Below are 54,647 nucleotides of genomic sequence, written 5' to 3'. Positions count from 1 at the left end.
GCTTCGTCAAAGTAGTTGCCGATGATCTGCAGGCCCACGGGCATGTTGCCGTCGCCAAAGCCGGCCGGCACGCTCATGCCGGGCAGGCCTGCCAGGCTGGTGGACAGCGTGAAGATATCGGCCAGGTACATCTGCACCGGGTCGGCGGTCTTCTCGCCCAGCTTCCAGGCCACGCTGGGCGCCACCGGGCCCATGATCACGTCGCACTCGGCAAACGCGCGCTGGAAATCGTCGGCGATGATGCGGCGGATCTTCTGCGCCTGCAGGTAGTAAGCATCGTAATAACCGTGCGACAGCACGTACGTGCCCACCATGATGCGGCGCTTCACCTCGGGGCCGAAGCCTTCGGCGCGGCTCTTCTTGTACATGTCGAGCAGGTCGCGGTACTCGGCCGCCCGGTGGCCGTAGCGCACGCCGTCGAAGCGCGACAGGTTTGACGAAGCCTCGGCCGGCGCGATGATGTAGTACACCGGGATCGACAGCTCGGTCTTGGGCAGCGACACGTCCACCAGCGTGGCGCCAAGCTTTTCATACTCGGCCAGCGCGGCGCGCACGGTCTTTTCCACATCGGCGGACAGGCCCTTGCCGAAATACTCGCGCGGCAGGCCGATACGCAGGCCGGCCAGCGGCTTGTCGGCGGTGGCGCCGGCGCGCGGCTGGCCCAGCAGGCGCGTGAAGTCCTCGTCCACGCCGCCCAGTTTCGGGGTCAGGCTGGTGGAATCCTTTGGATCGAAGCCTGCCATGCCGTTGAGCAGCATCGCGCAGTCCTCGGCCGTATGGGCCATCGGGCCGCCCTGGTCCAGCGACGACGCGAACGCGATCATGCCGTAGCGCGACACCCGGCCATACGTCGGCTTGATGCCGGTGATGCCGGAGAACGATGCCGGCTGGCGGATCGACCCGCCGGTGTCGGTGCCGGTGGCGGCCGGCGCCAGGCCCGCGGCCACGGCAGCGGCCGAGCCGCCCGACGAGCCGCCCGGCACGCGGTTGGTGTCCCACGGGTTGCGCACGGCGCCCTGGTACGCGTTCTCGTTGGACGAACCCATCGCGAATTCGTCCATGTTGGTCTTGCCCAGCGTGACCATGCCGGCCGCGCCCAGGCGTTCCACCACGGTGGCGTCGAACGGGCTTTCGTAGTTGGCCAGCATCTTCGAGCCGGCGGTGGACTTCCAGCCGCGCGTCACGAAGACGTCCTTGTGGGCGATGGGCACGCCGGTCAGCGGCGTGGCCTGGCCGTTGGCGCGGCGCTCGTCGGCGGCGCGGGCCTGGGCCAGCGTCAGGTCGGGGTTGACGTCGACAAAGGCATTGAGGTGCCTGGCGGCGTCGATGCGGGCCAGGTAGTCGCGGGCGAGTTCCTCGGCGGACACGGAACGGGCGGCCAGCGCATCGGCAATCTGGCGCAGCGAGGTCTGGTGATCAGCGGAAAAGGTCATATCGGGTCGGATGGCGTCTGGATGGGCGACAAGGCAGGGCAGCGCGCTGCCGTCACTCGATGACCTTGGGCACCAGGTACAGGCCGTTCTCGGTGGCCGGGGCGGGGCGCTGGTAGTCCGCGCGGCGGTCGGACTCGGTCACGGCGTCGTCGCGCAGGCGCTGGGCGATGTCGCGCACGGCCGACAGCGGATGGGCCAGCGGCTCGATGCCGGTGGTGTCCACCGCCTGCATCTGCTCGACCAGGGAGAAAAAGTTGTTCAGCTGCACAAGCGTGTGCTCGGCCTCGGCATCGCTGGTTTCGATGCGGGCCAGGTGCGCGATGCGCTTGACGTCGGAAAGTTCGAGAGCCATGGCGTGGTGCGGCGCTTCTCGCCGGATTCAGTCCTGCGGACTGGAGATGTTGCGGCCGGGCGAGGGAGCGGACGCCGGTTCGGAACCGGCGTCCACCCAACCGTCGTCGGGTGGCCGTCGGGGCGCCTGGAAGGGCGCCATGGGCCCGGCGTCTGGCGGGGTGGCCAAGGCGTGCCGGACTGGTGCGCCCGGGGGGCACCCCAGGATCGTCGAAGTTACAAGTTTTTCAGGGTCCAAACGCCCCGAAACAGCGTGAATTATAAGGTATCATTACGCGCTGCTGTCTTCCCGCAACGCGCGCGCCACTTGGGTTGCGGCAAAGCGGGCGGGTGGTGATGCCGTCGGCACAGTCGCAGCATCCAGAACCGGGTTCCGGGCGCCAATCGCCGGGGTGCCAAGGGGCTGGATCGGGCGGCATACCATGGCCGGCGTCGCAACCATGCAACAGTAATGTGCCAGCATCAGGGCAACGCCGCGGATTAGCGGCCCGTTTTCATCGTATTTTCAGTCGTAGGAAACTGGTTCCTCCGATTAGGCTACTGCCACACGTCAGGCGTGTTCCTGCCCTGTCCCGCGCATCTGTCCGCGAACTTTCGCGCAGAGTCTAATCAAAGGTTCCCGTAGGTCCGGCGTGCAGGCATGCGCCGGCGAAGCGGATTCCCGCTGGCGCACCGGGGCTTGTCCGCGCCAGGGGTACCGGGGCGCGCCGGCTTGTGCCGGCGGCAGCCGCACGCACCGGGGGAGCCGTGAACCATCACCCTTGCAAACGTATTCGTGGCCGGGCCGCTACAGGCACCGGCCGCTTCGCATACCCGCGAACCAACAGAAGACAGGATTCCTGATGTTCGGATTTCTCCGCAGCTATTTCTCCAACGACCTGGCCATCGACCTGGGCACCGCCAACACCCTGATCTACATGCGCGACAAGGGCATCGTCCTGGACGAGCCGTCGGTCGTGGCCATCCGTCAGGAAGGCGGTCCCAACGCCAAGAAAACGATTACGGCGGTGGGCAAGGAAGCCAAGCAGATGCTGGGCAAGGTGCCTGGCAACATCGAGGCCATCCGCCCGATGAAGGACGGCGTGATCGCCGACTTCACCGTGACCGAGCAGATGCTCAAGCAGTTCATCAAGATGGTGCATGACACCAAGCTGCTGCGTCCGAGCCCGCGCATCATCATCTGCGTGCCGTGCGGTTCCACCCAGGTGGAACGCCGCGCCATCCGCGAATCGGCACTGGGCGCCGGCGCGAGCCAGGTGTACCTGATCGAGGAGCCGATGTCGGCCGCGATCGGCGCCGGGCTGCCGGTGTCGGAGCCGTCGGGCTCGATGGTCGTCGATATCGGCGGCGGCACCACCGAGGTGGGCATCATCTCGCTGGGCGGCATGGTCTACAAGGGTTCGGTGCGCGTGGGCGGCGACAAGTTCGACGAAGCGATCGTCAACTACATCCGCCGCAACTACGGCATGCTGATCGGCGAGCAGACCGCCGAAGCGATCAAGAAGGAAATCGGCTCGGCCTTCCCGGGCTCCGAAGTCCGCGAAATGGAAGTGAAGGGCCGCAACCTGTCCGAGGGTATCCCGCGCGCCTTCACCGTGTCGTCCAACGAAATCCTCGAAGCCCTGACCGATCCGCTGAACCAGATCGTGTCGGCCGTGAAGATCGCGCTGGAACAGACCCCGCCCGAACTGGGCGCCGACATTGCCGAACGCGGCATGATGCTGACCGGCGGCGGCGCACTGCTGCGCGACCTGGACCGCCTGCTGGCCGAGGAAACCGGCCTGCCGGTGCTGGTGGCCGAAGATCCGCTGACCTGCGTGGTGCGCGGCTCGGGCATGGCGCTGGAGCGCATGGACAAGCTCGGCAGCATCTTCTCCTACGAGTAATACGAGGCAGGGACCGTGGTGGCCTGCGTCGCCCCGTCCCCGCGACCTTTGATGTCTTCCCCCGCCAGCCCGGACCGCCATGCCCACCAAGGGGCGGGCGGACGCGCTGGCGGAATGGTTTCGCCTGCGCACCGGTAAATGGATTACTCTCCACCGCCGCTCTTCAAGCAAGGCACATCTGCCGTTGCACGCCTGGTCATCTTCGTGGCGATCGCGCTGGCGCTGCTGATTGTCGATGCGCGCTTTGACGCCATGCGCGTCGCGCGCCAGGTGGCCGCCACCGTCCTCATGCCCGTGGAACGCCTGGTGCTGGTGCCGCGCGACGCGCTGCGCGGCGTCCTTGACTACGCCCAGTCGTCGGTCACGCTGACCAATGAAAACCGCGAACTGCGCCGCAGCGCGGTGGAGCAGGCCAATGCGTCCGTGCGCCAGGCCCAGCTCGAAGCCGAGAACAACCAGCTGCGCAAGCTGCTGAACCTGCAGCAGCAGTCGGCCACGCCGGTCACGGCGGCCGAAATTCTCTACGACGCCCGCGACCCGTACAGCCAGCGCATCGTCATCGACCATGGCAGCGCGCACGGCCTGCGCGCCGGCTACCCGGTGATCGACGAACGCGGCGTGATCGGCCAGGTCACGCGCGTGTCGCCGTTCCAGTCCGAAGTGACGCTGCTGACCGACAAGGACCAGGCGATTCCCGTCCAGGTGGTGCGCAACGGCCTGCGCAGCGTGGCTTTCGGCGGCTCGCGTGCCGGGCTGCTGGACCTGCGCTTCATGGCCGCGTCGGCCGACCTGCAGCAGGGCGACCTGCTCGTGACGTCCGGGCTGGACGGCACCTATCCGCCGGGCCTGCCGGTGGCGAAGATCGTCCAGATCGAGCGCAAGGCGGACACCGCGTTCTCGCGGGTGTACTGCGAACCGGTGGCCGGCGTGCGCTCGCATCGCCAGCTGCTGGTGGTGCGCTACGAGTCCGGCCTGGGCCCGCGCCCGCAGGAAGAAGCCGCCCCGACCAAGGCCGAGAAGGGCGCCCGGTCGGCCGCGGCCCGCGCCGGTGCCGAGCAGAAGGCGGCTGACAAGGCGGCCGACAAGCCTGCCGACAAGGCCACGGACAAGGCCACCGACAAGCAGAAATCCCCGGAGCGTTCCCAGTGACGACATCCCAATACCTGCTGCGACCGGTCAATCCCGCGTTCATCACGCTGACCTTCGTGCTGGCCTTCCTGTGGAACCTGATGCCCTGGGGCACCACGCTGTGGATCCCCGACATGGTGGCCCTGGTGCTGGTGTTCTGGAACATCCACCAGCCGCGCAAGGTGGGCATGGGCGTGGCGTTTCTGCTAGGCCTGCTGATGGACGTGCACGATGCGCGGCTGCTGGGCGAGCACGCGCTGGCCTATACGCTGCTGGCGTACTTTGCGATCACGATCCACCGCCGCGTGCTGTGGTTTTCGGTCTACACGCAGGCGCTGCATGTGATGCCGCTGCTGTTCATCACCCATGCCGTGCCGGTGGTGATCCGCCTGGCGATGGGCGCGCCGCTGCCGGGCTGGCAACTTCTGGTGGCGCCGCTGATCGAAGCCGTGCTCTGGCCGATGGCCACCGCATTGCTGCTGGCGCCCCAGCGCCGCTCGGCCGACATCGACGAAACGCGTCCGATCTAGCCCTTCATCCTTCCTGACACCGCCACGCCGCCCGCAGTACCGCCATGACCGAAATCCGCAACGTCGAACTGGAAATCGGCCGCTTCCGCATCCGCGTGGCGGCGGCAGCCCTGTTCACGGTCATCTGCTTTGGCCTGCTGCTCTCCCGCTTCCTGTGGCTGCAGTGGTACAAGCACGACCAGTACTCGGCCAAGGCCGAGGACAACCGCATCTCCGTGGCGCCGATCGAGCCGAACCGCGGCATCATCATGGACCGCAACGGGGTGATCCTGGCGCGCAACTATTCCGCGTACACGCTTGAAGTGACGCCGTCCAAGCTGACCGATACGCTCGACAACACGATCGACGAACTGGCCAGGCTGGTGGATATCCAGCCGCGCGACCGCCGCCGTTTCAAACGCCTGCTGGAAGAATCGCGCAGCTTTGAAAGCCTGCCCATCCGCAGCCAGCTGACCGACGAGGAAGTGGCCAAGTTCTCGGCGCAGCGTTTCCGCTTTCCCGGGGTGGACGTGCGTGCGCGCCTGTTCCGCCAGTACCCGCTGGGCGAGTCGGCCAGCCACGTGGTGGGCTACCTGGGCCGCATCTCGCAGCGCGACCAGGAGCGGATCGAGGCGATGGACGAGGCCAACGACGCCGACCCCGCCAAGTACGATCCGCGCAAGGATATCGACAACTACAAGGGCACCAACTACATCGGCAAGATCGGCCTGGAGCAGAGCTACGAGACCGAACTGCACGGGCTGACCGGCTTCGAGGAAGTGGAAGTCAGCGCCGGTGGCCGTCCGATTCGTACTTTGTCCACGTCGCCGGCCACGCCGGGCAACAACCTGATCCTGTCGCTCGACATCCGTCTGCAGCAATTGGCGGAACAGCTATTCGGCGACCGCCGCGGTGCGCTGGTGGCCATCGAGCCGGAAACCGGCGACATCCTGGCCTTCGTCTCGAAGCCGACCTTCGATCCGAACCTGTTCGTCGAGGGGATCGATTCCAAGACCTGGGACGAGCTCAACGGATCGCCGGACAAGCCGCTGCTGAACCGGCCCCTGCGCGGCACCTATCCGCCGGGCTCGACGTACAAGCCGTTCATGGCGCTGGCGGCACTGACCACGGGCAAGCGCACGGCGGCCTGGGGCATGCACGATCCGGGCTTCTTCACGCTGGGCAACCACACGTTCCGCGACGACAAGCCGGGCGGTCATGGCTGGGTGGACATGCAGGCGTCGATCGTGCAGTCGTGCGATACCTATTACTACGCGCTGGCGCGCGACATGGGCGTCAATGCGATCCACGATTTCATGAAGCCGCTGGGCTTCGGCCAGATCACGGGCATCGACATCGAGGGCGAAAGCCGCGGCATCCTGCCGTCCACCGAGTGGAAGCGCAAGGCCTACCGCAAGCCCGAGCAGCAGAAGTGGTATGACGGCGAGACCATCTCGCTGGGCATCGGCCAGGGCTACAACAGCTTCACGATCCTGCAGCTGGCCAATGCGGTGTCGATCCTGGTCAACAACGGCGTGGCGATGAAGCCTCACCTGGTGAAGGCCGTCGAGGATTCGGTCAACCGCAAGCGCACGCTGACCGTGCCTAAGGAAAGCTACCGGCTGCCGTTCAAGCAGGCCGATATCGACGTGATCAAGCGCGCCATGGTGGCGGTGACCCACAACGGCACGGCGGCCCGGGTGTTTGCCGGCGCGGCGTACGAGTCGGCGGGCAAGACCGGCACGGCCCAGACCTATACGCTGGGCAAGAACGAGAAGTACAACCACCACGCGATCGACGAACGCAAGCGCGACCACTCGCTGTACACGGCGTTCGCGCCGGCCGACCATCCGAAGATTGCGCTGGCGCTGATCGTCGAGAACGCCGGCTTCGGTGCCGCCGTGGCCGCCCCGATCGCCCGCAAGGTGATGGACTATTACCTGCTGCGCAAGTGGCCCGAGGAACTGCAGGCCACCGCGCCGCCGCCCGAAGAGGCACTGCGCGCCGGCAACCGGCCGCCGGTGGATACGCCGAGCGTGTTCACCACGGGCGACACCGCCAACGCGGCAACCGCCACCGTGATGCAGACCGCACCGGCTGCCGTCGCGGCCGCCTCGGGCGCCGAGGCTGCCGCCAGCGCACCGGGGGCCAGTGCCGTGGCCGGGGCGTCCGTGCCGGTGCCTGCGGCCCGGGCGACTGGCGCATCCGAGTCGATCGCCACGCAGCTCGATCCGGCCGCCATCGCGCCGGCATCGGCAGTGGTCACGCTCGACGACCGCATGCTGCAGGCGCTGGGCCACAGCAAGCCGCCGGCATCGGCGCCCAGGGCACCGCTGCCGCACGTCACACCGGCATCGGCACCGGCCCCGGCACCGCGCACCAGGCCGGCCAGGACCGCCAACCTTGCCCAGGCCGACGCAGCCGGCAAGAAACCCGTTTCAGAGTAAAAGGAGACGCGCCATGGACAAACGCCGCGTCGCATCGACGATCAAGACCGCCCTGACCGGCTTCGACAAGCCGCTGGCGCTGATCGTCTTCCTGCTGTTCGCCACGGGCATCGTGGCGCTGTATTCGGCCGCGATCGACATGCCGGGCCGCGTGGAAGACCAGCTGCGCAACATCCTGCTGTCGTACGTCGTGATGATCGTGATTGCCTACATGCCGACCCAGCTGCTGATGCGGATCGCCGTGCCGCTCTATACGGTCGGGGTGGCGCTGCTGATCGCGGTGGCCATGTTCGGCCTGATCCGCAAGGGGGCGCGCCGCTGGCTCAACGTGGGCATGGTGATCCAGCCATCGGAGATCATGAAGATCTCGATGCCGCTGATGCTGGCGTGGTACTTCCAGAAGCGGGAGGGGGTGATCCGGTGGTTCGACTTCGTCGTGGCGCTGATCATCCTGGGCGTGCCGGTGGGCCTGATCGCCAAGCAGCCCGACCTGGGCACCGGCCTGCTGGTGCTGGCCGCCGGCCTGTACGTGATCTATTTCGCCGGACTGTCGTGGAAGATCATCCTGCCGCTGCTGGGCCTGGGCGTCGTGGCGATCACGCTGCTGATCAGCTATGAAAGCCAGATCTGCGCGCCGGGCGTGAGCTGGCCGATCCTGCACGATTACCAGCAGCACCGCGTGTGCACGCTGCTGGACCCGACCACCGACCCGCTGGGCAAGGGCTTCCATACCATCCAGTCGATCATCGCGATCGGCTCGGGCGGCGTCACCGGCAAGGGCTGGCTCAAGGGTACGCAGACGCACCTGGAGTTCATCCCCGAAAAGCACACCGACTTCATCTTCGCGGTGTTTTCGGAGGAATTCGGGCTGATCGGCAATGCCGTGCTGCTGGTGCTGTATCTGCTGCTGATCTTCCGCGGGCTTTATATTGCGGCCAACGCGCCGACATTGTTCTCGCGGCTGCTGGCCGGCTCGATCACGCTGATCTTCTTCACCTACGCCTTCGTGAACATGGGCATGGTGAGCGGGATCCTGCCCGTGGTGGGCGTGCCGCTGCCGCTGTTGAGTTACGGTGGTACCGCGCTGGTGACGCTGGGCATGGGGATCGGCATCCTGATGAGCATTTCGCGACAGAAGCGGCTCATCCAGACCTGACCCGCTCGCGCCAACGTCACTTTGCTACACTGCCAACCGAAAAAATGGAATCGGTAAAAGCTTATGAACGCCCAGGACGTCGCCGCTTATCTGCAAAGCAACCCGCAGTTCTTTGAGGACCATGCCGAACTGCTGGCCACGGTGCAACTGACCAGTCCGCACAGCCACCGGGCCGTGTCGCTGCAGGAGCGCCAGATGGAAATCCTGCGCGAGAAGAACAAGGGGCTGGAACTGAAGCTGGCCGACCTGGTTCGGCACGGCCACGAGAACGACCGCACGCAGCAGCGCATGCACGCCTGGCAGCTGCGCCTGCTGGCCGAGGCCGATTCGCACGCGCTGCCGTACGCGGTGCAGGACGGCTTGCAGCAGGTATTCGATGTGCCGGCCGTGGCGCTGCGCCTGTGGAACGTGGGCGAAGCGTTTGCCCACATCGAAGTGGCGCAGGGCGCCAGCGACGACCTGCGCCTGTTTGCCGAAGGCCTGCGCGCACCGTACTGCGGCGCCAACAGCGGCTTCGAGGCCGCCAGCCTGCTGGAGCGCGACGATATCGCGTCGCTGGCCATGGTGACGCTGCGCGTGCCGGCCCGCCCGGGCGACGATGGCCCCGGCGCCGCGTTCGGCCTGCTGGTGCTGGGTTCGCCCGAGCCGCGCCGCTTCCATGAAGGCATGGGCACCGCTTACCTGGGGCAGATCGGCGAAGTGGCCGGCGCCGCCCTGAACCGCCTGCGCGACTAAATCTCGCTGTTCCGCCATGCGCAAACGCCAGCCGGGCAAGGGTGATGCCGTGACGGACACACCGGGCACATCGTCCACACCGGCCACCACGGCCGCCGCCGTGGCGGAAAAGCCAGTTCCCGATCCACTGGTGCTGCGCTACCTGGACTGGCTGGCCACCAATCGCAAGCTGGCCGACCACACGCTGACCAGCTACGCGCGCGATCTCTCCGTGCTGCAGGAATCCGCCACGCGCTTTGCCGCTGGCGTGCCGCTGCTGTCGCTGGAAACCAGACATATCCGATCCTTCGCCGCGCGGCTGCACGGCAGCGGCCTGTCGGCGCGCACCATTGCGCGCACGCTGTCTGGCTGGCGCGGCTTCTTTCTGTGGGCGGCGCGGCATGGCCATGGCGTGACCGCCAATCCGGTGGATGGGGTGCGGGCGCCCAAGCGCGGGCAGCCGCTGCCCAAGGCGCTGTCGGTGGAACACGCCGTGGCGCTGGTGGCGCACCGGCGCGGCGACACGGCCGAAGCCATCCGCGACCAGGCCGTTTTCGAACTGTTCTATTCCAGCGGGCTGCGGCTGTCGGAGCTGATCCAGCTCGACGTGCGCTATTCCGAAGAAGGCGAGTACCGGTCGGCGGGCTGGCTCGACCTGGCGGGTGCCGAGGTCACGGTGATCGGCAAGGGATCGCGCAGGCGGACCGTGCCGGTGGGCAGCAAGGCGATGGAGGCGCTGAAGGCCTGGCTTGCGGTACGCGAGACACTGCTGCGGCCCGGCGCCTTGCCGGAGGACCAGCACGCGCTGTTCCTGGGCACGCGCGGCAGGCGGTTGTCGGGCAGTACGGTACAGACGCGGATCAAGCAGCAGGCGCTGGCAGCCGGCGTGCCGGCCAATGTGCATCCGCATATGCTGCGGCACTCGTTTGCCACGCATGTCCTGCAATCGTCGGGCGACCTGCGCGCGGTGCAGGAGATGCTGGGCCACGTGAGCATCACCACCACGCAGGTCTACACGTCGCTCGACTTCCAGCACCTGGCCAAGGTCTACGACCAGGCCCATCCCCGGGCCGGCCGGAAGAAGAAAGGCGTACCCGGATCAGCGCCAGCGGGGGCCGATGAGCGGGACGGGGCCGGCGGCACCGACAGCACCGACAGTACCGACGCCCCGGACCGCTAGGTCCATTGCGAAAGAATGTTCCGGAACCGCTCCATCTCGGGCAGCAGCCAATTCCGGAAGGCCTGCACCTTCGGCGTGGCCAGGCTGGCATGGGTGCAGACGAAATGCAGCAACCACGGGCACGGAATGCTCACGTCGAACAGGCGCACCACGCGGCCCGACAGCAGGTCGTTATAGGCCAGCGACGACCGGATCAGCGCAATGCCCTGGCCCTCGGCCGCCGCCTGCAGCAGCAGCGACGAGTCCTGCATCATCAGGCCCTTGGTCGGCTCGGACCAGGCCAGTCCGGCCGCCTCGAACCAGGGCTTCCATGGATCGCCCTCGCCGCGCAGCAGCGGCATGCCGGCCATGTGCGCGGGCTGCTCGGGCAGGCGCCCGCCATTGAAGCTGGGGCTGCAGACGGGAAAGAACACATCGTCCAGCAGGCGTTCGACGTAGAGACCCGGGTACTGGCCACCGCCCATGCGCAGCGCCACGTCCACCTCTTCATTGGCAAAGTCCACGAGCGAGTTCGACGACAGCAGTTCCACGTCGAATTCCGGATGCTGCTCGATGAAGCTGCCGATGCGCGGCGTGAGCCAGCGCGCGGCGAACGACGGCATGGTGCTGATGGTCAGCCGCTTTTCGCGGTTGCCGGCCTGAAGGGCGCGCGTGGCGTCGGCAATCTGCAGCAGCGCGTCGCGCACGCGCTCGGCATAGAGCCGGCCGTTGGCGGTCAGCATCACGCGCTTGCCGCGCCGCTCGAACAGCGGCTGGCCCAGCTCTTCCTCCAGCGCCCGGATCTGGTGGCTGACGGCGCCATGGGTGACGAACAGTTCCGCGGCAGCCCGCGAGAAGCTCTCGTGGCGGGCGGCCGCCTCGAACGTGCGCAAGGCGGCCAAGGCCGGCAGGCGCGGAAATTCGCGTTTCCAGCTACGGGGATCGTCCGGGTTCCAGGCGCCGCTCCAGACCATGATGGACCTCGTCTATGTGAGATGAGCTAACAAGACCCAAGAATATATATCGTTTTGCCAGCGGCGGGGTCATCACTAGAATTCACTTCACCGGACCCCGCCAAACAAAGCCCTGAACTGTGCTGGTCCAATGACCAAGCCAGTTCCGGCGACGCCGACAACACGGTGGGCCCCCGGACTCACGGAGAAGCCATCATGAAAGCCCTACTCACAACGACCGTCTTTACGCTGAGCCCCGGCGAGGTTGCCCCGCTGTCGGTGCATGCCGCCCAGCGCCTGTTTGTGGAAGATGCCAAGGGTGTCGATGTATGGGTGACCCGCGAGAATGATTCCGAGGATTACTGGCTGCGCTGTGGCGGAAGTCTGCTGTTGCGTCGCGGCGACGAGATCGTGCTCAGCGTGGACCCCCGCGCCAAGGGCCCGGTGCGGCTGGCACTGATTGCCGAGGCCCGGCGGCCGGTGCTGACCCTGGCCGACCTGCCGCACCTGGTGTTGCGCGCCGTGCGGCGGTTGGTTCGAGGCACGGAATGGACGCCGGGGCAGGACAAGATCCACGCCTCATGACCCGGAGGCGCGGCGGCTGAGGCGCGTATGGCCGCCGCCGGACAAGACTTGACCGGAAACAGGGCCGGTCTGCCTCAGCGCAGACCGGCCCTTTTCGTTACACTCTCGGGCATGCATCCGATCCAAGTCATCGATCAGGGCCGCCAGCCGTACGAGCCCTGTTTCGACGCGATGCGGGCATTCACCGCCGCCCGCACGCCCGAGACGCCCGACCAGATCTGGCTGGTCGAACACCCGCCGGTCTATACGCTCGGGCAGGCCGGAGACCCCGCACACCTGCTGGCCCCGGACGACGCGATCCCGGTCGTGAAGATCGACCGTGGCGGTCAGATCACTTATCACGGACCCGGCCAAGTCGTGGCCTACCTGCTGCTCGATTTGCGGCGCCGGCACCTCATGGTGCGCGAGCTGGTCAACGACATCGAGCAGGCCGTGCTGGACACGCTCGCGGCGTATAATCTCGCAGCCGAACGCAAGCCCGGCGCGCCCGGCATCTATCTGTCCGAGGGTCCGCACCAGGGCGCCAAGATTGCCGCGCTCGGCCTCAAGATCCGCAACGGCTGCAGCTACCACGGTGTCAGCCTGAACGTGCAGATGGACCTGGACCCGTTCCTGCGCATCAACCCCTGCGGCTATGCCGGACTGGAAACGGTCGACATGGCCACTGCGGGCGCCACCTTCGCGGCGGCGCACGATGCCGGCCCGCTGCCCGTCACCGCGGCACAACAACCCGCAATCGCACAACGCCTGGCGGCGGCCCTGTGCGAGGTCCTGACCGCACGCGAGGCGCGCGCACAGGCCCACGGGAATGCCGCTGCCGAGGCTGCCTGAACCGTGGCACGCCCGGCCCCGAATCAACGCCAAACATGCACGCGGCTGCGCGTGCGGAGAACAGTATGAGCGACGCCCTGATCGCCACGTCCACCGAAGCCCCGCAAACGCCTGAATACGACGCCACCAAGAAGCAGAAGTCGGCCGAGAAGACCGCACGCATCCCCATCAAGATCGTGCCGGCCGAAAAGCTCAAGAAGCCGGACTGGATTCGCGTCAAGGCCGCCACCGGCAACTCGCGCTTCTACGAGATCAAGGACATCCTGCGCGCCAACAACCTGGTCACCGTGTGCGAGGAAGCCAGCTGCCCGAACATCGGCGAATGCTTCGGCAAGGGCACGGCCACGTTCATGATCATGGGCGACAAGTGCACGCGCCGCTGCCCGTTCTGCGACGTGGGCCACGGCCGCCCGGACCCGCTGGACGTGAACGAACCCGGCAACCTGGCGCGCACCATCGCCCAGCTCAAGCTGAACTACGTGGTGATCACCAGCGTGGACCGTGACGACCTGCGTGACGGGGGCGCCCAGCACTATGTGGACTGCATCTCGCAGACGCGCGCGTTGTCGCCGAACACCCGCATCGAAGTGCTGGTGCCCGACTTCCGTGGCCGCCTGGACAAGGCGCTGGACATCCTGCTGACGGCGCCGCCCGACGTGATGAACCACAACATGGAAACGGTGCCGCGCCTGTACAAGCAGGCCCGCCCGGGCGCCGACTACGCGCACTCGCTGAAGCTGCTGCAGGAATTCAAGCGCCGCAACCCGGACGTCGCCACGAAGTCGGGCCTGATGGTGGGCCTGGGCGAGACCGACGAGGAAATCCTGGAAGTCATGCGCGACATGCGCGCGCACGACATCGACATGCTGACCATCGGCCAGTACCTGGCCCCGTCGAACCACCACCTGCCGGTGATGCGCTACGTGCATCCGGACACGTTCAAGATGTTCGAGGAAGAGGCCTACAAGATGGGCTTCACCCACGCCGCCGTGGGCGCCATGGTCCGCAGCTCGTACCACGCCGACCAGCAGGCGCATCAGGCGGGGTTTGCCTGATTGAATTGGCCGCCGCCCTTTGCGCGTCGAAACGCAGGGCGGCGTCCTGATTCACTCAAAGAGAAAGAGCATTCGTCAAGTACGCGATGACGCCCGGCCACGCGTATGACAGATAATAAAATGCCATCGCTAGCAGGCCTCCTATACCCGTCGACCACGCCCAGTTCTTTAATGACCACTTGCGATACGCAAGACCGTTGATCGTGGAAAAGTATATGGCGGGCCATAGTAGAAATAGCACCAGATAGACATAAACCGTTGCCGGGGGATTGGCGCAGTGTTCGAGGCCCCAGCAACCGCTTTTCTTGTCTCTGGCGGTTGGCCATGTTACGGGCCAGTCGAGGCGGCTGAAAACGTACAGACATATCCACGTGAGAGCCAGGCCGCCGAGAAATCCTGCGGCAATGATCAGTAGGCGCTTCACTTGATTTCCCAGAACAATATTTCAACGGAAGCACCGAGATCCGAGTCACCGATATTCGTGAACGGCACGAAGGCGGTGCGTATGCCTACCCATCGCCCCATTGTGTAAATCGCTCCCAATGGACTGGTCATAAAGTCGCTCGGATGCCGCGGTCCCACCCCGACAATCTGCCCGGTCGTCCTGCACGCGGGGCAATACACCCTCGCGCCAAGGAATGCCATGCGCTTGCCGTGGATGGTGTCCTGCGGCATCCCTTCCAGCGTCACGCCGTTGGCGCTCGACTGATCTCCCTCCACCAGATTGCATCGGATCATCGCGTTCCCCTTGGGTTAGAAGCGACGGCCAATCTAGCAGCGCCATCCGGGGCGATCGTCTCAGGTTCGCCGTCGTTTGCCCGGGGTCAAAAACGACCGGGCCTTCCGTCCCGCGGCTGGATGTCTTCTGGTCAACTTTCAACGAACTTTCAGCGTTAGCGCTTCATCCGTCATATTGATCCGCTTTTGGTGCGAAATTGCCGCTAACGGTGCATAACTACCTAGGGTCTACCCCGAGTGCCGGGCATTGCCATGTTTCGATATGATGAATTTATCGATAAATCGTTGATGAAATTCGATTGAGTCACATCGGGTTCATTGGCGAGCCATGTCGCGGTCCGTGCGGTGCCTACACTGCAGGGAACGAAGCCCCGCCCCCAACCAGCGAGCCCGTCCATGCCTCAATGCTCCGTTCACCGTCTGGCCGAACAGGCGCTGCTCTACAGCGTCGCGCCGCCAGCCTCGCTGGAAGTTCAGCGCCGCATCTGGGCCATGGCCGAACGCGCGGCCGACTGGCGTGGCGTGGTGGACGTGGTGCCGGGCATGAACAACCTCACGCTGACCTTTGACGAAACCGCCGATGTGGCGGCGCTGGAGCGCAACCTGAAGCTCGCGTGGGCATCGGGCGAGACGCGCAACACCACGGGCAAGCTCGTGGAAATTCCGGTGCGCTACGGCGGCGAGTTCGGTCCCGATATTGCCGATGTGGCCGCGCATACCGGCCTGACGCCGCACGAAGTGGTGCGTCGCCACGCCGCCGGTGAATACGTGGTGTATTTCCTGGGATTCCAGCCCGGCTTTGCCTATATGGGCGGCATGGCGCCCGAGCTGGCCACGTCGCGCCGCCGCGAGCCGCGCCTGGCGGTGCCGGCCGGTGCGGTGGGCATTGGCGGCGAGCAGACCGGCATCTATCCGGCCGTACTGCCCGGCGGCTGGCAGCTGATCGGCCACACCGACGCGCAGCTGTTCGTGGCGGACCGCGATCCGCCATCGCTGTTCGCGCCCGGCGACACCGTGCGTTTCGTTGCCGAGGAGGTGCTGCTGTGATCGAGATCCTCCGACCTGGCGCGCAGGCGTCGGTGCAAGACCTGGGCCGTACCGGATTCCGCCGCTTTGGCGTGGGCCGGTCGGGCGCTGCCGACGGGCTGGCGCTGAAGGTGGGCAATCGGCTGCTGGGCAACGACCCGAACGCGGCGGCCATCGAATTCACGCTGGGCCGCGCGGCGCTGCGCTTCGAGGCAGACATGCGCGTGGCGCTGACCGGCGCCGAGTGCAGCGCGAATGTCGATGGCGTGCCGGTCTGGTCCTGGCATGCGTTCGATGTGCGACGTGGCGAAACGCTGACGCTGCCCGCGCCGCGCGGTGGCTCGCGCACCTACCTGTGCGTGGCGGGCGGCATCGATGTGCCGCTGGTGATGCATTCGCGCAGCACCGATCTCAAGTCCAGCTTCGGCGGCTTCGAAGGCCGTGTGCTGAAGGAAGGCGACCATCTGCCCGTGGGCCGCCCCGGCATCGACGCCGAGCAGGACTGGGTCGGCGTGGCCGCGCCGGGCTGGGCGCTGCCCGTCAACCGCGAAGGCAATGCGCTGGTGATCCGCATGCTGGCCGGCCCCGAGTATCCCGATTTCGAGCCCGAATCGCAGGCGGCGCTGTGGTCGTCGGACTGGTCGATCACGCCGCAGAGCAATCGCATGGGCCTGCGCCTGCAGGGCCCCGTGCTGGCGCGCCGCGCCGACCGTTCGGGCGATCTGCTGTCGCACGGCGTGGTGCCGGGCGTGATGCAGGTGCCGCCGAACGGCCAGCCGATCGCGCTGATGAGCGACGCGCAGACCACCGGCGGCTATCCGAAGATCGGCACCGTGATCGGCGCCGACCTGTGGCGCCTGGCCCAGGTGCCGCTGGGCGCCACGGTGCGCTTCCGGCAGGTGACCGTCGAAGAGGCCGCCGCCGCCCAGGCCGAGGTGGATCGCTACCTGCGCCAGATCGACCAGGCGCTGCGCTGGCAGAGCCAGGGCCTGCAGATTGCCGCGCGCCGCCGCACGACCACCCGGTTCGTCGCATAACCCTTAAATCGCCCCACACATCCGGAGAACGCCCATGCAAATCGACCTGAATGCCGACCTTGGCGAAGGCTGCGGCAATGACGAAGCCCTGATCCAGCTGATCAGTTCCGCCAACGTGGCGTGCGGCTGGCACGCGGGCGATGCGGCAACGATGCTGCAGACCGTGAAGTGGGCGCTGGACAACAACGTGGCCATTGGCGCGCATCCGAGCTTTCCGGACCGCGAGAATTTCGGCCGTACCGAAATGCAGCGCGACCCCGAGGCGGTCTATGCCGACGTGCTGTACCAGATCGGCGCGCTCGACGCGATGGTGCGCGCGCAGGGCGGCCAGCTGGCCCACGTGAAGCCGCATGGCGCGCTGTACAACATGGCCGTGCGCGATGCCAGGCTGTGCGACGCGATCATCCGCGCCGTACGCGACTACGACTCCGACCTCGTCTTCTTCGGCCTGGCCAACAGCCAGATGATCACCATGGCGCGCGACGCGGGCCTGCGCGTGAAGGAAGAAGTGTTCGCCGACCGCGGCTACAACCCCGACGGCACGCTGGTCAAGCGCGGCACGCCCGGCGCGCTGCATGACGACGAAGACGTCGCCCTCAACCAGACGCTCTCGATGATTCGCGACAAGCAGGTGCGCGCGATCGACGGCACCTGGGTACCGATTCGCGCCGAAACCGTGTGTCTGCACGGCGACGGCGCCCACGCGCTTGCCTTTGCGCGCCGCATCCGGGAACGGCTCGGCGCGGAAGGCATCGCCATCCGGGCCGGCAACTGACGGCCCCCCGTCAGGCGCAGGCTTTGCTTCACTCGCTATCAGGTGTTTCCCATGGAATCGGCTGTCAATCTTTGGCCCCTGCTCGGGGTCGGCGTCATCATCCTCGGCTTCGTCCTGCGGTTCAATCCCATGATGGTGGTGGCGGCAGCCGCCATTGTCACGGGATTGGCCGCGTCGATGCCGGTCATGCAGATCTTCACTGCCATCGGCACGGCCTTCGTCAAGGCACGTAACCTGCCGCTGATCATCCTGCTGCCGCTGGCCGTGATCGGCCTGCTGGAACGCCACGGGCTGCGCGAGCATGCGCAGGCGTGGATTTCGCGCATCGCATCGGCCACGGTCGGCCGCCTGCTGATCGTCTACCTGGCCGTGCGAGAGCTGACCGCTGCCGTGGGCCTGACCAGCCTGGGCGGCCATCCGCAGATGGTGCGCCCGCTGCTGGCCCCGATGGCCGAAGGCGCGGCGGAGACCCGCTTCGGCCACCTGCCCGAGCCGGTGCGCCAGCGCGTGCTGGCCTTCTGCGCGGCCACCGACAACGTGGGCCTGTTCTTTGGCGAGGACATCTTCGTGGCGTTCGGTGCCATCGCGCTGATGCACACGTTCCTGCTGTCGTCGAACATCGACGTCGAGCCGCTGCACATTGCCGTCTGGGGTATCCCCACCGCTATCTGCGCCTTCCTGATCCATGCCGTGCGCCTGAAGCGCCTCGACGGCTGGCTGGCCCGCGAACTCGGCGGCAAGCAACCGGCCGGCACGTCGGCCACCGTCGCCGCCGCGGCCAAGGGGGAGTAAGCGATGATTATCTCGATCGAATACCTCTACTGGCTGGCCGGCTTTGTCCTGCTGATCACCGCGCTGATGACGTTCGCTGACAAGACGCATCCGCGCCGTCTGACCACGGGCCTGTTCTGGCTGCTCTATGCGGTCATCTTCCTGATCGGCGACAAGATCCCGCCGGCCGTGGTCGGCGTGGGTGCCGTGGTGATGGCGCTGATCGCCGGGTTTGGCGGCGTGGGCCATGGCAAGCACGGCACGCTGCCGGAAGACAAGCGCCGCGCCAGCGCCCAGCGCCTGGGCAACAAGCTGTTCATTCCGGCGCTGCTGATTCCGCTGATCACGGTGCTGGGCACGGTGCTGTTCAAGGACTTCAGGATTGCCGGGCTGCCGCTGCTCGATCCGAAGAACGTCACGTTCGTGTCGCTGGGTGTCGGCTGCCTGGTGTCGCTGTTCGTGGTCTGCTGGCTGACGCGCGACACGCCGGCGCAGAGCATGCGCGAATCCCGCCGCCTGATCGAGGCGCTGGGCTGGGCGCTGGTGCTGCCGCAGATGCTGGCCATGCTGGGCCTGGTGTTCGCCGATGCCGGCGTGGGCAAGGCGGTGGCGCACCTGACCACGTCGTACATCAACATGGACTTCAAGTTCGTGGCGGTGACGGTCTACTGCGTGGGCATGGCGCTGTTCACGGTCATCATGGGCAACGGCTTTGCCGCGTTCCCGGTGATGACAGGCGGCGTAGGCGTGCCGATCCTTGTGGGCATGTTCCACGCGAACCCGGCCGTGATGGCGGCCATCGGCATGTTCTCGGGCTACTGCGGCACGCTGATGACGCCCATGGCGGCCAACTTCAACATCGTGCCCGCCGCGCTGCTGGAACTGGAAGACAAGAACGCCGTGATCCGCGCGCAGTTGCCCACCGCGTTCGGCATCCTGATCGCCAATATCTTCCTGCTGTACTTCCTGATGTAAGGAAACTGCCATGTCCGTTCGTACCGTCCTGCTGACCGGCTTCGAGCCGTTTGAACAAGAGCCGATCAATCCCTCGTGGGAGGCGGTACGTGCGCTCGATGGCGAGCGCGTTGGCGATGCGGTGATTGTCGCGCGCCAGTTGCCGTGTGTGTTCGGCAACGCCATCGACGCCATGGCGCAACTCGTAGAATCTTTAAATCCAGATGTGGTGATTGCCGTGGGTCAGGCTGGCGGCCGCACCGAGATGTCGATCGAGCGCGTGGCGATCAATGTGGACGATGCCCGCATTGCCGACAACGCCGGGGCGCAGCCCATCGACCACATCATTGCGCCCGATGGCCCGGCCGCGTATTTCTCGACGCTGCCGATCAAGGCCATCGTGCGCGACATGCGCGCAGCCGGCGTGCCGGCGATGGTGTCGCAAACTGCCGGCACCTTCGTCTGCAACCATGTGTTCTACGGGCTGATGCATGCGCTGGCGCAACGCCACGCAGCGGTCCCGGCCACACGCGGCGGCTTCATTCACATTCCGTACCTGCCCGAGCAGGCCGCGCGGCATCCCGGCGCGCCCAGCCTGGCGCTCGATACGCTGGTCGCCGGCCTGCGCGTGGCGGTGGCCACGTCGCTGTCGACCGATGCCGATATCCGCGAGCAGGGCGGCCAGCTGCACTGACACGTCGCCGGCGGCAATGCGCCGCTGACGCCTACTTCGATTCCTGCCGGGTTTCCGTCGCGGCGGCCACGGCCCGCGCCGTCGCGCGGCGCTGGGCGCGCTTCTGCAGTCGCCGCCGCAGCGTGATCTGCTCAAAGCGCCAGACCACGTAAAAGAAGGCCAGGAACGGCCATACCCAGCCCAGCCATTGCGCGAGGCTGTTGAAGTGCACCAGGCGGCCCATGCGCCAGCCTTGCTCCGAGATCCACGCATACGGGTTCGGCGGCAGGATATTGGTCAGTATCACCAGCCCGGTCAGCGACACCACCGCCAGCACGGCGCGCAGCCAGCGTGGCACGCGCAGCAGCAGTACCAGCACCAGCGAGCTGGTCAGCAGGGCAAAGCGCCCGCCTTCGGACAGCCAGTTGAACGCGTTGTCGTCGGGAAACTGCAGTTCCGCGACGCCGGCCTTGATCATCAGCGCGGCGGTCAGCAGCGCCGCCAGGATGCGCAGCATCGGCGCGGTACGCCGCATGGCCACCGATGCAAACAGGCCGGTGCCGATCCAGCTCGATGCCGTCACCATGGTTTCCAGCAGCAACTGGTTCTGCAGGTCGTCGGGCCGCAGGTTGATGCTGTCCTGCCAGGCGATCAGCGCCGGGAAGTAAGCCTGCACCCACATCATCGGCCAGGAATCGGGATCGGTCAGCCATTCGCGCACGATGCCGCCCATGCCGAACAGGTGTTCCTGCGGAAACACCTGCGCGAACGGCCACAGCACGATCAGCACGATCGCAAAGCTGGCATGCGGTTCGAACCACGCCATGCGCAGGCGGGTCAGGTTGCCGCGGTCGATCAGCGCGCTGGTGAACGGCGCCACCACGGCGGCACCCAGCAGCGCGCCCAGCGCGTTGGTGATCAGGTCGATGTTCGACGGGATCCGGGTGGGCAGCCACGTCTGCAGGGCTTCCATGACCGACGACAGCAGCGCGCCGGCCACCAGCGCGATCAGCGTGGCGCGCGCGCCCGATACGCGCGGATGCAGCGACAGCACCACGAGCGCGCCGAACGGGCAGTAGCCCAGCACATTGGTCAGCAGGTCGAATTCGGTGATGTAGCGCGGCTTGGGCGCGGTCAGGAAGGCGAACGGCGAGATGCCGTTGTTCAACCATCCCGAAAACGGATACAGGCTGGCGTAGACCACCAGCAGCGTGAAGCAGATCAGCCCCACACGCGCCAGCGGCGAATGACGTGGCAACCAGCCCTCGAGCTCCGGCTGCGGCGGGGCCTCTGGGGGCGTCGGGGGCGAAGGAGGCAGGGGCGTATCCGGTGCCATTGACTGCGTGAAACCTTACGGCCTGATTCGCACTATAGGCTTTCCGCGCCTCATTGGCGCGGGGGCGTGGGCGTGGGCGTTTCGTCGGTCGGCAGCGGCACCGCGTTGCGCCCGGGCGGGTTCGCGCGCGGCAGCGGCGCCGGACCGGCTGCTGCGGCGGCTTCCAGCGGCAGCGTGGCGGCCCAGTCGAGGATGGCGGCGATCACCGCATCGCTGCTGGCCGACAGCGCCTTCACGCCGCCAGCGCCGTCGGGGCTGGGCGCCGGCAGCTCGGCGACGAAGGTCTTCTGTCCGATCAGCCCCTTGTGGAATACCGTGGCCCGCGCGCGCACCACGCCGCGGCTGCTGGTGGGCGAATCGAAGACCTGCTCGAAGCCCAGCAGGTCTACCTTGACGGCCGGCACGCTGGTGTCGCCGTACCACGTGAGTTCGCCGCGCCCGGACACCGCGTCGCGCAGGCGGTCGTCGAAGAGCCGCGTCGGGGCGTCCACCCAGCGTTGCGTGGCGTAGGCCTGCAGCCGCTGGGCCTGGGTGTATTGCAGCCGGTAGTAGATGCCCCGGCCGTCCATCCACGTCGGCCCGCCGGTATCGGCCACGCGCAGCTTGGGCAGGCGGGCGGGCGGCTGGGACGGTGCGGCGGCAAGCGGGCCCAGGTCGTAGGTGGTGCTTGGCTTGGCGGGCGACAGCACGCTGCAGCCGGACAGGGCGGTCAGGGCGGACAGCGCCATCAGCATGACCAGCGAGGCAAGGGCGGAACGGGTTTTCATGGTGGATTCCCGACGGTGGGTCTGACGCATGGCGTGGCGGCGGTTCAGGGGGCGTGGAAGCCCGGCTCGCCGGGTCCGGGGGCCAAGGCCGAGCCGCCGAACAGCACGCTGCTTGGCTGGTCGTTGAACTGGCCGGCCGCACGGTCGATGCTGCGCGTGGCCTGGCGGGCATCGCGCGCCAGCCCGTTGATCTGCGGCAGCGTTTCCTGGGTGAAGATGCCGGCCGCCTGCTGCACCGAATCGGCGGCGCCCTGCATGTTCTCGCCCACGCGGTTCACGGTGCTCATCACCGTGCCATGCGGGCTGGCCAGGTCATCGGCCAGCCGGCGCGTGGACGCGAGCGTGGCGTTCAGGTTGTCCACGGCCTGCGGCAGGCGGGCGGCGGCGGGCTGCAGCGACGCGGCCAGCTTCGAATAGTCGTCGGCGGTCTTGTGGACCGACTTGATGGCGGCCATCAGCTCGTCGCGGTTGGTGGTCTGGAACATCTCGTTGAGCGACGACATCAGCGTCTCGGTCTGGGTCAGCAGCGAGTCGCCGCGCTTTTCCAGTTCCTCGAAGAAGCCGGGCCGCATCACGATGCGCGCCGGTTCGCGTGCCGACGTATGCAGCGGCGGCGAACTGGCGGCAGCGCCATCCTCGCGCGCGGTGTCGTCCAGCTGCACATAGGCGATGCCGGTCACGCCCTGGAAGCCCAGCGTGGCATAGGTGGTGCGCGTGATCGGCGTGTCCTGGTTGACGCTGATGCGCACGATGATTTGGCCCGGCACCTGCGGGTCGAACTTGATCGACAACACCTTGCCGACATCCAGGCCCCGATACTTCACGTCGGCCTGCGGTCCCAGCCCGTTGACCGTCGAACGCGTGATCAGGTCGTACGGCACGCGCACGGCGTGGTCACTGCTGAACCAGAACAGCGAGAACAGCACCAGGATCGCCAGTCCGATGGTGAACACGCCTGCCAGGAAGGCGTTTGACTTGTTTTCCATCAGGTCTCTCCAGTGTTTCCAGTGGGCGCGGCCGGGCTGCCGGGGCCCTTGAGGGCGGGCAGCGCCTGCAGCGCGCGCTGGGCGCGGTCGCCCAGAAAATATTCGCGGATGAACGGGTGATCGACCTTGATCACCTCGGCAATGGGCGCGGCGGCCAGTACCTTGCGGTCGGCCAGCACGGCCACTCGGTCGGACAGCGCCACCAGCGTGTCCAGGTCGTGCGTGATCATGACCACCGTCAGGCCCAGTTCGCGGCGCAATTCGCGGATCAGCGCCACATAGTCGTCGGATGCCATCGGATCGAGGCCCGCCGTGGGTTCGTCCAGGAAAACCAGCTCGGGTTCCAGTGCCAGCGCACGCGCCAGCGCCACGCGCTTGATCATGCCGCCCGACAGGTCCGACGGCATCTTGTCGGCGTCCTTGGCCGACAGGCCCACCAGCTGCAGTTTGAGCAGCGATGCCTGGCAGATCAGGTTGTCGGGCAGCGCGCGCATTTCGCGCAGCGGCAGCGCGATATTGTCGATGACCGACAGCGCCGAAAACAGCGCGCCGCGCTGAAACTGCAGGCCCCAGCGGTTGCGCAGCGTCTGCAGCTGCGCGGCGTTCAGGCTGGCCGGGTTCTCGCCGAACACCTTGATGGCGCCCGACGTCGGCCGCTCCAGCCCCACGATCTGGCGCAGCAGCACGGTCTTGCCCGTGCCCGAGCCGCCCACGATCGACAGCACCTCGCCGCGATAGACGTCGAGGTTCAGGCCGTCGTGCACGACGTTGTCCCCATAGCGTTTGACGAGGTCGCGCACCTCGATGATCTTCTCGCGCGGGGTGTCGGGGCCGATTTGCGGCGTGGCGATGGTATTCATAGCCCCACGTTCTTGAACAGGATGGCAAAGACCGCATCGGCCAGGATGACCACGGTGATCGACGTCACCACCGATGCCGTGGTGCCCTGGCCCAGGCTCTGCGTGTTGGGCTTGATGCGCAGCCCGAAGTGGCAGGCGGTCAGCGCAATCAGCATGCCGAACGCCACGCCCTTGCCCAGGCCCAGCCACAGGTTGGCCACCGGCACCGCATCGGGCAGCTGGCGCAGGAAGAACGCGTAGCTGATGTCGAGCTGGTAGCGCGCGGCCACCATGCCGCCGGCCAGCGCCATCACGTCGGTCCACGCCACCAGCAGCGGCATCGAGATGGACAGCGCGATCACGCGCGGCATGATCAGCCGGAAGCCGTGCGAGATACCCATCACGCTCATCGCGTCGAGTTCCTCGGTCACGCGCATCACGCCGATCTGGGCGGTAATGGCGGAGCCTGAGCGGCCGGCAATCAGGATGGCAGCCAGCACGGGCCCCAGTTCCCGGATCACCGCCATGCCCAGGATGTTGACGATAAAGGTGCTGGCGCCGAACGTGCGCAACTGGTTGGCCGACAGGTAGGACAGCACGATGCCGATCAGGAACCCGACCAGCGCCGTGATCCCGAGTGCCTTATAGCCGACGTTGTAGACATTCGCGGAGATCTCGCGCCACGGGCCGCGATGCGGCGCGCGCGCAAACCGCAGCAGGTCGAATGCCAGCTGGCCCAGCATGGTGATGCCGTTGGCCAGCTGGGCGAAGAACGACAGAAGTTTGGCACCCAGCAAGGTCACCGGATTGAAACGGTCGACCATCGTCTTGCGCCAGCCGTCGGTGCGCAGGTTTTCAATGCGCTCGAACACCCGGCGCTGGCCGTCGTTCAGTGCCACGCGCTCGGGCATGCGGCCGTTCCAGGCCTGCCAGATCAGTTGCGCGCCGATATGGTCGAGCCGCGTCACGCCGGCCAGCGACCATTCGGCATGTTGCGGCGCCTCGGTCAGTTCATGCAGCTGGGCGCGCAGGCCGCGGGCCTCATGGCAGCCGGCAAGTGCAAGAGCCGTCCAGTCCCCTTGCAGCTGTATGCTGCAGGCTCCGTCCTGGCGCGAGATATCAATGGCGGGCGTCGGCTGGCGATCCAAAAGCGGCGATGATGTGATGGCGGAGTCTCGATTCTATGCTACCAACCGGGGACACGCGACCGGACATCCGCTGACACGGCCACGGCTACAATCTCGCCAGACTCCGCGCCATGCTTCGCCCCGCCGGATGAATTCCAGATGCCTGCCGTCCCCATGCCAGACTTTCCCGATGCCGCCGCCAACCACCGTGCCGCCGATGCCGCCACCCTGCCGGCATGGCGGATCGACACCGACACCCTGCGCCAGGCGCTCGCTGGCGGCCCCGCCCGGTCATGGCAGGTCGAGGTCGTGGCGGAAACCGGCTCGACCAATGCCGACCTGACCCAGGCCAGCCGCAGCGCGCCATGGGCCGACGACGCCGCGCACGTGCGCGTGGCCTACCGCCAGACCGCCGGTCGTGGCCGGCAGGGGCGGCCCTGGCAGGGCGCCGGGCTGATGTTTTCGGTGGCGATGCCGCTGGCGCTGGCGCCGGCGCGGCTCAGCGGCCTGAGCCTGGCCGTGGGACTGGCCGTGGCCCAGGGGCTGGAAGACTGCGACGCCGCCTGCGGCGCGCGCGTGGGCCTGAAGTGGCCCAACGACCTGCAGATCGACGGTCGCAAGCTGGCCGGCATCCTGATCGAATCGGTGCCGGCCGGGCCGCAGCGGCTGTGGGCGGTGATCGGCATCGGGCTGAACCTGATACGCGACGCCGGCATGGAAGCGGCGCTGGGCCGCGAACTGGCAGGTGTGTCCGAGGCCATGGCGTCGTTCGATCCGCAGCGCGACCCCACGCGCATCCTGGCCGCCGTGCTGAACCGGCTGGCGGCCATGCGTGCCACGTTCCTGGCCCAGGGCTTTGCGCCGCTGGCGCCGGCGTGGTCGGCGCGCGATGCCTTCCGCAACGAGCCTGTGCGCCTGCTGCATGACGGGCAGGTGCTGGCCGAAGGCCTGGCGCGTGGCGTGGACAGCGACGGCCACCTGCTGCTGGAAACCGCCGATGGATTGCAACGCATTGCCAGCGGCGAGGTGTCGCTGCGCGGAGCCACCGCATGAGTACGCTGCTGATCGACATCGGCAATACCCGGCTCAAATGGGCCTGGTGCGACGATGACGTGCCCGCTCAGGCCCCCGCGGCCGGCGCACTGCCCACGCCCTGGCAGCACGCCGGCGCGACCGCACATGCCGCGCCCGCCGAGCGGGCCGCGCTGCTGGGCACGTGGCAGCAACTGGCTGGCGGCCGCGTACCGGCGGTGTGGATCGCCAACGTGGCCGGCCCGACGCTGGCGGGCAAGGTCGATGCGTTGCTGGTGGAGGCCTTCGGCAGCGCGGCCGCGCTGACATGGGTACGCACCACGGCCGCGCATGGCGGGCTGGCCAACGGCTATCGGGAGCCGACGCAGCTGGGGGTGGACCGCTGGGTGGGCAGCATCGGCGCGCATCGCTGGCTGCCGGATCAGACATTGCTGATCGTCACGGCGGGCACGGCCACGACACTCGACATCGTGACCCCCACGCCCGATGGCGCCCGGTTCGAGGGCGGCCTGATCCTGCCGGGCCTGCAACTGATGCTGGGCACACTGGCGCGCAATACCGCGCAGCTGCCCGAACTCGATGTGCGCGATACCGGCGCCGGCGCCACGCGCGCGGTGCGGGCGTTGGGCGCAGACAACACTCACGATGCGATTGCGGCGGGCTGCCTGGCCGCGCAGGCCGGCGCCGTCGAGCGGACATGGCGGGCGCTGGCCGAACGCGGCCCGGTACGCTGCCTGCTGTCGGGCGGCGCGCGGCACGCGGTGGCCGGAGCGCTCGCGATGCCGTTCGAGATGCACGATAATCTTGTGCTGCTTGGGCTGCATGCGATGGCACTGCCCGCCTGAGCCCCTGTCATCCTCGCCGGCCAGCCTTTGCCGGTGCCCATCACTCGACCGACTCGCGCCAAATGTCCCGGAGAGGCCTGACTGTCCTGCTGCTGATCCTGCTGATCGCCAACCTGCTGATGCTGGCGGCCGTGCTGGGCGTTTTCGGGCCGCATCCGCTTGGCGGCACGCTGGAGAGCCCACGCGAGCCGCAACGTGTGGATCAGCAGGTGCGCCGCGAGCGCATGGAGATGCTGCCCCAGCCCGCCGAGGTGTCGGCGCCTGCGCCACGCAGCGAGATGCCCGCCAGCGCAGCGCCCGCGGGCAAGGCGGCGCCGGGCAGCGTGACGCTGGCCGCCGCGCCGGCCGATGCCTGCCTGGAGATGGGCGGCTTCACGTCGCAGACCGTGCAGCGCGCGAAGGAAGACCTGGCAGCCATCGCGGCGGGTTCGCCGCTGACGGTGGAACAGTTCGAACGCAGCGAGCAGGTGCGCTGGTGGGTCCATCTGCCGCCCCAGCCCACGCGCGAGAACGCCGACCGCAAGCTGGCCGAGCTGCGCCGCCGCAAGGTGACCGATGTGTCGGTCGTGAGCGCCGATGACCCCGAGTCGTACACGGTATCGCTGGGCCTGTTCCGCGAGCGCGAACGGGCCGACCGATTCCTGGAAACGCTACGCGGGTTGGGGGTGCGCACCGCGCTGGTCAGCGACGCGCCGCGTGCCGTGTCGCGCCAGTGGCTGCGCGTGGCGCACGCCGACGAGGCCGTGCGGACCCGCATGGATGAAGTCCGCCTGCGCTACGGCGCGGAGTTGCTGCAGTCCTGCAAGGGGATGACGCAGGCGCGCGGCGAAGGGAGCGCCGCGCGGGCGGGGTAGGGGGAGCCGCGTCACCAGGGCCGCATCACCATGGCGGCGGCCAAGGGGTCAGCCGTGCGCCCGCACCTTCGTCAGCAGCTTGGTCGTCGAGCGGTCGTGCAGGAACGGGATGGCATAGGCCTGGCCGCCCCAGCTGCGCACCAGGCGGGTTTCTTCCAGCGTGTCGATGTCGTAGTCGCCGCCCTTCACGTAGATGTCCGGACGGACCAGGCGGATCAGTTCCACCGGGGTCTGCTCGCGGAACATCGCCACCAGGTCCACCGATTCCAGCGCGGCCAGCAGGGCCATGCGGTCCGCTTCGTGGTTGAGCGGACGGTCGTCGCCCTTGCCCAGCATCTTCACCGACGCGTCGCTGTTCACGCCCACCACCATGCTGGCGCCCAGTTCGCGCGCCTGGGCCAGGTACGTGGCGTGGCCGCGATGGAGGATGTCGAACACGCCATTGGTAAAGACCAGCGGGCGCGGCAGCGCGGCCACGGCGGCGTGCAGCGCGGCGATGTCGTCGGCGGGTACCAGCTTGGATTCGAAGGCGGGTGCGGTCATGGATCGGGTCGGGAGAGGGGCGGCGGCGCCCAAAATGAAAAACCCCATCGTAGCCGACGGGGTCTCGTTGCAGCGGCCGGAACCGGAAAATCCGTCAGGCCTGGGCGGCCTGCAGGTTTGCGTTCAGTTCCTTGCGGTAGCGGTTCAGGTCCTGCACCGATTCGAACGTGCGCTCGAACAGCAGCGACATATTGTGCAGAATCCGCTCGATTACCTTCTTTTCCCAGACTTCGTCGAAGCGGATCTGCTCGTCGAGCCAGTGTTCCAGCCAGTCCGGGTCCGGCAGGCGCGACTGCACGGTGTCGTTCGGGAACAGCGCCTTGTTCACGTGCAGGTTGGTCGGGTGCAGCGGCTTTTCCGTGCGGCGGGCCGATGCCATCAGCACGCCGATCTTGGCGAAAGCTGCGCGGGCGTTGTCGCCGAACTGGTGCAGGTACTTCTTCATGTAGCGCAGGTAGGCGCCGCCATGGCGCGCTTCGTCCTGCGACAGCGTGCGGTAGATGTGCTTGATGACCGGTTCCGAGTGCCATTCGGCGGCGCGGCGGTACCAGTGGTTCAGGCGGATCTCGCCGCAGAAGTGCAGCATCAGCGTTTCCAGCGGCGGGGCCGGGTCGAACTCGAAGCGCACGGCGTGCAGTTCCTCTTCGGTCGGCACCAGGTCCGGGCGGAAGCGGCGCAGGTACTCCATCAGCACCAGCGAATGCTTCTGCTCTTCGAAGAACCAGATGCTCATGAAGGCCGAAAAGTCGGAGTCGTGGCGGTTGTCGCGCAGGAACATCTCCGTGGCGGGCAGGGCCGACCACTCGGTGATCGCATTCATGCGGATGGTCTTCGCCTGGTCGTCAGTCAGCAGGCTCGGGTCGAAGGTATCCCAGGGGATGTCCTTGTCCATGTGCCAGCGGACCGCTTCCAACGATTTGAACAGTTCGGGGTAGAGCATGCTAAGCCTTTGAAATTACGGGCGGATTCTACCAGACAAGAATCATTCTCGAATGTTTTCTCTACTCCGTTTTAGCCCTGATGCGATGGATTGCATAGGCGGAGCGCCTGGCAGGCGTTGAAAATGTCGCGGCTACGACACTTCCGACATTTCCTGTGCCGTGGGCCTGGTTTCCGGCACCACGCCGTACAGGAAGGCGGCAATCTCGTCGGCCTGCGCGGCCGCGTCGCGTTCGCCCAGCGCCAGCAGCGCCTGCGTGAATTCGGGCTCGAACAGCAGGTAGCTGGCGAACGCGGCGCCGCGTGCCTCGGTGCCGCCCAGCGGCGACAGCAGCGCGCGCACGGTGCGCGGCAGCCGGTGCAGGTGCTCGGCGGCAATGGCCTCGATGGGTTCGCTGGGCGAGACGGTCATCACCTGCACGGGGCGCCAGCCTTCGGCATCGTTGGCCATCTCGGGCATGCGCGACAGCAGCCGGTTGATATGCATGAGCCGTTCGATATCGGCCTGCAGGCCATCGAGGAAGATGCTGGCCAGCGCCTGGCCACCCACTTGCGCCAGCGACGGGTAACCGCCTGAGGGCACCGTATCGAACCAGCCCGCGCGCTGGCGCGACGCCGCGCCGATGGCCAGGATGCGCGAGGCGCCCAGGTGGATGGCCGGCGACAGCGGCGACATCTGCCGCATCGTGCCATCGCCGAACCATTCGTGATGGCCTTCGATTTCCAGCGGCATGGCCGGGAACAGGAACGGGATCGACGACGAGGCCAGCAGGTGATCCACGCCAATGGCGGCCTCCACGGCCAGCCGCTGGCTTCGCTGCCACGGATGGATGCGTCGGTGCGACTGGTAAAACGTGATGTGGCGCCCGGTGCTGTACGACAGCGCCGTCACGGCGAACGCGTGCAGCGCGCCGCTGTCGAGGCTGGCCTGTACCCGCCCCGGTTCGAACAGTTCGGTCAGGAAGCTGCCCAGCGGCGCGTTGTCGAACAGCGCGCGCGGTGCGCGGCGGGTGATCCAGCCGAAGGCCAGCGACGACAGCCAGCGCGCGCCCGACACACCCATCTGGACCGCATCGGTCCGGTACACGTCGTCGGCATGCAGGCTGTGCCAGAGCGCCGCCAGCGTGTCGGCAGCGGTGCGGAAATCGGCCGCGCCGGTAGCCAGCCCGGCGCCATTGATGGCCCCGGCCGACGTGCCGGCAATGATGCCGAACGGCAGCGGGCAGTGGTCCAGCCCATGGCGCGCGGCGATCTTTGCGATGCCTGACAGCACGCCGGCCTGATATGCGGCGCGGGCGCCGCCGCCCATCATCACCAGCGCCGTGCTCTGGCGCTGGCTGGCACGTGCGAAGGCGCTGGCGGGCGAGGCCGTGGTCACTCGGAGCCGTCCTCGGGCGCGTCCGGCGTGCCGGTGTGGGATCGGGTGGCGGCACCCTTGGCCGGCGCCTTGCCTGCGGCGCCCTTGGCCGTACCCGTTGCAGCGGCCTTCTTCGATGCAGGTTTCCTTGCCGCAGGCTTCTTCGCGGCGGCCTTGCCCGCTGCAGGCCGGGCCTTGCCATTGGCGTCCGGCTTGCGCTGCGCGGGCGGATCGCCTTTCACGCCGGGCTCCACGCCCTCGGCACCGGGGGCTGCCCCCGCGCCGAAGCCGGCCATGCCGGCAAATGGCGTGGCGCCGGCTGCCGCGGCACTGGCGGCCGCTGCGCTGCTGGCGATCTGCGAGAACTGCTGCTGCAGCAGGTTCCACCACAGCGACGCGTTGGGCGGCAGCGGGGCCGCGCCGGGCTGGGCCGATGCCGCGTCGCCGTCAGCCGGGGCCGCGGCCTCGGCGGCTTCCGCGCCGTCGGGCGGCGCGTCATCGTCGTCCGGCTCGTCGTTTTCGGCGTCGGCCTGTGCCTCGGACACGGTCTGGCCCGTGCTGAACGGGTGGTGATGCTGCGGGGGATGCGCGCTGGGCGCGTTGGCGGCGCGGGCGACGTTTTCCATCGCGTTCTGCATGGCCTCGGGCGACAGCGCGTTGCCGAACGTCTGCAGGGCGACCAGCGTGGCCCGCTGTACCTCCAGGCCCTGGATGGTCGTGCGCAGCAGGTTCGCGTTCAACTGCAGCCAGCTTTCCACGGCCTTGAGGTCGTGGATGCGCTTGTCCACCTCGTCGAGATCCATCGGCGGCGTCATGGCGCCCAGGCCTGGCATCAGGCCGCCGGGCATGCCGCTGCCGGTGGCCCAGAGCTTGCGCAGGAACTCGAAGCTGTTGCCGAAATCGGGAATCTGTCCAAACATGGTGCGGCACCCCTGTCGTGTGGGCCATCCGCGCGCAAGGGCGACGGCCGGTTACTGGAATTCGGGCGGCCGCTTCTGACGCAGGCTCGCCATGCCTTCGTGCACGTCGGGGCCGGCAAAGCCCATGAATTCGAGCGCCAGCGAGGTATCGAACGCGGGACCGGCCATGCGCAGCCAGTTGTTGAGCGCGTACTTGGTCCAGCGGATGGCGGTTTGCGACCCCGCCGCGAGACGGTTGGCCACCTCGAACGCCTTGGCCACCAGTTCGTCTTCCTCCACCGCCAGCGATACCAGGCCGATCCGCTCGGCTTCCTCGCCGCTGACCGACTCGCACAGCATCAGATAGTACTTGGCCTTGGCCATTCCGCACAGCAGGGGCCACACGATGGCGGCATGATCGCCGGCGGCCACGCCCAGGCGGGTATGGCCGTCGACGATGCGTGCGGTCTTCGACGCGATCGAGATATCGGCCAGCAGCCCCGCCACCAGCCCCGCGCCCACCGCCGGGCCGTGCATGGCGGAGACGATCGGCTTGTCGCAGTTGATGACGTTGTAGACCAGATCGCGGGCCTCGTGCCAGACCCGCGTGCGGGTTTCGAAATCGTTGGCCATGTCCTCGACCAGCGCCAGGTCCCCGCCGGCCGAAAAACCCTTGCCTTCGCCACGGATCAGGGCCACCCGGATGTCGGGATCGGCCGAGACGTCGCGCCAGATCTCGGCCAGCTCGCGGTGCATGTTGGCGTCGGCCGTGGCCAGCTTCTGGTTGGCCGACTGCGCCGCGCCCATGATCACTTCCAGGACCGGGCCGTGGCGGCGCAGCGTCAGGGCCTGGTAGCGGGCCAGGCGGGGGGAGAGCGTGTTGGCGTCGGCGGTCATGGGGCGAATTCCGGAAAGAAGGCGCCGGCAAGGGCGCGGGGCAAGGCGATGATCCGGTCGATTTCCCGACCGGGCGGTCGGGAAATTATAGGCGCAACCGTGCGGTGTGCCGCAAGCCGGGTTTGGCCCGATGCGCCCGGCCGCGGTGCCGGCTGGCCGGCCCGGTCAGCGGGCCGCCACCACCTGGTCGATGGCGCCGAAAATCGACTTGCCGTCGGCATCGAACATCTCGATGCGCACGGCGTCGCCGAACTTCATGAATTCGGTCTCGGGCTTGCCATGTTCGATGGTCTCGATCATGCGCTTTTCGGCGATGCAGGCGTACCCCTTGCTGCGGTCGACGTTCGAGATGGTGCCCGAGCCGACGATGCTGCCGGCGCGCACATTGCGGGTCTTGCAGATGTGGGCGATCAGCTGGCCGAAGTCGAACACCATGTCGGTGCCGCAGTCGGGCGCACCCACCTTCTTGCTGTTCCAGTGCACGATCATGGGCCGATGGACCTTGCGGTCGCGCCAGGCGTCGCCGAGTTCGTCGGGCGTGACCGCCACGGGCGAGAACGCGGTGGCCGGCTTGCTCTGGAAGAAGCCGAAGCCCTTGCCCAGTTCGGCCGGAATCAGGTTGCGCAGCGACACGTCGTTGGCCAGCATCACCAGGCGGATGGCCTCGGCGGCCCGCTCGGGCGTGGCGCCCATGCGCACGTCGCCGGTGATCACGGCCACTTCGGCCTCGAAGTCGATGCCGAACGCCTCGTTCGGGCAGACGATGTCGTCCTGCGGACCGATGAAGTCGTCGGACCCGCCCTGGTACATCAGCGGATCGGTCCAGAATTCGGGCGGCATCTCGGCGCCGCGCGCGCGGCGTACCAGTTCCACGTGGTTCACGTAGGCGGAGCCGTCTGCCCACTGGTAGGCGCGCGGCAGCGGGGCCATGCAGTCCTTCGGCTGGAACGGGAACGGATGGCGCGCCCGGCCTGCGTTCAGCGCGTCGTACAGGTCCTGCAGCTGCGGCGCGTAAAAGGGCCAGTCGTCCAGCGCGGTCTGCAGCTTGCCGGCGATTTCGGTGGCAAAGTGCGCGGTCTTCAGGTCACGCGAGACAACGACCAGCTGGCCGTCGCGCGTACCGTCCTTCAGGGTGGCGAGTTTCATGCGAAATCGAACATTGGCGGGAATGAATGGCCGGTAGTCTACCGGAGCTGCCCGGGCTGGCCGCGGGCCGCGTATAGAATGGCCGGCATCACATTCCTGTTTCCCGAGCTGCGCATGACCGCTGTGGACGATGACGATTCCCGCGACGACCTGGCACAAGAGGATGGCCGCGACGACGCCAAACGCGCCGGCATCCAGTCCATCGAGGTGGGATTCCGGCTGCTGCAGGCGCTGGCCGCATCGCCGCGCGCGATGATGCTGCGCGACCTGGCCGCCGCCGCCGGCATGAGCCCGGCCAAGGCGCATCGCTACCTGGTCAGTTTCCAGCGCCTGGGTGCCGTCACGCAGGACGCCGTGAGCCAGCGCTACGACCTCGGGCCGTTCGCGCTGCAGCTTGGCCTGGCCGGGCTGAACCGGCTGGACCCGGTGCGCAAGGCGCGGCCCATCCTGTCGCAACTGCGCGACGAGATCGACCAGACCGCCGGCATTGCCGTGTGGGGCAACCACGGACCCACCATCGTCCACTGGGAAGAATCGAGTCATCCGGTCAGCGTGAGCCTGCGGCTGGGCGATGTGATGCCGCTGCTCAATTCCGCCACGGGCCGGCTCTATGGGGCGTACCTTTCCCGGCGCCAGACGCTGCCGCTGATCGAGCGCGAACTGGCCACGCGCGGCGATGTCGCCCTGCCCGACATGCCCGCGTCGCTGGCCGACTACGATGCCATCTGCGCCGACGTGCGCAAGCGCGGCGCGGCGCGTACGCGTGGCGGCGTGCTGCCGGGCATCAATGCCATCTCGACGCCGGTGTTCGACGCCAACGGTCATTTGGCGATGGCGCTCATCGTGCTGGGCGCGCAGAGCGTATTCGATGCAGAATGGGGCGGCGCGGTAGACCGCCGTGTGCGCGATATCGCGCGGCAGATTTCGTCGGAACTTGGTTATCTTGGCGACAGCCAGCCGTCCGCAAGGGACGGAGACCCCTCATAAGCGTCCACGGCGCCTGCGCCGATGGATGGCGGTGATCGCACTGGTGGCGATCGTGCACGGGCTGTTGCTGTTCAGCCTGGTGCGCGTGCCGATCCCGGCATTGCCCGATCCGCGCGAGACGCCGCCGGTCGAGGCGGTGCTGCTGCCTCCGCCCAAGCCCCCGGCGCCGCCCGCCCCGCCGCGTCCGGCGCCAAAGCCCGCGCCGAAGACCCAAACGCCCGTTCCTGCCCCCGAACCTGCCAGGGAGCCTGCCGCGCCGGCGCTGGCCACGGCCGAGAGCGGCGATACCTCGGCCAGCACGGGCGCTGGCGGCACCGGCACCGGCACCGCCAGCCCCAGCGCCCAGCCGGCGCCGGCCGAGACGCCGGCACCCCCCGCGCCCCCCACGCCCCCCGGGCCGCGCTATATGGCCCCCCCTTCGGTCACCCTGCGCTACGCCAGCTTCGTCAACGGCGTGCAAAACCCCGACGGCATCATCCGATGGGAACAGGACGGCAAGCACTACAGGCTGGCCGTTGAAACGCGCGTGCTGTGGTTCCGCTTTGCATTCCAGAGCAGCGGGGACATAACCGATCGCGGACTGGCACCCACGCGCTACGAGGAAGCGCGCCGCAGCAAGGTGGAAGTGGCACGCTTCGACCGCACGGCGAATACCGTGGTGTTTGAAACGCGGGGCGGCCAGGTGCCGATGCCCACCGCCTTCCAGGACCGCTTCAGCATTTTCCTGCAGCTGGTGGGCTGGGCGCGCGGCGACCCGCAGCGTTATGCCACGCCGGGTGTGGTGGAGTCGTTCAACGTGGCGGACACCCGCGAAGTCGAGCCGATGCAGGTCCAGTACGTGGGCGAAGAAGATATCGACATCGGCACCGACGTGGTGCGCGCGCGACACTTCGTGAGGCTTGCGCGTCACCCCAATGACAAGCGGCGCGTGGAAATCTGGCTGGCGCCGTCGCTGAACTGGATGCCTGCGCGGCTTCGTCAGACGGAGCCCGATGGCACTCAGATCGATCTGGTCTATCGTAGTAGTGAAGGGCGGTGATGCCGTAGCCGCGGTGACACGTGTTGACCACGCGGGAGACTGAAAACATGCCTGACACATTGGCGCAGCGAATACGGGCTGGCGACGTCCAGCTGCAGGCGCGCATCGATGGCCGGGAAGGGCCATGGGTGGTCCTGATGCATGCGCTCGGTGCGAATCTGACACTGTGGGACGATACCGCCCGTCATTTGTCTGACCGCTATCGCGTGTTGCGCTTCGACCTGCGCGGCCACGGCGGCAGCGACGCGCCAGTGGGCGCCTACACCATGACCCGGCTGGCGGACGACGCCGTGGCGCTGATGGACGCGCTCGACATCGGACAGGCCCATGTCTGCGGCGTATCGGTCGGCGGCATGGTGGCCCAGACGCTGGGGGTACGCCATCCGGACCGCCTGCTGTCACTGACCCTTGTGGACACGATCGACCATACGCCGATGGAAGCCCACCCGATGTGGGCCAACCGGATCGGACAGGCCGAGGCCCATGGCATGGCGGGCATGGCGCCGGCGACGATGGAACGCTGGCTGACGCAGCCGTTCCGCGCGCAGCATCCCGACCAGGTGGAACGTATCAACCGGATGCTGCTGGCCACGCCCGTGCAGGGTTTTGTGGGCGTGGCGCAGGCCATCGTGGCCTTCGACCTGGCGGACGCGATCGGCCGTATCCATTGTCCGACCCTGGTGGTGACAGGGGATCAGGACGAAGGCGCGCCGGTTTCGATGGCCCAATCCATTGCGCGGAAAATTCACGGTGCGAAGCTGGAGGTACTACCCGACGCCGCGCATCTGTCGTTTATCGAACAACCGGAACGCTTCCATGCGATCTTCGATGCGTTCCTGGGGCATGCGGCATGTGGCGGGCAGTGTGATATTCCGTAACGCCATTGGGAAGATCGCAACACAGTAATGTCAGGCGCTCAAGAAACTTGCGGCGGGCGCCGATGCCCAACATAGGAGGGAAGCAACGGCACGCAAAGGTTCGTCCGGGCAGCAAAAACTTGAATTACGGACGACTACCCTCAGCTTGGAGAGGAAATCGCGTCATCCCGGCAGGCTTGGGACCGGCGCCAACCATACGCCAGGAGGTAGTGCGATGCAAATGATCTACAACAGCGACAACTATTGCATTGTCGAGTTTGGCGCAGATGTCGAGCATGCGACCCTTGCCTCGGGCGGCTACGAAATCGTCGACAAGAACCTGAAACGCGAAATTTTCCTCGGCGGTCATATGGCCGAGACCTTCCGCGCCGACGTGACGCGTCTGATCGAAAGCGAGCCATCCGTGGAGGAAGTCGACGAGTTTCTGGGCAAGTTCGACACCGTCATGAACAATCCGCTGGTGATGCACTGAGCATTGCCGGCACGGCCCGAACGAAAGCCGCCCGCTTGCCAAGCGGGCGTTTTTTATTGGCGCGCCAGGGCGGCGGGGTGCTTCAGTATTGCTCCCACGGCAGCCCTTCGTGCCGCCAGCCGTTGACGGTATTGCGGTGGCGATGGGCGTCGAGATCGCCCTCGAAACCGTGCAGCACGTTGTAGACGGTGGTGAAGCCGGCCCCCTCCAGCGCGCGGGCGGCCGCCGACGAGCGGTTGCCGCTGCGGCAGATCAGCACCACGGGCCGCGCCGATACCTGTCCGGCCAGTTTCTTCACGGCCTGGACGAAGTGCGGATTGACCTCCCAGTCGGGGCCGTCGTTCCAGGGCACGTTGTGCGCGCCTTGCGGATGGCCGACGAACAGGTATTCCATCTCGCTGCGGCAGTCGATAAACAGCGCATCGGGCTCGGAGCCGAGCAGCGCCAGGGCATCGTTGGGGCTCAAGTGTTGCATGGGAACTGACGAAAATCGGACGAAAGCGAACGATAGCCGACCGGAACGAAGGTTGGTTCGTGGCGAATACGTCTCCTAGTGTAGGCGCGCTGTCTCCGGCTGACAACCGCGCCGGGCGCAGCGGGCCGGGGCCGGGCGCCCGCCCGCAATCCCTTGATCTACCTGATAAAATCGCCCTCTTGCCCAAATTTGCGCATTCGGCCCGACGGCCGGGCGCGCGCATCACGACCAGGCCCCACCATGAGCGCAGTCCATTCCGCCCCCCGCCCCTATACCCGGGCCGCCAGCCTGCCCCGGCTGCTGCGTGAACGCATCCTGATTCTCGACGGCGCCATGGGCACGATGATCCAGCGCTACAAGCTGGGCGAGGCCGAGTACCGTGGCACGCGTTTCGCCGACCATCCGGTCGATGTGAAGGGCAACAATGAACTGCTGCTGCTGACGCGTCCGCAGGTCATCAGCGAGATCCACGAGCAGTACCTGGCCGCCGGCGCCGACCTGATCGAGACCAATACCTTCGGTGCCACCGGCGTGGCGCAGGAAGACTACAAGATGGCGTCGCTGGCGTACGAGATGAACGTCGAGGCGGCCCGCCTGGCGCGCGCTGCCTGCGACAAGTACAGCACGCCCGAGAAGCCGCGCTTCGTGGCCGGCGCATTCGGCCCGACGCCGAAGACGGCCAGCATCAGCCCCGACGTCAACGACCCCGGCGCGCGCAATATCACCTTCGAGGAACTGCGCGATTCGTATTACGAACAGGGCAAGGCGCTGCTCGAAGGCGGCGCCGATGTGTTCCTGGTCGAGACGATCTTCGACACGCTGAATGCCAAGGCCGCGCTGTTCGCGATCGACCAGCTGTTCGAGGACACCGGCGAGCGCGTGCCCGTGATGATCTCGGGCACCGTGACCGACGCATCGGGCCGCATCCTGTCGGGCCAGACCGTGGAAGCGTTCTGGAACAGCCTGCGCCATGCCAGGCCGGTCACGTTCGGCCTGAACTGCGCGCTGGGCGCCACGCTGATGCGCCCGTACATCGCCGAACTGGCCAAGGTGTGCGACGCCGCGGTGTCGTGCTATCCGAACGCCGGCCTGCCGAATCCGATGAGCGACACGGGCTTCGACGAAACGCCCGATGTCACGTCCGCGCTGGTGGAGGAATTCGCCGCCTCGGGCCTGGTGAACCTGGTGGGCGGCTGCTGCGGCACCACGCCCGATCACATCGCCGCCATCGCCCGCCGCGTGGCCGACAAGACGCCGCGTGCCTGGCCGGGCCAGTATCGCGAAGACGCCGAACACGCCGCCTGAACACATCGTACGCACCGAGCATTAGAGAAGACACATCATGAGCCAGAGCAAGCTGCCCCCGCGTCCGATGCGCCTGTCCGGCCTGGAGCCGTTCCTGATCGATGACGACACGCTGTTCGTCAACGTCGGCGAGCGCACCAACGTCACCGGTTCCAAGGCATTCGCCCGCATGATCCTGAACGGCCAGTTCGACGAGGCGCTGGCCGTGGCCCGCCAGCAGGTCGAGAACGGCGCGCAGATCATCGACATCAACATGGACGAGGCGATGCTCGATTCCAGGGCGGCGATGGTCCGGTTCCTGAACCTGATCGCGTCGGAGCCGGACATCGCGCGCGTGCCGATCATGATCGATTCGTCGAAGTGGGACGTGATCGAGGCCGGCCTGCAGTGCGTGCAGGGCAAGGCCGTGGTGAACTCGATCTCGCTCAAGGAAGGCGAGGAGCAGTTCCGCCACCACGCCACGCTGATCCGTCGCTATGGCGCCGCCAGCGTGGTGATGGCCTTCGACGAAAAGGGCCAGGCCGACACCTTCGAACGCAAGACCGAGATCTGCAAGCGCAGCTACGACGTGCTGGTGAACGAGGTGGGATTCCCGCCCGAGGACATCATCTTCGACCCGAACATCTTCGCGGTGGCCACGGGTATCGAGGAACACAACAACTACGCGGTGGACTTCATCGAAGCCACGCGCTGGATCAAGCAGAACCTGCCCTATGCCAAGGTGAGCGGCGGCGTGTCGAACGTGTCGTTCTCGTTCCGCGGCAATGACACGGTGCGCGAGGCCATCCACACCGTGTTCCTGTACCACGCGATCGAAGCGGGCATGGACATGGGCATCGTCAACGCCGGCCAGCTTGGCGTGTACGACCAGCTGGACCCGGAACTGCGCGAGCGCGTGGAAGACGTCGTGCTGAACCGCCGCGACGACGCCACCGACCGTCTGCTGGAGATTGCCGACCGCTTCAAGGGCGGCGGCCAGAAGAAGGAAGAGAACCTGGCCTGGCGCGGCACGCCCGAGGCGCCGGTGCCCGTGGGCGAGCGTCTGGCCCATGCGCTGGTGCACGGCATCACCACGTTCATCGTCGAGGACACCGAGGAAGTGCGCCAGCAGGTGGCGGCGCGCGGCGGCCGGCCGATCGAGGTGATCGAGGGCCCGCTGATGGACGGCATGAACATCGTCGGCGACCTGTTCGGCGCGGGCAAGATGTTCCTGCCGCAGGTGGTCAAGAGCGCCCGCGTGATGAAGCAGGCCGTGGCGCACCTGCTGCCGTTCATCGAGGAAGAAAAGCGCCTGCTGGCCGAGGCCGGCGGCGACGTGCGCGCGCGCGGCAAGATCGTGATCGCCACCGTGAAGGGCGACGTGCACGACATCGGCAAGAACATCGTGTCGGTGGTGCTCCAGTGCAACAACTTCGAAGTGGTGAACATGGGCGTGATGGTGCCGTGCAACGAGATCCTGGCGCGGGCCAAGGTCGAGGGTGCGGACATCGTCGGCCTGTCAGGGCTGATCACGCCGTCGCTCGAGGAAATGGCCTACGTGGCCTCGGAGATGCAGCGCGACGACTACTTCCGCGTGAAGAAGATTCCGCTGCTGATCGGCGGCGCCACCACGTCACGCGTGCACACGGCAGTCAAGATCGCGCCGAACTACGAGGGCCCGGTGGTCTACGTGCCGGATGCCTCGCGCTCGGTCAGCGTGGCGTCGAGCCTGCTGTCCGACGAGGGCGCGGCGAAGTACCTGGACGACCTGAAGTCCGACTACGACCGCATCCGCGCCCAGCACGCCAACAGAAAGGCCACGCCGATGGTGTCGCTGGCCGAGGCGCGCGCCAACAAGACGCCGCTGGACTGGAGCAGCTATGTGCCGCCGAAGCCGAAGTTCATCGGCCGGCGGGTATTCCGCAACTACGACCTGTCCGAGCTGGCCAATTTCATCGACTGGGGCCCGTTCTTCCAGACATGGGACCTGGCCGGCAAATTCCCGGACATCCTCAATGACGAGATCGTCGGGGAGTCGGCGCGCCGCGTGTATTCGGACGGCAAGAGCATGCTGGCCCGCCTGATCCAGGGCCGCTGGCTGACCGCCAACGGCGTGATGGCGCTGCTGCCGGCCAACACCGTCAATGACGACGACATCGAGATCTACACGGACGAGTCGCGCAGCAAGGTGGCACTGACCTGGCACAACCTGCGCCAGCAGAGCGAACGCCCGGTGGTGGACGGCGTGCGCCGTCCGAACCGCTGCCTGGCCGACTTCGTCGCGCCGAAGTCGAGCGGCGTGGCGGACTACATCGGCGTGTTCGCGGTCACGGCGGGCATTGGCGTGGACAAGAAGGAGGCGCAGTTCGAAGCCGACCACGACGACTACAGCGCGATCATGCTCAAGGCGCTGGCCGACCGGCTGGCCGAGGCCTTTGCCGAATGCCTGCACCAGCGCGTGCGGACCGACCTCTGGGGCTACGACGCCGCCGAGACGCTGAACAACGACCAGCTGATCGCCGAGGCGTATCGCGGCATCCGCCCGGCGCCCGGCTATCCGGCCTGCCCTGAGCACACGGTCAAGGCGCCGATGTTCGAATTGCTGGACGCCGCCGAGATCGGCATGGGCATTACCGAGTCGCTGGCCATGACGCCGGCCGCGTCGGTGAGCGGTTTCTACCTGTCGCACCCGGACTCGACGTACTTCAGCGTCGGCAAGATTGGCCAGGACCAGCTGGACGACATGGTGGCGCGTCGCGGCGAAGACCGTACGACGCTGGAACGCGCGCTCGCGCCGAACCTGTAAGCCGCTTCGCTGCAGCTGTAAGCAGTTGCAATGACCGGGGCGCCGCGTAACAGCGGCGCCCCGGTTTTTTTATGGCCCGCGCCCGCTGCCGATAACACTGCGACGGCCGTTGAAACATAAGGAAAATACGATGAAATCGTTGGCCGGCCGGCGTGCAGGGCGATCGGCAGGCAATGTTTGCAATGTCTTCACGACTGCTTACAGAAGCTGACAAGTGCTCACACCCGGCCCGGGCCGGCTCCATAGACTGGAACCCAGTTCACGTGACACCGCGTGAATGCCGCAGCGAATGTTTCGCTGCGGAGCATTCAGTAAAGGAGTCTCTCCCATGAAGAAGCTGCTGATCTCCCTGTCCGCCCTGTCGATTGCTGCCGCCTCGTCGTTTGCGATGGCCCAAGGCACTGGTGCCTCGGTTGGCACCCAAGCGGGCGTCGGCGCCTCCGTGAACGCCCCCTCGCAGAATGCCAGCCCGAATGCCGGGCTGAATGCCGGCGGCGCGGCCGGTGGCGCGGTGACCCCGGCCAGCCCGAGTTCGGCGGACCCGGGCAGCAAGGCCGGCCTGGGTGCGAAGTCGGGCGCCGACACCTCGCTGTCGTCGACCCCGACCGACAAGGAAAACAAGGGCAAGCACACCGGCCACGCCAAGGCCAAGTCGAAGAAGGGTGACCTGGGCGCCAATGCCGGAGCCGGCGCGGACGCCGGCACCAAGATCCAGTAAGCGCCGGACGGGATGCGGGCGGGCCCCTCCAGACCGCCCCATCCCGGCAGTATGCAAATGGACTGACGGACGCCTTCGGGCGTCCGTCTTGCATTTGGGAGAGCGTCACGTGGCAAGCGTCGCACTGCAGCATTTTCCGGCCGCCTGCGCCGGCGCGCGGCGCGGCGCGGCCCGGGTTGCGGATGTCGCCGTGGCGCGTCATGTCAGCCTGACACCGACATATTCGGCGTCGCGCCGGCACTACAATGCAGGAAACCGGCCCGGGCCGTGCTTCGGCAGGCGGGCCGCCCCCCTCACCGTGGAGACACCGATGATCCGCGTCTTGATCGCCGACGATCATGAGATCGTGCGTGCCGGTCTGCGCCAGTTCATTTCAGAGGAACCCGACATCAAGGTGACGGGCGAAGCCGCCAGCGGCGACGAAGTGATGGCGCAGTTGCGCGACAGCGAGTTCGACGTACTCGTACTCGATATTTCCATGCCGGACCGAAACGGCATCGATGTGCTGAAGCTGATCCGGCAGCGGTTGCCCAACCTGCCGGTGCTGATCCTGTCCACCTATCCCGAAGACCAGTACGCGATCAACCTGATCCGTGCCGGCGCGTCGGGCTACCTGACCAAGGAATCGGCGCCGGACGACCTGGTGAAGGCCATCCGCACGGTGGCCCAGGGCCGCCGCTACGTGAGCCCCACCGTGGCGGACCTGCTGATCGGCGGGCTCGACAAGCCGACCGAACAGCCGGTGCACCAGACGCTTTCCGAGCGCGAATTCCAGATCTTCTGCAAGCTGTCACGCGGCCAGTCGGTCTCGGTGATCGCCGACGAACTGTTCCTGAGCGTGAAAACCGTGAGCACCTACCGCTCCCGCATCCTGGAGAAGATGGGCATGAAGACCAATGCCGACCTGACCTACTACGCCATCAAGAACGGGCTCGTGGAATAGGGCGGACCTTGGATTTCTCGTGCCAGAACCGTTGATCGTCCATTTCTTCGCCTGACAGGTGCCAAGCGCCATGCCGGAGCAAGCCACGGCCTCCCCGAACCGTTCGCTGCGGGTCCTCCTGATCGAGGACTCCGAAGTCTTGCGGGGCATGCTGCTGGAATATCTGACGGCCTTTCCGTTCGTCGAGTCGGTGGACTGGGCCGATACCGAAAGCGGGGCGGTGAAGCTGGCCACCCATGGCCGGTACGATGTGTCGATCGTCGACCTGCAACTGCGCCAGGGCAACGGCATCAACGTGCTGCGCGAAATGCAGAAGGCCGGCCTGTCCGGCATCCGCATCGTCTACACCAACCATGCGCAGGTGTCGATGTACCGCCGTCAATGCACCGAGGCCGGCGCCGACTATTTCTTCGACAAGTCGCTCGAACTGGAACAGGTGTTCCGCGTGATCGAGGACTACGCGACCTCCGCCTCCTAGCTTGCACTTGTGGATGGCCGTTTGACGAAGCGGGCCCACGCCCACGGCTTGTGATCCGCCCTGGCCGGGCGCTCAGATTTCGGTGGTCTCTTCCGGCGGCGCCAGGATCGACGTGGTCAGCGGCACCTCGACGCGGATCGATACCCCCTGGCCAGGCGCCGAATCGATATGCATCGTGCCGCCGAGCGCCAGCACCCGCTGTTCCATCCCCAGTAGCCCATGATGGCCGGCGGTACTGCCCGCGTCGAAATCGGGCGGCAGGCCGCGGCCGTTGTCGCGGATCGTCAGCGTCAGTTGCTGCGGCGTGCAGGCCAGCGACACGGAGATATGCCGCGCCTCGGCGTACTTGCTGGCGTTGTTCAGCGATTCCTGCACGATCCGGTACAGCGCGATGGCCGCGTTGTCGCGCAGCGGCGGCAGCGACTCGGGCAGGTCGACATGGGTTTCCCACTGGTTGCGGGTGCCCACGTCTTCCACCTGCTGCACGATGGCCTCGCGCAGCCCCAGGTTCAGCAGCACCGTGGGCCGCAGGTCCTCGATCAGCCGGCGCTTGATCTGGATGGCCTGGTCGGCATGCTGCATCACGCGCGTGATCTTGTCGCGCGCCTCGGGGTGTGTCTGCTGCACCCGCATCTTCACCCAGTGCAGGTCGAGCTTGATGGCGGTCAGGATGGCGCCCAGTTCGTCGTGCAGTTCGCGCGACAGCCGTGTCTTTTCTTCCTCGGTCACGCGCTGCAGGTGGGCCGCCAGCGCCGACAGCTGGCGCGTGCGCGCGCGCACCTTGCGATCCAGTCGCGCGCTTTCCTCTTCCAGTTGTTCGCGCGCCGCCTCGGCCATCGTCATGCGGCGCTGATGGCCCATGCCCACGGCCACCAGCAGCAGGATGTTGATGGCCGTCAGCAGCCCGATGCCGTAGCGCGACAATTGCAGGTCGTGCTCGGCGGCTTCGAGGTTGTGGGTGACCGTGCCCGATTCGCGCACCTGCAGGTGTTCCAGGCCGCGCCGCGCGCTTTCCATGGTTTGCTTGCCGAAGTCGGTGCGAATCATGTCCAGCGCCACATCGACGTCGCGCTTGCCGTAGACCAGCGTCAGCGCCATCTCGTTGAGCTTGCGCGTGACAAACTGCGACGCCTCGCCGAACTGGCGCAGCCCTTCGGGATCATTGGCGTAGTGCTGGCGGATGCGCGACATCAGTTCGCTGATATGGGGCAGCGCCTTGTAGTACGGGTCCAGGTAGCTTTCCTTGCCGGTCAGCAGGTATCCGCGCTGGCCGGCCTCGGCGTTGACCAGTTCGGCGATCAGCTCGCCCAGGTCGCTTTGCAGCTGCTGCGAGCGGATGGCTTCGGTGTAGCCCTCGCGCAGGCGCAGGTTGCCGGTCTCCGACGCAATCAGCACGGCCAGTGTCAGCACGATGCCGCCGGCGAGCAGCAGGGTGTTTCTCAGGAGTAGGGAATGCTTGGCCATCGGAGGTTGCTGGTGGATGCGCCGCCGCGCCGGGGCGGAAGAGCGGCCATGGAATCACATCGCCATGGTGCGGTCAATCGTACCGGGGCGGCTGGCGTACCGCATCCGGCGCGAAGCGGCGCGCGCTGTAGGACTTGGCTGACATCTGAATCGGTCTCGAATCGGTGTGCGGTCCAAGGGTGGAACCCTACGATGAGGCTATGAGCTTGCGCACCGTGGCGCAAGCCGAACGCAGCACCGGCCGCCAGGCGGGTGTGCTCGCTAACCTCGGGAGACTGGTCATGCTGTACTACGCACTCGTCTTTTTCATTGTCGCCCTGGTGGCGGCGCTTTTCGGCTTTGGTGGTATTGCTGCCGGCGCGGTGGAAATCGCGAAGATCCTGTTCTTTATCTTCCTGGTCGTGGCGCTGGTCGCCGCGGTAATGGGGCTGGTGCGTCGACGGTAAGCGCAGCAGCACGCGTTGCCTGACCGGGGGACCGGCGGGCAACTCCGCCAGGGACTGGACATAGGAGGACCCATGCTCACGCAGAATCCAAAGATCCGCAAGGAAATCAATCATTTGCAGGACAGCGCCGATTCGGCTGTGCGTCAGATCCGGAGTGCCGCGCGTGATACCCGCGATGCGGTTGGGCCGGTGTCGGGCGAGGTCAAGGCGCTGATCGCGCAACTGCAGCAAACGATCGACGTGCTGGCGCACGAAGGCTCCGCCGAAGGCATGGCCGCTGGCCGTCGCCTGCGGGCCCGCGCGCAGGAGCTGAGCGGTCGCGTTCGCGATCGCAGCCTCGACGGCATGCACTGGGCACGCGATCAGGTGGATGTGGCCGTCGACCACGGCCGGCAGCGCGTGGTGGATTCGCCACTGAAGGCGGTCGGCGTGGCCGCGCTGGTCGGCGCCTGTATCGGCCTGCTGCTGGCCGGCCGGCGCAACGGCGAATAGATCACCGGCGGCTGGCGGCCCAGGTCGCCGGCGCCCCAGGGATACGCAGGTAGAACAAGACGTTCAAGGGTCTCTCCCCCTTACCCCTGCAGCAACCCCCTTTCCGGATATATCCCTGATCCGGGACGCCCGGGCACCAAGCGGTGTCCGGGTTCTTTTTTTGCGCGCCACGCATCGATGGCGACAACCTTTCAGTTTGCTTTCTGCGGGGCGGCGAATCGGGGCGGGCGGCGCGGACGGGTCGCCGTTCGGAGGCGCGCACCGGCGTCGCGCATGGCGCGCCGGTGGGGTAACGATCAGCCCGGAGGCAGGCGATGCGGGCTCAGACGCCCCACATCACGTCGGAGCCTTCCTTCTGCGACAGGCGCAGCATGTCCAGGAACGGGTAGGCGCGCTGCCCCAGGTGCAGGGGCTCTTCTTCCCGGTCGTCTTCCGGGCCAGGGTGTATCGTGGTGTCGGCCGGGTGGACCTTCCTGGCGTCCTGGACGGCGGCTTCCAGCTTGCGGATCGCCGCCGGCAGTTCCTCGGTCGTGATCACCCCACGTTCGCCCAGATGCTTGCCAATGATGCCAAGCAGCGTGATGGCAAGATCCTTCATCATGATCAGGTCTTGCGCCGCGTGGGATTTGAAGGTGATCAGCATGATGTTTCCTTTCACGAGTGGCGACATGGGTGGCGCGGGGCGCAGAGGTCGTCGCATGATGTCAGCATAGCACCTGATAAAATTCCGCGTTTCCCGATTTCCACTGCCGGCGCGCGGGGCGGGGCCTTCACTTTTTGGCCCGCCCGAGCCCCGGCGGCATTTCCGCTTTCGAAGGCCCAGACATCCATGCTGCCTGTTCAGACCTCCCAACTCGCCGCCGCATTCACCGATGCCGTACGCGCGCTCGCCCCGGCCGACGCCGCCCTGCCCGCGGTCACGTTCGAGCGCCCCAAGCAGGCGGCTCACGGCGATCTGGCGTGCAACATCGCCATGCAGGTGGCCAAGGCGCTGAAGACCAACCCGCGCGAACTGGCGCAGAAGGTGGTGGACGCGGTTGCCGCAGATCCGCGCGCATCGGCGCTGGTGGCGGGGCTTGAGATCGCCGGTCCCGGCTTCATCAACCTGCGCCTGAGCCCGGCGGCCCGCGCCGAGGTGCTGCGCGCGGTGCTGAGCGACGGTGACCGCTACGGGGCCCGTCCGGCTGGCGAGCATGGCCAGGTGCTGGTGGAGTTCGTGTCGGCCAACCCGACCGGCCCGCTGCACGTCGGCCACGGCCGCCAGGCCGCGCTGGGCGACGCGCTGGCCAACCTGCTGGCCTGGCAGGGGTGGAAGGTCCATCGCGAGTTCTATTACAACGACGCCGGCGTGCAGATCCACACCCTGGCGGTGTCGGTCCAGGCACGGGCGCGCGGCCTGAAGCCGGGCGACGCCGGCTGGCCCGAATCGGCCTACAACGGCGACTACATCGCCGACATCGCCGCCGACTTCCTGGCCGGCAAGACGGTCTCGGCATCGGACGGCGAGCCGGTGACGGCGTCGGGCAACGTCGAGGATCTGGAGTCGATCCGCAAGTTTGCCGTGACCTACCTGCGCAACGAGCAGGACATCGACCTGCAGGCGTTCGGCGTGAAGTTCGACCGCTACTACCTGGAATCGTCGCTGTATAGCGACGGCCGCGTGGAAGCCGCCGTGCAGTCGCTGATCGGCCGCGGCAAGACGTACGAGAGCGAAGGCGCGCTGTGGCTGCGCACGACCGACGACGGCGACGACAAGGACCGCGTCATGAAGAAGAGCGACGGCACCTATACGTACTTCGTGCCGGACGTGGCCTACCACACCACCAAGTGGGAGCGCGGCTTCGCCAAGGTCATCAACGTGCAGGGCAGCGACCACCACGGCACCATCGCCCGCGTGCGCGCCGGCCTGCAGGGCCTGGATATCGGCATCCCGCAGGGCTACCCCGACTACGTGCTGCACAAGATGGTCACCGTGATGAAGAACGGCGAGGAGGTGAAGATCTCCAAGCGCGCCGGCTCGTACGTGACCGTGCGCGACCTGATCGAGTGGAGCAACGGCGGTGACGAGACCATCCGCGGCTGCCTGGAAGCCGGCGTGGCCGACTGGCCGGCACACTTCACGCGCGGGCGCGACGCCGTGCGCTTCTTCCTGCTGTCGCGCAAGGCCGACACCGAATTCGTGTTCGACGTGGACCTGGCGCTGAAGCAGAACGACGAGAACCCGGTGTACTACGTGCAGTACGCCCACGCGCGCATCTGCTCGATCTTCGAGGCCTGGGGCGGCGCCGACTGGCAGGCGCGCCTGCCGGAACTGGCCAGCGTGGACCTGGCGGCCGTGACCGCCGCCGACGTGAGCCCGCAGGCTATCGCGCTGGGCCGCCGCCTGGCCGAGTTCCCGGACATGCTGGCCGCCGCCGCCAGCGAACTGGCGCCGCACGCCGTGGCGTTCTACCTGCGCGACCTGGCGGGCGACTTCCACGCGTTCTACAACGCCGACCGCGTGCTGGTGGACGATGAAACGGTCAAGCGCGCCCGCCTGGCGCTGCTGGCCGCCACCCGGCAGGTGCTCAAGAACGGCCTGGCCGTCATCGGCGTATCGGCGCCGCAACGGATGGACCGTGCCCCCGAGCAGGAAACGCCCGCGGCCTGAACTGCGCGTCATCGGACTGGCTCTATAATCCCCGGCAACACCGAAGAGGACTCCATGCAACACAATGCAAAGCGCGCCCCGCGCGCCGTCCGCCATCGCCAGACGCAGCGTGGCGGCACGTTCCTGGGCCTGGTGCTCGGGCTGATCGTCGGCCTGGCCATTGCCGTGGTCATCGCGCTGTACATCACCAAGTCGCCCGCGCCGTTCAAGGGCAACGGCAACAGCGGCCCGGCGCCGCGTCCGACCGAGCCCGGCAACGTGGCCAGCACGCTGCCCAACCCGACCCAGCAGGCGCAACAGGCCCAGCCGGGCGCCGAGCCGGCCGATCCGAACAAGCCGCTGTGGAGCAAGACGCCCGCCAAGCCGGTGGGCCAGCCCGAACAGCCGGCCGCACAGGCGCCCGTGGCCCCCAGCCGTCCGGCCGAGGCGCCGGCCAGCAATGGCGCGGTGGCCAGCAAGCCGGCCGAGAAGCCGGCGGAAAAGCCCGCCGCGCGTCCGGCCGAAAAGCCGGTGGCCGACCCCATCGCCGAGATTGCCCAGGCCGATGCCAACAAGGTGGGCTACCTGCTGCAGGTGGGCGCGTTCCGCTCCCAGGACGACGCCGACCGCCAGAAGGCCAACCTGGCCATGCAGGGCTTCGAGGCCAAGGTGACCGACCGCGACGTCAACGGCGTCAAGATGTACCGCGTCCGCCTGGGGCCGTTCAACCGGATCGAAGACATGAACCGTGCGCGCGACCGCCTGCAGTCGGCCGGCTTCGACGCTTCGGTGATCCGTTTCACGAAGCAGTAATCCGGCGAAATATTCTGTCCGGGGCGGGCTGGCGCGAACCATGTGCCGCCGCTCCGGTCTTAGACGCTATCCCATCGCTCGTCGAGCACGTTCAACCCGTAAGGCCCTTCTGACATGAAGAAAATCGCCGCACTGATCGCCACCGCTGCCGCCGTAGGTGGCCTGCTGATGTCCGCGCCCGCCGCCATGGCCGCGCCGACCGAAGGCAAGGACTACACGGTTCTGAAAGCCCCGCAGCCGGTGCCGGCTGGCAAGATCGAGGTGACCGAGTTCTTCTGGTACGGCTGCCCGCACTGCTACGATTTCGAGCCCGAGCTGGAAGCCTGGGTCAAGAAGCAGGGCAAGGACGTGGTGTTCAAGCGCGTGCCGGTGGCCTTCCGCGACGACCTGTTGCCGCATACGAAGATTTTCTATGCGCTGGAATCGCTGGGCAAGGTCGATGCCATGCACACCAAGGTGTTCGACGCCATCCACAAGCAGCGCAAGCGCCTGCTGACCGCCGATGAAATCGCCGATTTCATGGCCGCCAACGGCATCGACCGCAAGCAGTGGCTGGACACTTACAACTCGTTCTCTGTGACCACCAACGCGCAGCGCGCCAACAAGATCGCCGACGCCTACAAGATCGATGGCGTGCCGACCGTGGTGGTGCAGGGCAAGTACGAGACCTCGCCGTCGATCGCCGGCACCAAGTCCGCGGCCGTCCAGGCGATGGACTTCCTGGTCACCGGCGTGCGCGACAAGAAGCTCTGATCGACCGCCGTCCCGGCCGGATCGACACCAACAGCCCGGTGCAGCCGATGCACCGGGCTGTTTTGCTTCTGGCGCTTCCGGCACCTTGACGCGCCGGCCTCTCGACGGCCACCCGCGCTATATTCCCACCCATGAACCCCCAGAAAATCTTCCTGACCGGCGCGTCCAGCGGCATTGGCCAGGCCCTGGCGCGAGCCTATGCCGAACAGGGCGCGACGCTTGGCCTGGTGGGCCGACGTGAGGACGCGCTTCGCGCCTTTGCCGCCAGCCTGCCCGATCCCGCCGCCGTGCGCATCTACGCCGTCGATGTCCGCGACGCCGACGCCATGAACGCGGCGGCGTCCGACTTCCTGGCCAATGTCGGATGCCCCGACGTGGTCGTCGCCAACGCCGGTGTCTCGGTGGGCACCGTCGCCAGCGAGCGCGAAGACCTGGAAGTCTTCCGCACGGTGATGGATACCAACTGGTTTGGCACGCTGACCACATTTCAGCCATTTCTGGCGCCGATGCGCGGGCAGCCGGTCGGGCCGGACGGCTGGCGCGGCACGCTGGTCGGCATTGCCAGCGTGGCGGGTGTGCGCGGCCTGCCGGGGGGCGGCGCGTACAGCGCATCGAAATCGGCCGTGATCAAGCTGCTGGAAAGCTTGCGGCTGGAACAGTCGCGCGAGCGGATTCGCGTGGTAACGATTGCGCCGGGCTACATCCGTACGCCGATGACCGCGCATAACCCGTACAAGATGCCGTTCCTGATGGACGCCGACGTGTTTGCGCGCAAGGCCCTGCGCAAGATCGGCGCCGGTACGCGATTTGCGGTGATTCCGTGGCAGATGGGCGTGGTGGCGTCGCTGCTGCACGTGATGCCGCGCTGGCTCTACGACGCGCTGTTTCGGCGCGCGCCGCGCAAGCCGCGGCAGTCCAGGCGCGCATGATGTGGACCGATGCGGTTGGCCAGTCTCACGGCCCGGCCGAAGGCGCCGTGCGCATCGCGTCGCTGGTGCCGTCCATCACCGAATTGCTGTTCGACCTGGGGCTGGCTGACCAGATCGTGGCGCGCACCGGGTTCTGCGTCCATCCGGAACCGGCAGTCCGCGCGGTGGCGAAGGTGGGCGGCACCAAGGACGTCAAGCTCGACCGCCTGCGCGCGCTGGCGCCGACGCATGTGATCGTCAATATCGACGAGAACCGGCGCGAGACCGTGGACGATATCCGAAGCTTCGTGCCGCACGTGATCGTCACCCATCCGTGCCGGCCGGCGGACAACTTCGCGCTTTACGCGCTGCTGGGCGGCATCTTCGGGCGGCAGGCCGAGGCGGACCGGCTGGCGGCCGACCTGCGGGCCGGGCTCGATGCATTGCGCAGCCGGTCATGGCCCGCGCGGCGGGTGCTCTATGCCATCTGGCAGGACCCGTGGATGACGGTGTCGCGCGATACCTATATCAGCCAGATGCTGGCGCTGGTGAACTGGGCCACCTGGCCGGACGCCACGCCGCAGGTGTGTGTCGATGGCGATTGCAGCCGGCCCAACGCGGCTGGCGACCGGTATCCGACCTTCCGCTGGAGCGATGCGCTGGTGCGCGACCTGGACGCCGTGCTGCTGTCCACCGAGCCGTACCGCTTCACCGAGGACCACGCCGATGCGCTGGAGCGGCAGATCGGCAAGCCGGTGCTGTTGGTGGATGGCGAGATGCTGTCGTGGTACGGCAGCCGCGCCGTGGCCGGCGCGCGCTACCTGAAGACGCTGGCGGAAGGGTTCTAGGCCTTCGTAAAGCGGACGACGCCGTCGTCGCCCACCTGCCGCACCAGTTCGCCGCGATGCCACAGCGCGTGCAGGTGCGCCAGCGCCTCGCCCATCGCGAATGTCAGCTGGTGGATGTCGAACTGGCGGCGGAAGATCACGCCGACGATGTCGTGCGCGTTGCACGGTTTCTCGGCGCAGGCGGCCAGGGTCTCGGCCAGGCGGTCGACATGGTGTTCGCGCAGTTGCTGGATCCGCGTGTGGAGATTGCGGAACGGCCGGCCGTGCGACGGCAGGATCAGCACGTCTTCGGGCAGGTCAAGGTACTTGCCCAGTGAATCGACATAGAGCTGCAGCGGATTGGCCTCGGGCTCCATGTCGAACACGCTGACATTCGTCGAAATACGAGGCAGCACCATATCGCCCGAGATCAGCACGTGGGTGGCCGCGTTGTACAGCGCCACATGTTCGGGGGCGTGGCCGTAGCCGGTGATCACGCGCCACGATGCGCTGGCCGGATCGGCGCCGATCTGGACGGTGTCGCCATCCATCAGGCGGCGGTACTGGGTCGGCAGGTCCGGCACCAGCGACGGGTAGTAGCTCTTGCGGCCACGCAGCTTTTCGAGATTGTCGGGGTCGGTCAGTCCGTGGCGCGCGAAGTGGCTGGCCGCGAAGTCGCCGCCGGCATTGGAACCGACACCCGAGCCGCCTGCCATCACGCGGGCCGACATGTAGTCGCCCAGGCTCATCCACAGCCGCACATCCCACCGCTTGCAGATCCAGTGCGCCAGGCCGACGTGGTCAGGGTGGCAGTGCGTAACCAGCACCCGCAGCACCGGCAGGCCTTCCAGCTCATTGGCGAAGATGGTTTCCCAGTGCGCCTGGATGGTGTCGTTGGTGATACCGCAATCGACGATGGTCCAGCCGTCGCGGCCGTCGATGCGGTCCCGCAGCAGCCACAGGTTGATGTGATCCAGCGCGAAGGGCAGCGGCATGCGCAGCCAGTACACGCCCGGCGCGACTTCCTGGCGCGTGCCGGGTTCGGGCATGGTGTCGCCAAACGGATATTGGAGCTGATGTTCGATTGCGTTCATGGGGTTTGTCTCGTCGATAGCGGCGTGCTCGGCGGGCACGCTCTTGTTCGGATTGTCATGCGCGACAGTTGACGCTAACGTTAACGTCAATTCGCAAGCCATGCACGTCATCTTAGACGAAAAAGTTGATGATGCAACGAATCCGCGAACGACCGTTCATTTTTGCAGGACGCCATATGTCGGCTCAGCCATCTTCCGCCACCTACACGATTACCGATCTTGCGCGCGAATTCGAAGTGACGCCGCGCGCGATCCGCTTCTACGAGGACCAGGGCCTGCTGTCGCCGGACCGGGAAGGCCCCAGCGGCCGCAAACGCGTCTACAACGGCCGCGAACGCACGCGCCTGAAGCTCACGCTGCGCGGCAAGAGGCTAGGGCTTACTCTCAATGAAATCCGCGAAATTCTGGACCTCTACGAGTCGCCGCGTGACACCGCCCCGCAGCTTGAACGCTTCCTGCACCTGCTGGCCCAGCATCGCGGCACGCTGGAGCGGCAGCTCGACGACCTCCAGGCCCAGCTGGCCGAGATCGACCAGCACGAACGCCAGTGCAAGGCGCTACTGGCGGCACACCATGACACGGGCCACACCCACACGGCCTGATCCCGCCGCGAAGCCGACACTTCGTGGCAACGCCAATTGACGTTTACGTAAACGTCAATAAAATAGCTCCCGACAGCCCGATACCGAACCCTGCGCCGACCGCGACCGTACTGGCGACAGAACCGGCGACAGAGACAGACCCAGCGACAGAACCAGGAGACCACACCATGACCGAACTTCCCGGCCTCAAATTCGACCTTGGCGAAGACATCGAAATGCTGCGCGAATCGGTGCGTAGCTGGGCCCAGGCCGAACTGGCGCCGCGCGCTGGCGAGATCGACCGGACCGACCAGTTTCCCATGGACGCCTGGAAGAAGATGGGCGACCTGGGCGTGCTGGGCATCACCGTGGCCGAGGAGTACGGCGGCGCCAACATGGGCTACCTGGCCCATATGATCGCGATGGAGGAAATCAGCCGCGCGTCGGCATCGGTGGGCCTGTCGTACGGCGCCCACTCGAACCTGTGCGTGAACCAGATCCACCGCAATGGCACGGCCGCGCAGAAGGCAAAGTACCTGCCCAGGCTGGTGTCGGGCGAATGGATTGGCGCGCTGGCCATGAGCGAGCCGAACGCCGGGTCCGACGTGGTCAGCATGAAGCTGCGCGCCGACTTCAAGGGCGACCGCTTCGTGCTGAACGGCACCAAGATGTGGATCACCAACGGCCCGGACTGCGACGTGCTGGTGGTCTACGCCAAGACGGAGCCCGACCTGGGCGCGCGCGGCATGACCGCCTTCATCGTCGAAAAGGGCATGAAGGGGTTCTCGGTGGCGCAGAAGCTCGACAAGCTC

Annotated in this window: 56 protein-coding genes (2 of these 56 running past the window's edge); 37 read left to right on the top strand and 19 right to left on the bottom strand. The window is 67.1% G+C overall.

Annotated elements, in window-relative coordinates:
• Positions 1-1,433 carry the 5' portion of an Asp-tRNA(Asn)/Glu-tRNA(Gln) amidotransferase subunit GatA gene (gene gatA, locus AC3FJ6_RS09065; protein ID WP_488771569.1) on the bottom strand. 67 nt of this gene lie to the left of the window's left edge, so only the first 1,433 of its 1,500 coding nucleotides appear in the window; it begins with the start codon at positions 1,431-1,433; the stop codon falls past the left edge of the window.
• 52 nt (positions 1,434-1,485) lie between these two features.
• Positions 1,486-1,785 (bottom strand): Asp-tRNA(Asn)/Glu-tRNA(Gln) amidotransferase subunit GatC, encoded by a 300-nt coding sequence (gene gatC, locus AC3FJ6_RS09060; RefSeq protein WP_092600403.1) that lies wholly within the window; start codon positions 1,783-1,785, stop codon positions 1,486-1,488.
• Between the two features lie 841 nt (positions 1,786-2,626).
• Between gatC and AC3FJ6_RS09055 the strand changes: the two genes are divergently transcribed.
• The 7 genes from AC3FJ6_RS09055 to AC3FJ6_RS09025 all read left to right on the top strand — a co-directional run bounded on the left by AC3FJ6_RS09055 (position 2,627) and on the right by AC3FJ6_RS09025 (position 10,804).
• A complete protein-coding gene (locus tag AC3FJ6_RS09055; RefSeq protein WP_019450345.1) occupies positions 2,627-3,670 on the top strand; it encodes a rod shape-determining protein in 1,044 nt (347 codons plus the stop codon).
• Between the two features lie 138 nt (positions 3,671-3,808).
• A complete protein-coding gene (gene mreC, locus AC3FJ6_RS09050; RefSeq protein ID WP_488771568.1) occupies positions 3,809-4,819 on the top strand; it encodes a rod shape-determining protein MreC in 1,011 nt (336 codons plus the stop codon).
• The gene (mreD, locus tag AC3FJ6_RS09045; protein WP_249640870.1) at positions 4,816-5,328 is read left to right on the top strand and encodes a rod shape-determining protein MreD; all 513 of its coding nucleotides are present in this window, start codon (positions 4,816-4,818) and stop codon (positions 5,326-5,328) included. The genes mreC and mreD overlap by 4 nt, the downstream gene beginning before the upstream one ends.
• Positions 5,329-5,372: 44 nt before the next feature.
• Positions 5,373-7,754: a penicillin-binding protein 2 gene (mrdA, locus tag AC3FJ6_RS09040; RefSeq protein ID WP_488771566.1), complete on the top strand. Its 2,382-nt coding sequence runs from the start codon at positions 5,373-5,375 to the stop codon at positions 7,752-7,754.
• A 13-nt stretch (positions 7,755-7,767) separates the two neighbouring features.
• A complete protein-coding gene (gene rodA / locus AC3FJ6_RS09035) occupies positions 7,768-8,910 on the top strand; it encodes a rod shape-determining protein RodA (RefSeq protein WP_153946181.1) in 1,143 nt (380 codons plus the stop codon).
• Positions 8,911-8,973: 63 nt separating this feature from the next.
• Entirely contained in the window at positions 8,974-9,645 is a 672-nt protein-coding gene (locus AC3FJ6_RS09030) for a DUF484 family protein (protein WP_153946180.1), read from the top strand.
• A 16-nt stretch (positions 9,646-9,661) separates the two neighbouring features.
• A complete protein-coding gene (locus AC3FJ6_RS09025; RefSeq protein ID WP_488771565.1) occupies positions 9,662-10,804 on the top strand; it encodes a tyrosine recombinase XerC in 1,143 nt (380 codons plus the stop codon).
• Here the strand turns inward: AC3FJ6_RS09025 and AC3FJ6_RS09020 are convergent.
• Entirely contained in the window at positions 10,801-11,757 is a 957-nt protein-coding gene (locus AC3FJ6_RS09020) for a transcriptional regulator GcvA (RefSeq protein WP_488771564.1), read from the bottom strand. The two genes, AC3FJ6_RS09025 and AC3FJ6_RS09020, sit on opposite strands and share 4 nt — an antisense overlap.
• A gap of 195 nt (positions 11,758-11,952) precedes the next feature.
• On the opposite strand from AC3FJ6_RS09020, the gene AC3FJ6_RS09015 reads away from it, so the two are divergent.
• The 3 genes from AC3FJ6_RS09015 to lipA all read left to right on the top strand — a co-directional run bounded on the left by AC3FJ6_RS09015 (position 11,953) and on the right by lipA (position 14,207).
• Entirely contained in the window at positions 11,953-12,321 is a 369-nt protein-coding gene (locus tag AC3FJ6_RS09015) for a DUF2917 domain-containing protein (protein WP_153946177.1), read from the top strand.
• 111 nt (positions 12,322-12,432) lie between these two features.
• Positions 12,433-13,152, top strand: a complete 720-nt coding sequence (gene lipB / locus AC3FJ6_RS09010) for a lipoyl(octanoyl) transferase LipB (protein ID WP_400392658.1) — start codon at positions 12,433-12,435, stop codon at positions 13,150-13,152.
• 65 nt (positions 13,153-13,217) lie between these two features.
• Complete coding sequence (gene lipA, locus AC3FJ6_RS09005) at positions 13,218-14,207, top strand: lipoyl synthase (protein ID WP_488771562.1); 990 nt, start codon at positions 13,218-13,220, stop codon at positions 14,205-14,207.
• A 420-nt stretch (positions 14,208-14,627) separates the two neighbouring features.
• Here the strand turns inward: lipA and AC3FJ6_RS09000 are convergent, their stop codons facing one another.
• Positions 14,628-14,945 carry a PAAR domain-containing protein gene (locus tag AC3FJ6_RS09000; RefSeq protein ID WP_488771561.1) on the bottom strand — a complete coding sequence of 106 codons (318 nt, stop codon included), beginning with the start codon at positions 14,943-14,945 and terminating at the stop codon, positions 14,628-14,630.
• A 396-nt stretch (positions 14,946-15,341) separates the two neighbouring features.
• Between AC3FJ6_RS09000 and pxpB the strand changes: the two genes are divergently transcribed.
• Genes pxpB through pcp form a run of 6 tightly spaced genes read left to right on the top strand, consistent with a single transcriptional unit; the run spans position 15,342 to position 20,202 of the window.
• Positions 15,342-15,992, top strand: a complete 651-nt coding sequence (pxpB, locus tag AC3FJ6_RS08995) for a 5-oxoprolinase subunit PxpB (RefSeq protein ID WP_488771560.1) — start codon at positions 15,342-15,344, stop codon at positions 15,990-15,992.
• Entirely contained in the window at positions 15,989-17,008 is a 1,020-nt protein-coding gene (locus AC3FJ6_RS08990; RefSeq protein WP_400394404.1) for a 5-oxoprolinase subunit C family protein, read from the top strand. The genes pxpB and AC3FJ6_RS08990 overlap by 4 nt, the downstream gene beginning before the upstream one ends.
• Positions 17,009-17,042: 34 nt before the next feature.
• Positions 17,043-17,783, top strand: coding sequence for a 5-oxoprolinase subunit PxpA (gene pxpA / locus AC3FJ6_RS08985; protein ID WP_092600375.1), 741 nt, complete (start codon positions 17,043-17,045; stop codon positions 17,781-17,783).
• 51 nt (positions 17,784-17,834) lie between these two features.
• A complete protein-coding gene (locus AC3FJ6_RS08980) occupies positions 17,835-18,575 on the top strand; it encodes a DUF969 domain-containing protein (protein ID WP_153946172.1) in 741 nt (246 codons plus the stop codon).
• 3 nt (positions 18,576-18,578) lie between these two features.
• Positions 18,579-19,529, top strand: a complete 951-nt coding sequence (locus AC3FJ6_RS08975; RefSeq protein WP_400394402.1) for a DUF979 domain-containing protein — start codon at positions 18,579-18,581, stop codon at positions 19,527-19,529.
• 10 nt (positions 19,530-19,539) lie between these two features.
• Positions 19,540-20,202 carry a pyroglutamyl-peptidase I gene (gene pcp, locus AC3FJ6_RS08970; RefSeq protein ID WP_488771559.1) on the top strand — a complete coding sequence of 221 codons (663 nt, stop codon included), beginning with the start codon at positions 19,540-19,542 and terminating at the stop codon, positions 20,200-20,202.
• Positions 20,203-20,233: 31 nt separating this feature from the next.
• On the opposite strand, the gene AC3FJ6_RS08965 is transcribed toward pcp, so the two are convergent.
• Genes AC3FJ6_RS08965 through AC3FJ6_RS08945 form a run of 5 tightly spaced genes read right to left on the bottom strand, consistent with a single transcriptional unit; the run spans position 20,234 to position 25,257 of the window.
• Positions 20,234-21,517 (bottom strand): VanZ family protein, encoded by a 1,284-nt coding sequence (locus tag AC3FJ6_RS08965; RefSeq protein ID WP_400394398.1) that lies wholly within the window; start codon positions 21,515-21,517, stop codon positions 20,234-20,236.
• Between the two features lie 50 nt (positions 21,518-21,567).
• Positions 21,568-22,284 carry an ABC-type transport auxiliary lipoprotein family protein gene (locus tag AC3FJ6_RS08960; RefSeq protein WP_488771558.1) on the bottom strand — a complete coding sequence of 239 codons (717 nt, stop codon included), beginning with the start codon at positions 22,282-22,284 and terminating at the stop codon, positions 21,568-21,570.
• Between the two features lie 44 nt (positions 22,285-22,328).
• Entirely contained in the window at positions 22,329-23,270 is a 942-nt protein-coding gene (locus tag AC3FJ6_RS08955; protein ID WP_488771557.1) for an MlaD family protein, read from the bottom strand.
• Complete coding sequence (locus tag AC3FJ6_RS08950) at positions 23,270-24,130, bottom strand: ABC transporter ATP-binding protein (RefSeq protein WP_488771556.1); 861 nt, start codon at positions 24,128-24,130, stop codon at positions 23,270-23,272. The genes AC3FJ6_RS08955 and AC3FJ6_RS08950 overlap by 1 nt, the downstream gene beginning before the upstream one ends.
• On the bottom strand, positions 24,127-25,257 hold the full coding sequence (locus AC3FJ6_RS08945) for an MlaE family ABC transporter permease (RefSeq protein ID WP_488771555.1): 1,131 nt from the start codon (positions 25,255-25,257) through the stop codon (positions 24,127-24,129). The genes AC3FJ6_RS08950 and AC3FJ6_RS08945 overlap by 4 nt, the downstream gene beginning before the upstream one ends.
• Positions 25,258-25,410: 153 nt before the next feature.
• Here AC3FJ6_RS08945 and AC3FJ6_RS08940 point away from each other — a divergent pair, with 153 nt between their 5' ends.
• From AC3FJ6_RS08940 to AC3FJ6_RS08930, 3 genes are all read left to right on the top strand, one after another.
• Entirely contained in the window at positions 25,411-26,289 is an 879-nt protein-coding gene (locus tag AC3FJ6_RS08940) for a biotin--[acetyl-CoA-carboxylase] ligase (RefSeq protein ID WP_488771853.1), read from the top strand.
• Positions 26,286-27,113 carry a type III pantothenate kinase gene (locus AC3FJ6_RS08935; protein ID WP_488771554.1) on the top strand — a complete coding sequence of 276 codons (828 nt, stop codon included), beginning with the start codon at positions 26,286-26,288 and terminating at the stop codon, positions 27,111-27,113. Before AC3FJ6_RS08940 ends, AC3FJ6_RS08935 begins: the two co-directional genes overlap by 4 nt.
• Positions 27,114-27,175: 62 nt before the next feature.
• The gene (locus AC3FJ6_RS08930; protein WP_488771552.1) at positions 27,176-27,967 is read left to right on the top strand and encodes an SPOR domain-containing protein; all 792 of its coding nucleotides are present in this window, start codon (positions 27,176-27,178) and stop codon (positions 27,965-27,967) included.
• A 48-nt stretch (positions 27,968-28,015) separates the two neighbouring features.
• On the opposite strand, the gene rfaE2 is transcribed toward AC3FJ6_RS08930, so the two are convergent.
• The 6 genes from rfaE2 to AC3FJ6_RS08900 all read right to left on the bottom strand — a co-directional run bounded on the left by rfaE2 (position 28,016) and on the right by AC3FJ6_RS08900 (position 33,748).
• Positions 28,016-28,510: a D-glycero-beta-D-manno-heptose 1-phosphate adenylyltransferase gene (gene rfaE2, locus AC3FJ6_RS08925; RefSeq protein ID WP_153946163.1), complete on the bottom strand. Its 495-nt coding sequence runs from the start codon at positions 28,508-28,510 to the stop codon at positions 28,016-28,018.
• A 94-nt stretch (positions 28,511-28,604) separates the two neighbouring features.
• Entirely contained in the window at positions 28,605-29,450 is an 846-nt protein-coding gene (locus AC3FJ6_RS08920; RefSeq protein ID WP_153946162.1) for a ferritin family protein, read from the bottom strand.
• A 132-nt stretch (positions 29,451-29,582) separates the two neighbouring features.
• Positions 29,583-30,761 carry a patatin-like phospholipase family protein gene (locus AC3FJ6_RS08915; RefSeq protein ID WP_488771852.1) on the bottom strand — a complete coding sequence of 393 codons (1,179 nt, stop codon included), beginning with the start codon at positions 30,759-30,761 and terminating at the stop codon, positions 29,583-29,585.
• A 62-nt stretch (positions 30,762-30,823) separates the two neighbouring features.
• The gene (locus AC3FJ6_RS08910; protein WP_488771551.1) at positions 30,824-31,726 is read right to left on the bottom strand and encodes a PhaM family polyhydroxyalkanoate granule multifunctional regulatory protein; all 903 of its coding nucleotides are present in this window, start codon (positions 31,724-31,726) and stop codon (positions 30,824-30,826) included.
• Positions 31,727-31,777: 51 nt separating this feature from the next.
• Positions 31,778-32,602 carry an enoyl-CoA hydratase/isomerase family protein gene (locus AC3FJ6_RS08905; protein WP_153946161.1) on the bottom strand — a complete coding sequence of 275 codons (825 nt, stop codon included), beginning with the start codon at positions 32,600-32,602 and terminating at the stop codon, positions 31,778-31,780.
• Positions 32,603-32,767: 165 nt separating this feature from the next.
• On the bottom strand, positions 32,768-33,748 hold the full coding sequence (locus tag AC3FJ6_RS08900; protein ID WP_488771550.1) for a fumarylacetoacetate hydrolase family protein: 981 nt from the start codon (positions 33,746-33,748) through the stop codon (positions 32,768-32,770).
• A 114-nt stretch (positions 33,749-33,862) separates the two neighbouring features.
• On the opposite strand from AC3FJ6_RS08900, the gene AC3FJ6_RS08895 reads away from it, so the two are divergent.
• From AC3FJ6_RS08895 to AC3FJ6_RS08880, 4 genes are all read left to right on the top strand, one after another.
• On the top strand, positions 33,863-34,735 hold the full coding sequence (locus AC3FJ6_RS08895; RefSeq protein ID WP_400395749.1) for an IclR family transcriptional regulator: 873 nt from the start codon (positions 33,863-33,865) through the stop codon (positions 34,733-34,735).
• A gap of 25 nt (positions 34,736-34,760) precedes the next feature.
• A complete protein-coding gene (locus AC3FJ6_RS08890; protein ID WP_488771549.1) occupies positions 34,761-35,774 on the top strand; it encodes a DUF3108 domain-containing protein in 1,014 nt (337 codons plus the stop codon).
• Between the two features lie 47 nt (positions 35,775-35,821).
• Positions 35,822-36,652 carry a 3-oxoadipate enol-lactonase gene (pcaD, locus tag AC3FJ6_RS08885; protein WP_488771548.1) on the top strand — a complete coding sequence of 277 codons (831 nt, stop codon included), beginning with the start codon at positions 35,822-35,824 and terminating at the stop codon, positions 36,650-36,652.
• 214 nt (positions 36,653-36,866) lie between these two features.
• Positions 36,867-37,124: a BTH_I0359 family protein gene (locus AC3FJ6_RS08880; protein ID WP_061956410.1), complete on the top strand. Its 258-nt coding sequence runs from the start codon at positions 36,867-36,869 to the stop codon at positions 37,122-37,124.
• Positions 37,125-37,206: 82 nt separating this feature from the next.
• Here AC3FJ6_RS08880 and AC3FJ6_RS08875 read toward each other — a convergent pair whose 3' ends face one another.
• Positions 37,207-37,599 (bottom strand): rhodanese-like domain-containing protein, encoded by a 393-nt coding sequence (locus AC3FJ6_RS08875; protein ID WP_488771547.1) that lies wholly within the window; start codon positions 37,597-37,599, stop codon positions 37,207-37,209.
• A 240-nt stretch (positions 37,600-37,839) separates the two neighbouring features.
• Here AC3FJ6_RS08875 and AC3FJ6_RS08870 point away from each other — a divergent pair, with 240 nt between their 5' ends.
• The 5 genes from AC3FJ6_RS08870 (at position 37,840) to AC3FJ6_RS08850 (ending at position 43,828) form a co-directional block, all read left to right on the top strand.
• Entirely contained in the window at positions 37,840-38,904 is a 1,065-nt protein-coding gene (locus AC3FJ6_RS08870) for a homocysteine S-methyltransferase family protein (RefSeq protein ID WP_488771546.1), read from the top strand.
• 37 nt (positions 38,905-38,941) lie between these two features.
• Positions 38,942-41,689, top strand: coding sequence for a methionine synthase (gene metH / locus AC3FJ6_RS08865; RefSeq protein WP_488771545.1), 2,748 nt, complete (start codon positions 38,942-38,944; stop codon positions 41,687-41,689).
• 328 nt (positions 41,690-42,017) lie between these two features.
• Positions 42,018-42,407, top strand: coding sequence for a hypothetical protein (locus AC3FJ6_RS08860; protein ID WP_488771544.1), 390 nt, complete (start codon positions 42,018-42,020; stop codon positions 42,405-42,407).
• A gap of 310 nt (positions 42,408-42,717) precedes the next feature.
• Positions 42,718-43,350, top strand: coding sequence for a response regulator (locus tag AC3FJ6_RS08855; protein WP_061956399.1), 633 nt, complete (start codon positions 42,718-42,720; stop codon positions 43,348-43,350).
• Positions 43,351-43,420: 70 nt separating this feature from the next.
• Positions 43,421-43,828, top strand: a complete 408-nt coding sequence (locus AC3FJ6_RS08850) for a response regulator (protein WP_153946153.1) — start codon at positions 43,421-43,423, stop codon at positions 43,826-43,828.
• 72 nt (positions 43,829-43,900) lie between these two features.
• Here AC3FJ6_RS08850 and AC3FJ6_RS08845 read toward each other — a convergent pair whose 3' ends face one another.
• Complete coding sequence (locus AC3FJ6_RS08845; protein WP_488771543.1) at positions 43,901-45,292, bottom strand: sensor histidine kinase; 1,392 nt, start codon at positions 45,290-45,292, stop codon at positions 43,901-43,903.
• Between the two features lie 281 nt (positions 45,293-45,573).
• Between AC3FJ6_RS08845 and AC3FJ6_RS08840 the strand changes: the two genes are divergently transcribed.
• Complete coding sequence (locus tag AC3FJ6_RS08840; RefSeq protein ID WP_153946447.1) at positions 45,574-45,738, top strand: DUF1328 domain-containing protein; 165 nt, start codon at positions 45,574-45,576, stop codon at positions 45,736-45,738.
• 72 nt (positions 45,739-45,810) lie between these two features.
• Positions 45,811-46,230, top strand: a complete 420-nt coding sequence (locus tag AC3FJ6_RS08835) for a hypothetical protein (protein ID WP_488771542.1) — start codon at positions 45,811-45,813, stop codon at positions 46,228-46,230.
• A 322-nt stretch (positions 46,231-46,552) separates the two neighbouring features.
• On the opposite strand, the gene AC3FJ6_RS08830 is transcribed toward AC3FJ6_RS08835, so the two are convergent.
• Positions 46,553-46,873 carry a DUF1840 domain-containing protein gene (locus AC3FJ6_RS08830; protein ID WP_153946150.1) on the bottom strand — a complete coding sequence of 107 codons (321 nt, stop codon included), beginning with the start codon at positions 46,871-46,873 and terminating at the stop codon, positions 46,553-46,555.
• Between the two features lie 186 nt (positions 46,874-47,059).
• Between AC3FJ6_RS08830 and argS the strand changes: the two genes are divergently transcribed.
• From argS to AC3FJ6_RS08805, 5 genes are all read left to right on the top strand, one after another.
• Positions 47,060-48,880, top strand: coding sequence for an arginine--tRNA ligase (argS, locus tag AC3FJ6_RS08825; RefSeq protein ID WP_488771541.1), 1,821 nt, complete (start codon positions 47,060-47,062; stop codon positions 48,878-48,880).
• Positions 48,881-48,934: 54 nt separating this feature from the next.
• On the top strand, positions 48,935-49,672 hold the full coding sequence (locus AC3FJ6_RS08820) for an SPOR domain-containing protein (RefSeq protein WP_488771540.1): 738 nt from the start codon (positions 48,935-48,937) through the stop codon (positions 49,670-49,672).
• Between the two features lie 114 nt (positions 49,673-49,786).
• Positions 49,787-50,425 (top strand): thiol:disulfide interchange protein DsbA/DsbL, encoded by a 639-nt coding sequence (locus AC3FJ6_RS08815; RefSeq protein WP_488771539.1) that lies wholly within the window; start codon positions 49,787-49,789, stop codon positions 50,423-50,425.
• A gap of 131 nt (positions 50,426-50,556) precedes the next feature.
• Positions 50,557-51,354: an SDR family oxidoreductase gene (locus AC3FJ6_RS08810; RefSeq protein ID WP_488771538.1), complete on the top strand. Its 798-nt coding sequence runs from the start codon at positions 50,557-50,559 to the stop codon at positions 51,352-51,354.
• A complete protein-coding gene (locus AC3FJ6_RS08805; protein WP_488771851.1) occupies positions 51,354-52,181 on the top strand; it encodes a helical backbone metal receptor in 828 nt (275 codons plus the stop codon). The genes AC3FJ6_RS08810 and AC3FJ6_RS08805 overlap by 1 nt, the downstream gene beginning before the upstream one ends.
• On the opposite strand, the gene AC3FJ6_RS08800 is transcribed toward AC3FJ6_RS08805, so the two are convergent.
• Entirely contained in the window at positions 52,178-53,254 is a 1,077-nt protein-coding gene (locus AC3FJ6_RS08800) for an MBL fold metallo-hydrolase (RefSeq protein WP_488771537.1), read from the bottom strand. The genes AC3FJ6_RS08805 and AC3FJ6_RS08800 overlap by 4 nt on opposite strands.
• Before the next feature lie 176 nt (positions 53,255-53,430).
• Between AC3FJ6_RS08800 and AC3FJ6_RS08795 the strand changes: the two genes are divergently transcribed.
• Entirely contained in the window at positions 53,431-53,856 is a 426-nt protein-coding gene (locus tag AC3FJ6_RS08795; RefSeq protein WP_400392429.1) for a MerR family transcriptional regulator, read from the top strand.
• Positions 53,857-54,023: 167 nt separating this feature from the next.
• Positions 54,024-54,647 carry the 5' portion of an isovaleryl-CoA dehydrogenase gene (locus tag AC3FJ6_RS08790; RefSeq protein WP_153946144.1) on the top strand. Its footprint extends 558 nt past the window's final position, so 624 of the gene's 1,182 nt are visible here — the first part of the coding sequence; the start codon lies at positions 54,024-54,026; the stop codon falls past the right edge of the window.

It is taken from the genome of Cupriavidus sp. 94F1 (genome assembly GCF_057798875.1).
The sequence above is the reverse complement of the archived record's forward strand: the minus strand, read 5'-3'. Positions and strand labels throughout refer to the sequence as shown.

Excerpts from the sequence above, each read along its gene's own strand:
- rodA (WP_153946181.1), top strand. The coding sequence starts at position 7,768 with ATGGACAAACGCCGCGTCGCATCGACGATCAAGACCGCCCTGACCGGC.
- AC3FJ6_RS09020 (WP_488771564.1), bottom strand. The coding sequence starts at position 11,757 with ATGGTCTGGAGCGGCGCCTGGAACCCGGACGATCCCCGTAGCTGGAAA.
- AC3FJ6_RS09000 (WP_488771561.1), bottom strand. The coding sequence starts at position 14,945 with ATGATCCGATGCAATCTGGTGGAGGGAGATCAGTCGAGCGCCAACGGC.
- lipA (WP_488771562.1), top strand. The coding sequence starts at position 13,218 with ATGAGCGACGCCCTGATCGCCACGTCCACCGAAGCCCCGCAAACGCCT.
- AC3FJ6_RS09055 (WP_019450345.1), top strand. The coding sequence starts at position 2,627 with ATGTTCGGATTTCTCCGCAGCTATTTCTCCAACGACCTGGCCATCGAC.
- AC3FJ6_RS08955 (WP_488771557.1), bottom strand. The coding sequence starts at position 23,270 with ATGGAAAACAAGTCAAACGCCTTCCTGGCAGGCGTGTTCACCATCGGA.
- lipB (WP_400392658.1), top strand. The coding sequence starts at position 12,433 with ATGCATCCGATCCAAGTCATCGATCAGGGCCGCCAGCCGTACGAGCCC.
- AC3FJ6_RS08915 (WP_488771852.1), bottom strand. The coding sequence starts at position 30,761 with ATGATGGGCGGCGGCGCCCGCGCCGCATATCAGGCCGGCGTGCTGTCA.
- AC3FJ6_RS08815 (WP_488771539.1), top strand. The coding sequence starts at position 49,787 with ATGAAGAAAATCGCCGCACTGATCGCCACCGCTGCCGCCGTAGGTGGC.
- AC3FJ6_RS08855 (WP_061956399.1), top strand. The coding sequence starts at position 42,718 with ATGATCCGCGTCTTGATCGCCGACGATCATGAGATCGTGCGTGCCGGT.
- pcp (WP_488771559.1), top strand. The coding sequence starts at position 19,540 with ATGTCCGTTCGTACCGTCCTGCTGACCGGCTTCGAGCCGTTTGAACAA.
- AC3FJ6_RS08820 (WP_488771540.1), top strand. The coding sequence starts at position 48,935 with ATGCAACACAATGCAAAGCGCGCCCCGCGCGCCGTCCGCCATCGCCAG.
- AC3FJ6_RS08810 (WP_488771538.1), top strand. The coding sequence starts at position 50,557 with ATGAACCCCCAGAAAATCTTCCTGACCGGCGCGTCCAGCGGCATTGGC.
- AC3FJ6_RS09030 (WP_153946180.1), top strand. The coding sequence starts at position 8,974 with ATGAACGCCCAGGACGTCGCCGCTTATCTGCAAAGCAACCCGCAGTTC.
- argS (WP_488771541.1), top strand. The coding sequence starts at position 47,060 with ATGCTGCCTGTTCAGACCTCCCAACTCGCCGCCGCATTCACCGATGCC.
- rfaE2 (WP_153946163.1), bottom strand. The coding sequence starts at position 28,510 with ATGACCGCACCCGCCTTCGAATCCAAGCTGGTACCCGCCGACGACATC.
- AC3FJ6_RS08830 (WP_153946150.1), bottom strand. The coding sequence starts at position 46,873 with ATGCTGATCACCTTCAAATCCCACGCGGCGCAAGACCTGATCATGATG.
- AC3FJ6_RS08920 (WP_153946162.1), bottom strand. The coding sequence starts at position 29,450 with ATGCTCTACCCCGAACTGTTCAAATCGTTGGAAGCGGTCCGCTGGCAC.
- AC3FJ6_RS08870 (WP_488771546.1), top strand. The coding sequence starts at position 37,840 with ATGAGCGCAGTCCATTCCGCCCCCCGCCCCTATACCCGGGCCGCCAGC.
- AC3FJ6_RS08845 (WP_488771543.1), bottom strand. The coding sequence starts at position 45,292 with ATGGCCAAGCATTCCCTACTCCTGAGAAACACCCTGCTGCTCGCCGGC.
- AC3FJ6_RS08800 (WP_488771537.1), bottom strand. The coding sequence starts at position 53,254 with ATGAACGCAATCGAACATCAGCTCCAATATCCGTTTGGCGACACCATG.
- AC3FJ6_RS08905 (WP_153946161.1), bottom strand. The coding sequence starts at position 32,602 with ATGACCGCCGACGCCAACACGCTCTCCCCCCGCCTGGCCCGCTACCAG.
- AC3FJ6_RS08795 (WP_400392429.1), top strand. The coding sequence starts at position 53,431 with ATGTCGGCTCAGCCATCTTCCGCCACCTACACGATTACCGATCTTGCG.
- pxpB (WP_488771560.1), top strand. The coding sequence starts at position 15,342 with ATGCCTCAATGCTCCGTTCACCGTCTGGCCGAACAGGCGCTGCTCTAC.
- mreC (WP_488771568.1), top strand. The coding sequence starts at position 3,809 with ATGGATTACTCTCCACCGCCGCTCTTCAAGCAAGGCACATCTGCCGTT.
- AC3FJ6_RS08835 (WP_488771542.1), top strand. The coding sequence starts at position 45,811 with ATGCTCACGCAGAATCCAAAGATCCGCAAGGAAATCAATCATTTGCAG.
- AC3FJ6_RS08840 (WP_153946447.1), top strand. The coding sequence starts at position 45,574 with ATGCTGTACTACGCACTCGTCTTTTTCATTGTCGCCCTGGTGGCGGCG.
- AC3FJ6_RS08880 (WP_061956410.1), top strand. The coding sequence starts at position 36,867 with ATGCAAATGATCTACAACAGCGACAACTATTGCATTGTCGAGTTTGGC.
- AC3FJ6_RS08850 (WP_153946153.1), top strand. The coding sequence starts at position 43,421 with ATGCCGGAGCAAGCCACGGCCTCCCCGAACCGTTCGCTGCGGGTCCTC.
- AC3FJ6_RS08895 (WP_400395749.1), top strand. The coding sequence starts at position 33,863 with ATGACCGCTGTGGACGATGACGATTCCCGCGACGACCTGGCACAAGAG.
- AC3FJ6_RS08910 (WP_488771551.1), bottom strand. The coding sequence starts at position 31,726 with ATGTTTGGACAGATTCCCGATTTCGGCAACAGCTTCGAGTTCCTGCGC.
- gatC (WP_092600403.1), bottom strand. The coding sequence starts at position 1,785 with ATGGCTCTCGAACTTTCCGACGTCAAGCGCATCGCGCACCTGGCCCGC.
- AC3FJ6_RS08890 (WP_488771549.1), top strand. The coding sequence starts at position 34,761 with ATGGCGGTGATCGCACTGGTGGCGATCGTGCACGGGCTGTTGCTGTTC.
- pcaD (WP_488771548.1), top strand. The coding sequence starts at position 35,822 with ATGCCTGACACATTGGCGCAGCGAATACGGGCTGGCGACGTCCAGCTG.
- AC3FJ6_RS08805 (WP_488771851.1), top strand. The coding sequence starts at position 51,354 with ATGTGGACCGATGCGGTTGGCCAGTCTCACGGCCCGGCCGAAGGCGCC.
- metH (WP_488771545.1), top strand. The coding sequence starts at position 38,942 with ATGAGCCAGAGCAAGCTGCCCCCGCGTCCGATGCGCCTGTCCGGCCTG.
- AC3FJ6_RS08875 (WP_488771547.1), bottom strand. The coding sequence starts at position 37,599 with ATGCAACACTTGAGCCCCAACGATGCCCTGGCGCTGCTCGGCTCCGAG.
- AC3FJ6_RS09015 (WP_153946177.1), top strand. The coding sequence starts at position 11,953 with ATGAAAGCCCTACTCACAACGACCGTCTTTACGCTGAGCCCCGGCGAG.
- AC3FJ6_RS08900 (WP_488771550.1), bottom strand. The coding sequence starts at position 33,748 with ATGAAACTCGCCACCCTGAAGGACGGTACGCGCGACGGCCAGCTGGTC.
- AC3FJ6_RS08975 (WP_400394402.1), top strand. The coding sequence starts at position 18,579 with ATGATTATCTCGATCGAATACCTCTACTGGCTGGCCGGCTTTGTCCTG.
- AC3FJ6_RS08940 (WP_488771853.1), top strand. The coding sequence starts at position 25,411 with ATGCCAGACTTTCCCGATGCCGCCGCCAACCACCGTGCCGCCGATGCC.
- AC3FJ6_RS08960 (WP_488771558.1), bottom strand. The coding sequence starts at position 22,284 with ATGAAAACCCGTTCCGCCCTTGCCTCGCTGGTCATGCTGATGGCGCTG.
- AC3FJ6_RS08950 (WP_488771556.1), bottom strand. The coding sequence starts at position 24,130 with ATGAATACCATCGCCACGCCGCAAATCGGCCCCGACACCCCGCGCGAG.
- pxpA (WP_092600375.1), top strand. The coding sequence starts at position 17,043 with ATGCAAATCGACCTGAATGCCGACCTTGGCGAAGGCTGCGGCAATGAC.
- AC3FJ6_RS08965 (WP_400394398.1), bottom strand. The coding sequence starts at position 21,517 with ATGGCACCGGATACGCCCCTGCCTCCTTCGCCCCCGACGCCCCCAGAG.
- AC3FJ6_RS08860 (WP_488771544.1), top strand. The coding sequence starts at position 42,018 with ATGAAGAAGCTGCTGATCTCCCTGTCCGCCCTGTCGATTGCTGCCGCC.
- AC3FJ6_RS09025 (WP_488771565.1), top strand. The coding sequence starts at position 9,662 with ATGCGCAAACGCCAGCCGGGCAAGGGTGATGCCGTGACGGACACACCG.
- mrdA (WP_488771566.1), top strand. The coding sequence starts at position 5,373 with ATGACCGAAATCCGCAACGTCGAACTGGAAATCGGCCGCTTCCGCATC.
- AC3FJ6_RS08930 (WP_488771552.1), top strand. The coding sequence starts at position 27,176 with ATGTCCCGGAGAGGCCTGACTGTCCTGCTGCTGATCCTGCTGATCGCC.
- AC3FJ6_RS08980 (WP_153946172.1), top strand. The coding sequence starts at position 17,835 with ATGGAATCGGCTGTCAATCTTTGGCCCCTGCTCGGGGTCGGCGTCATC.
- AC3FJ6_RS08935 (WP_488771554.1), top strand. The coding sequence starts at position 26,286 with ATGAGTACGCTGCTGATCGACATCGGCAATACCCGGCTCAAATGGGCC.